This is a genomic window from Rhabdothermus arcticus, from assembly GCF_055382915.1.
Genome location: NZ_AP043808.1, coordinates 1,260,365 through 1,313,443, shown reverse-complemented (window position 1 = coordinate 1,313,443; position 53,079 = coordinate 1,260,365). Strand labels below are relative to the sequence as shown.

Sequence of the window (53,079 nt, the reverse complement as noted above, 5' to 3'; positions counted from 1 at the left end):
GGTAGGCCAGGCCCAGGTCGGCCTCGTCGGTCTGGCCCGGCTCGAGGTCCGCGGTGGGGGGTTTCTTGATCACCCGCTCGGGGACCCCGAGGTGCTCGGCGAGGGCCCAGACCTGGGTCTTGTAGAGGTCGCCGAGGGGGTTGATCGGGGGGCTGTCGTCGCCGTGCCAGGTAAAGTAGCCAAAAAGTCGCTCGGTCTTGTTCCCGGTCCCCAGCGGCAGGGCGTGGTAAGCCGCGGAGAGGTCGAAGAGCACGATCATCCGCGCCCGGGCCTTGACGTTGCCCTTGCGGTAGGGGGTGAGGTCCGGGCGCAGCTGGGCGTAGCCCTCGACCATCGGGGTGATGTCGATGACCTCGAGCTCCACGCCGAAGGTCTCGGCGACGAGGCGGGCGTCCTCCAGCGAGGCCGGGCTGCTCTCTTGGTGGGGCAGCGCCACCGCGTGGACGTTCTCCGGCCCCAGCGCGCGCACCGCGAGCGCCAGGGTGGTCGCCGAGTCCACCCCCCCGGAGACCGCGACGATCCCCTTGGTGTAGCCGCGCCAGGCCAGCTCTTCGCGGATGAACCGGGTGAGGAAGTCCGCGGTGGCCTCGAGGTCCAGCGCGAGCGTGGCCCCGCCGGGGGTGCCGTAGTGCTTCTTCATAGCCCCTCCTTGACCCGCTCGAGGTCGTTCCACAAGAGCCCCAGCCCGGTCTTCAGGTCCGCGAGCAGGGGACTCTCGTAGCGCACCGGGGGGATGCGCTCGAGGTCCAGGTCCACGATCAGCGCGGCCTCCTCGAAGCCCGGGGCCTCAGCGAGGAGCCGCCCCTCCGGGGAGGCCACCAGGCTGTGGCCGGTCATCCCCTTCCCGGCCTCGAAGCCCACCAGGCTGGCCAGGGCCACGAAGACCCCGTGCTCGCCGGCGACGCTCTCGGCCAGGGCGCGCCAGCGCCGTGCGTTGGCGGGGAGGCGCTCGGTGAAGCCGCGGGCCGGGCTGGCGGAGGGGACGTAGATCACCTCCGCCCCGTCGAGGGCGGCGATGGTGGCGGTGATCGAGTGCCAGAAGTCCTCGCAGATCAGGATCGCCGCGGTCCCGAACCGGGTCTCGAAGGCCCGCACCTCGTGGCCACGGGAGAGGTAGCGCTCCTCGTCGAAGACCCCGTAGGTGGGCAGGAAGACCTTGCGGTGCAGGTGCAAGAGCCCTCGTCCTCCGAGCTCGAGGTAGGCGGCGCTGTTGTAGTAGTTGCCGCTCTTGGGATCCAGCTCGTAGAACCCGATCACCAGGTCCAAGGGGCCCTCCCAAACCCGCGCGTGCAGGGCCATCAGGCGGGCCTCGAGGTCGTCGGCGGTCATCGCCAGCTCACGCACCCCGCCCTGGAGGAAGTAGGCGGTGGGGTAGGCCTCGGGGAGGACGACGACCTCCGGGGCGTCCGCTTGCAGGGCCCGGAGCGCGGCCTCGAGGTGGGCCAGGTTGCGGGTGATCTGCCCCTTTTCGGGCTTGAGCTGCAGCACGGCGTGGCGGACCATTGGCCCCAGTTTAGCGGGTATACTGGCCTGGAAGCGGAAAGGAGCCGGTGATGACGATCAAGCAGCTCTTGGACAAGAAAGGGCGCGAGGTCTACACGATCTCCCCCGACGCCCGGGTCTTTGACGCGATCCAGACCATGGCCGACAAGGGAATCGGGGCCCTGGTGGTGGTCGAGGACGGCCGCCCGGTGGGGATCATCACCGAGCGCGACTACGCGCGCAAGGTGATCCTCAAGGGCCGCTCCTCCAAGGAGACGCGGGTGCGGGAGATCATGACCCCGAACTTCATCTACATCCGCCCCGACCAGACGGTCGAGGAGGCGATGGCGATCATGACCGACCGCCGGGTGCGGCACCTGCCGGTGATCGAGGAGGGGAGGCTCGGGGGCCTGATCTCGATCGGGGACGTGGTCAAGGCGATCATCGAAAACCAGCAGTTCACCATCGAGCAGCTCACCAACTACATCCACGGCGACCGCTCGTAGGAAGGGGCGGCCGGTGCCGCCCCTAGTCCCAGCGGAAGTCCTTGAACTGCTCGCGCAGCTTGGCCTTTAGGAACTTGCCGGCCGAGGTGCGCGGGATGGCCTCGACGAAGACCACCCGGTCCGGGACCCACCACTTGGCGAAGCGCTCGGCGAGGTAGGCCTTGAGCGCCTCCTCGCTGACGCTGCCCGGCTCCCGCAGGACGACGACCGCGAGCGGCCGCTCCTGCCACTTGGGGTGGGGCACCGCGATCACCGCCGCCTCCTTGACCGCGGGGTGGCCCATCAAGGCGTTCTCCAGCTGCACCGAGCTGATCCACTCGCCGCCGGACTTGACCAGGTCCTTGGTGCGGTCGACGATCTCCATGTACCCCTCGGGGTCGATCGTCACCACGTCCCCGGTGCGGAACCAGCCGTCCTCGGTCCACTTGTCCTGGCCCTCGGGAAGGTTGTAATAGCTGGCGGCGACCCAGGGACCGCGTACCTGGAGCTCGCCCATCGTCTCCCCGTCCCAGGGGATCTCCCCCTCGTCGTTCCAGCCCCGGATCTCGACGAGCGGCACCGGCAGGCCCTGCTTGGCGCGGTACGTGTACTGCAGGTCCTCGGGCCAGTCCTTCATGTAGCTCTTGAGGTAGCTGGCGGTGCCCAGCGGCGAGGTCTCGGTCATGCCCCAGGCATGGACCACCTTGAGCCCGTGCTTGTCGAAGGCGCGGATCATCCCCTCCGGGGCCGCCGAGCCACCGACGACCATGCGCAGGCCGGGGACCAGGTTCCAGCGTCCGGGGGCCTTTTCCAGGGCCTCGAGGATCCCCAGCCAGATCGTCGGCACCCCCGCGCTCACCGTCACCCGCTCCTGCTCGTAGAGGTCCAGAAGGCTCTCGGGGTCCAGGTAGGGGCCGGGGAAGACCTGCTTGGTGCCGATCATCGTGGCGGTGAAGGGCAGGCCCCAGGCGTTGACGTGGAACATCGGCACCACCGGCAGGATGACGTCGTCCTGGGCGAGGTTCAGCGCGTTGGGTAGGGCCGAGACCAGCGCGTGCAACACGATCGCCCGGTGGCTGTAGACCACGCCCTTGGGGCGTCCGGTGGTCCCCGAGGTGTAGCACATGCCGAGCGCCTGGTTCTCGTCCTTGACCGGGGAGGTGAAGGCCTCGGGCTCGGGGGCGATCAGCGCTTCGTAGTCCACGAAGCCCTCGGGCACCGGTTGCTGGGTGAGGGGGACGACGATGACCTTCTCGACCGTCTCGACCAGCGGCGCGACCTTCTCCCAGAGCGGGAGGAGGACGTCGTCGAGGATGAGGAAGCGGTCCTCGGCGTGGTTGATGATGTAGGCCAGGTCCGAGGGATGGAGCCGCAGGTTCAGGGTGTGCAGGACGCCCCCGGTGAGGGGGATGCCGAAGTAGGCCTCGAGGTGGGCGTAGTGGTTCCACATCAGGGTGCCGACCCGGTCCCCCTCGCGCAGCCCCAGCCGCACCAGGGCGTTCGCCAGCTTCTTGGCGCGCTTGGCGAAGTCGCCGTAGGTGTAGCGGTGCAGCGAGCGGTCGGGCATGCGGCTCACGATCTCGACCTTGGGAAAGAGCCGCTCCGCGCGGTCCAGGAAGTGGGGTAGGGTGAGCGGGTCGTCCATCATCTGCCCTTGCATGCTGCCTCCTTTGCTGTCGGGCCTCAGTATAGGCGGTGCGGTTCGGTTATTCTAGGAGCCGATGGAAAGGGTGGCGTTGATCACCGGTGCCAACCGCGGCATCGGCGAGGCCGCGGCCCGGGCGCTGATCGCGCGGGGCTACCGGGTGATCGCCGCCGGGCGCGACCGGCTGGCGATCGAGACCGCGGCGGAGGCGATGGGGGCGGTGCCCCTGGTGCTCGACGTGACCCGGGAGGAGGACGCCCGGCTGGCGCTGGACTTCGTGGCCAGCCGCTTCGGCCGGCTCGACGCCCTGATCAACAACGCCGGGGTGTTCCTGGACCGGGAGGTGCCCGGCGTTTCGGTCCCCATCGAGAAGGTGCGGGCGACCCTGGAGGTCAACGCCCTGGGCGCGCTCCGGCTTGCCCAGACCTTCGCCCCCATGATGGTGCGCCAGCGCTACGGGCGCATCGTCAACGTCTCCTCGATCATGGGCTCGCTGGCCAAGGCCGGTCCCGGCTACCTCGCCTACCGCACCTCCAAGGCGGCGCTGAACATGATCACCCGGGTGCTGGCGGCCGAGCTTACGGGCACCGGGGTGCTGGTCAACGCGGTCCACCCCGGCTGGGTCCGGACCCGGATGGGCGGTCCCGAGGCCCCGCTCCCCCCCGAGGAGGGGGCGCGGGCGTTGGTCTGGGCGGCCACGCTGCCCGACGACGGCCCCACCGGGGGCTTCTTCGAGGGCGAGGGCAAGCCGCTTCCCTGGTAGGCTAGAATCTGCACGTGGACCTAAAAACGGCGGTCGAGAACCCCCGGGTGCTCTTCTGGCTGGCCCTCCTGGCGCCACCGCTCGCCCTCTTCGGGTTTCCGGGCAAGGCTTACCAGAACTTTTTTTTCGTGTCCGTGGCGCTGGCGTTTGCTCTCGTCGCGTACACCTATCCGGCGTTCAAGCGCATCGCTCCCGACGTGCCGCGGGCCTTCTCGACGCATCTCCGCCATCACCTCCGGCGGGCGATTCGGGGCGAGGCGGATTTCAGCTGGTACACGGTCGCTTTGGTGGTCGGCGTCGGCGTGGCGCTCTTCGCCTGGTTCGCCGACGGCATCAAGGAACAGGCATTCTTTCTGACCTTGGGCGCGCTCTCCTACGTGATCGCGCTCTTGCTCGCCGCGGATTTGCTGTTTCGCCAGCTGGACCTCGAGGCCAGGCCGAGGCGCCGCCGTCTGGTCAGCTGGGTCAGCAAGATGCAGCTCCCCGGCCCCAAGCGCCGCTTGACCGACCAGGAAAAAGCCGCGTTGCTCGAGGCCTACCGCACGCCGGAGGCGGTGCGCGAGGCCCTGGCCCACAACAAGCTCTGCCTGAAGGACGGCGACTGCTTGGAGCGGGTGAACTTCCTCCCCATTCTGGCGGTGCTGGCGAACCCCAGGTTCGAAAGCCTGGAACAGCTCGATTTGCTGCTGGGCAAGGACACGTGGGGGGACGCCGGCGAGGCCAAGATCTATCAGGCGCTCTTCGAGCAGATGGCCAGGGCCCTCAACCCCAAGCTCGCCGCAGAGGGGCGCATCGCCTGGCGCGAGGTGCACGACGACCGGGGCGAGCTGGTGCCCTCCTGGGACGTGCCGGGGCTGCGCCGGGCGCTGAACCGGATGTACGACGCCGACCTCGCCCGCGCTTCCGCGGACTTCGTCTTCAACCTCACCATGGGCACCGCGGCGATGAGCGCGGCGATGATGCTGGTGGCCCTGCGCGGGGCCGCCGTCGGGGTCTACCTGGCGCAGGACGCCAGCACGAACCTGACCGATCAGGTACGCGAGATTCGCCTCTCCCTGTACGAGGTGCTCGACGAGCTGGATCAGGCCTGACTCAACGCCGGTAGGCGGGATTGCCCCGGAGCACCGCGCGCAGGCCCTCGCGGACGTGCGGGGGGTCATGCTCGGCCTGCTCGGCGATCCACTCCAGCAGCTCGGCCGGTGCCCCCGGGTTGGCCGCGACCGCCCAGCGCAAGAGCGGGTCCTGGGCCAGCCGTTCCAGGACCTCGTAGGGGGTCCAGGGGTCCAGGGCCAGCCGCACCCGGTCGCCGGGCCTTTCCTCCAGGTCGCGGCAGAGCCGTTCGTAGAGCTCCCCGAGCACGATCCCCAGTCTACGCGCGAGCAGGAGGGCGCGGCGGCAGTCGAGGGCGAGGAGGGCCCGGCGTTGCTCGGCCTCGGGAAGGGCCTCCAGGTAGAGGAGCCAGGCAAAGGCGTCGTCCTCCGGACCGGGCGTTCGACGGGGCCTGAAGTAGGCCGCGAAGACCGGGTGGGAAAACCCCCAGCAGTCCGGGCAGTAGCGCCGGACGACGCCCGTTTGGGCCAGCGCCTGGACCGCCTCCAGCAAGCCGGCCGCTTCGAGCTGCCGTGCCGCCCAGCGCTCGGAGGGTCCGAGCGCTGCCAGCGCCGCGAGCGCCCGGGGGTCCGGGCGAAGCCCCGCGTGTTCGAAGAGGGCCTCGAGGATGGCCTCGATCAACGCCGCCAGCCGCCTGGGAAAGGGCCGGCCAGGCGGGAAGGCCTCGCTCCAAAAGTGCAGGAAGAGCGGCAGGGAGAACCCGAGGAAGGGCGGCGTCCAAAGGGCTTCGGTGCTGGCCTCGGCCCAGGCGAAGAGCTCGGCCTCCGGCCGCAGGTAGCTTCGGGCCCAGCTCGGCCGCTGCCGCGGCGGGCGGGCCGCGAAGCGGCGCTTGAGCCTTCGCGCCAGCTGAAAGAGAAAGGCCCGGGTCTCATCCGGCTTCAGCACCGGCAAATGCAGCTGCGCCCGGAGTCCGGGCGGGTCTTGGACCTCCGCCGTACCCGGATCCACCGCGACGAAGACCGGATGGCGCCGGGCGACCTCGGCCCAGTCGGCGGGGTGGCCGCCCTCGACCAGGACCACCCAACGGCGGCGCAGGGGCTCGGTGGCCCGCCAGGTGGCGTCCGGCGCCCTTGTTGCGGGATAGGGCGCGGGGCAGTGGCGGTGGCGCAGCTGGTAGGCGAAAAGCCCCCGCGCCAGATAGGCCAAAAACGCGGTTTTGCCCGCGCCCGCCTCGCCGATCACCAAATAGAGCCCGGGCTTGGCCGAGCGGGCGAGCAGCAGGGCGCGGCCGCTGGAGACCCGGCGCGTGCCGAAGATCACCGGCCGGCTCAGCCATAAGGAGGCATCGGGCACGCTTTCAAGTTTAATGAGGCGGATGCGACCGCCGGCAGCGCTCGAAGAGGCCTGGGCCGTCTACACCGCCCTGGCCGACGAGGTCGGCCTGGCGCTGGCCGACCGCTTCTACCTGGCGGAGGTCCTTCCGCGTGAGCTCGCCTACCTCCTCCGCCAGCACGGGCAAAAGCACTACGCGGCGAGCCTGCACACCCTGGGGGAGAAGGTGGAGGCGGTGGCCATCGCCGCCCGGCTGCTGGGCTCGAAGGCGGTGATCGCCCTCGCGACCCGGGAGACCGAGCGCCATCTCCCGCACTTGACGGCCCTCCTCCCCGGGGTCAGGGTCGAGGCCCGGCGCATCCCTGCCGACGACTTGCTCTTGATCGTCGACGCCGCCCGGAACGCCGCCGAAGCCCTTCCCCGGCCCCTCGCGGTGGACATGACCGGGGGGACCAAGGTCATGGCCGCGGCGATGACGCTCGCCGCCGCCCAGCTCGGGGCCGATCTCTACTACCTTTCGAGCGGCCAGAGGACCCCCTACCGCCGCCCCCTCCCGGGAAGCGAGCGCCTGATCCAGGTCCGATATACCCCTTGATCAGCGCGCCCCTTCCTACCCTTGGCCCTGGAGGTGGTCTGAGGGTGCACAAGCGGTTCCTGGTCTTGTTCGTCAACAACGGGGTGCGGGAGGTTCCGGTGGCGATCTACCCGAACGGCGCGGCCAAATCGCTCTTGACCGCGCACCTCAAAGCGGCCGAGGAGGCCGGGCTCGACGCCTCGCGCTACCAGCTCGTCCCGCTCCCGAGCCTCTACCACGAGGGCGTGCTCTATCTCCCCGGGGGGCTTCACCCCACCGTTCCCGCCGAGGTCCGCGAGGTCGGCGCGCCGATCTTGCTGCTCTAAAACGGCCCGGAGCGGGCCGTTTTTCCTGTTAGCGTGGGGAACATGTCCGAAGCCTGCGTGGCCTTGCTGGACTGGCTGGAGCGCGAGGGGCTGTTTCACGAGGCGCCGCCCCTCTACACCCGCGAGCGCCTGTGTCGAAAAGGCCTGCTGGAAGCGCTCAGGGTTCCCGCTCCGCCCGTCCCCAGGGTCGTGCAGGTGCCGAGGGCGTTCTTCTATCACCCGATCGAGGCGCTGGGCGACGCCAGCGGCGTGTGCGGCGACCTGTTGACCGCGAACCCGGTCTGCGGGGTGCGCTTTTGGCGAAGGTTGCCTGGCCGCGTGGCGCCCGCGCCGCCGCCCGAGGCGCTGCGCGCGCTTTGGGTCGTTGGTCCGGGAAGGGGGGAGCACGCTCGGTTTGCGCCCTGGCGCGAGGTGTTCGAGGCCTTCGGAGAAGGGGGGACGCTGCTTGAAACCGGGGAGCCCGGGGTGCTGTTCGAGGCGCTCAAGACCGGTGTGGAGGGGCTTTTCTTGCTGGCCCACGGAGCAGAAGACGGCTCGGGGTTCTACCTGAGGCGAAACGCCACCGGCGCCCGGGTGGGGTTTGGCGAGCTTGCGCACGCGTTGCTGCAAGCTCCCAGCCGGCTTCGCTTTTTCTTTGCGTTTCTCTGCGATAGCGCCGAGGGCCTCGTCGAAGACCTGCTCACGCCCCTGGCCCGCGCGGGCAAGCTCGACGCCGACTTCGGCGCGGTGCTCTTCCTTGGAAAGCCGCTGCACGACGATGGCCCGGGGTTGTTGCGCGTCTTGCTCGCGGAGCTGGCTTCGCCGGCCGCGGCCCGGGATCCGGCCCCCTTCCTCTATGCCCTGGCCCGCGCCCGGGGCTGGCTCGACCGCGAAGCGGGGCGCGAAGAGGCGGCCAAGCCCATCGCCTTCGCCCTGCGCCCTCAGGCCCACCCCTGGCCGCCCCCCTCGGAGCGGCGTTATTTGAGGCGTCTTGCGTCTATGCTGGGAGCGGACGATGCCCGACACGACTGAACGCGAGCTCTATCGCGACGTGAGGACGCTTTTGGGGTTGGCGCTTAAGCTGCTGGGCGGGTCCTGGCTGGGTGAGCTCAAGCGACCCGACCAGTACCTGCTGCTCGTCGCCCTGGCCGACGCAAGGAGCTTCGAGGACGCGGTCGAGGCGTTCTTCGAGGAGCTCGAGGACGAGGACCCCGAGCTTGCCCGCTGGCTCTTTGCGCGGCTCGGGGTGGGGGCGTTTTTAGAGGGCTGGCGCGGCCGGCACGAGGCGCCTGCCCGGGTCGAGGACCTCTGGCTCTACCTGGTTCGGGACGTGGCTTGCCAGCACGCCGAAGGCTGCGTGCAGGACCTTTGCAAGGCGCGTCCCCTGGACTTCGCCCAGCGCGTGCGCGCGCTGGCCCCCGGGGGGAGCTGGCTGGAACTCCGGCGGCAGAAGGCCGCCCTTCGCCTCGAGGACCCCTGCCAGCGCGAGGTGCTCGAGCGCCTCAGGCCGCTTTGGCGGGACGAGCTCTCCAGAAAGCTCCTCGAGCGGCTGGCGCGGGTCCTCGATGACCGGCTGGCCCGGGGGCTCACCGAGGCCGGGGCTCCCTTCCCCCTTGCCTTTTTGGCCCTGCCTCCCTGGTGGGGGAGCGTCGAGGCCTGGGTCGAGGGCCTGACGCAGGAAGCGGAAGGCTGCCCCCATCGGGAACACCTGGAGGCGGTGCTCCCCACCTTCCCTCAGGTCTTCGACGAGCTCACCGCTCCCCGCTTGCGAAAGCGCAAGGGCTGCCGCAGCGCCCGCGAGGGCTTGCCGCTTTGGGCCCGGGCGGACCGGGGCCGCTGGCCGCGCACCTTCGCGGCCGCGCTCGAGGCCTACCGCGGCTGGGCGGGCAAGGCCGCCAGCTACGAAGGCCACAAGCGCTTCTTCCCCGATTGGCCCGACCCCCAGGCCCTCTACACTTGGTTGCTCGACGCCCACGAGGACGCGTTCGACCGCCTTTTCGAGGAGGCGGCGCCGTGATGCGGGCCCGCGAATGGCAGGCCTGGGTGGTGCGGGTGCTCGATCAGGGGGCGCCGGTGGGGCCGCTACCGAGCGCGCCCCCACCCCGTCCCTTCCGTGTCTACTGGATGCTCCTGCGGGCCCTGGCCGGGGAGCAAGAGGCCCTGCCCGAGGCGCTGGCGCTCGCCGAAGGACGCTCCAAGGTGGTGCGCTACCTGGCGGCCCGGGTGGCGCACCGCCTGGACCCCGAGCGCCACCCGCCGCCGGATCAGGCGCTCCAGCGCGCCTGGGCGCGCTACTGGAAGGGCTCGGCCCTGTTCCAAACCTTCGAGCGGCTGATGCGGGCCTACGAGGGCCAGGTCGCCTTTCCGGCGGCGGCGTTGCCGCTGGCCGCCGGTCCTGGGGCGGCGCACGAGGTGCCGGTCGACCTGCCCGGGGGGGAAACGGGCCGGGCCGGGGTGCGGTTTCTCGACCCCGGAGCCCGTCCGTTCGAGGTCGCCTTGCGGCTTGGCGCCCGGGCCCGGGCGCTCACGCCACCCCTCGTCGCCCGGCTCCACTACCGCACCGCCCACGGGGGCGAGGCCTGGCGCCGGGCGGAGGGGGTCGAGGTCTTCGGCGAGGAAGGCCTGGTGGTGCTCAAGTTTCCCGAGTTCTGGCTCTACGATCTAGACGGCATGCCCCAGGATGAGCGGGTGGTTACCGCGGTGGAGCTGGCGTAGGTGGGCGTGAAGTGGCGAGGATGCACCGTCTTGTGTTGAGAGGAGAGGGACTGGAATGGCGTGGCTCGTGAACGTCGAGGACCTGCACGTTCGTTTTGGCGATCTGCACGCGGTGCGGGGCCTGAGCTTTCAGGTTCGGGAAGGCGAGGTGTACGGGCTCTTGGGGCCCAACGGCGCCGGAAAGACCACCACCCTGCGTGCCCTGGTGGGGCTCCTTTCGCCGGAGCGTGGGGTGGTCCGCGTCGCCGGGCTGGACCCGCGTCTGGAGCGGACGCTGCTGCTACGGGAGGTCGGGGTGGTGATGGTCAATGCCCCGCTGCCTCCGGCGATGACCGGACGGGAGGCCCTTCGCTATTACGGAGGGTTTTACGACCTTCCGGACCTGGATGCGCGCATCGAGAGGTTGCAGGCGATGCTCGACATGCCCTACCTGGATCGCCGGATCGAGACCTACTCGACGGGTATGCGGCAGCGGGTCAGCATCGCGCGGGCGCTGCTGCACGCGCCCAGGGTGCTCGTCTTCGATGAGGCGACCAACGGAATGGACGTCAAAAGCCGCCTCGGGGTGCTGGAGCTGGTGCGCCGGTTGAAACGCCAGGGCACCGCCGTGATCTACGCGACGCACGTGCTCGCCGAGGCCGAGGCGATCTGCGACCGGGTGGGCATCATCGAGGCCGGGCGCATGGTTGCGGAGGGGACGGTGAGCGCGCTCCTCCAGCGGGCGGGCGCGCCCAACCTGGAGCTCGCCTACCTCCAGCTGGCCGCCGGACGCCGGGACGCCGACGGGGAGGGGATGATCGCGTGAGGCGGCTTCACCTGCGCCACGTGCTGCACCTCGTTCGGGGCGACCTCTGGTCCCTCTTGCGTGAAGGGGGGGTTGCGGCGCATGATCCTCGCGCCGCTGGTTTTGATCCCCTTGACCCTGCTCGCGACGCCCTTCGTGCTGAGGATGGCGGCCAAGGAGACGGCGACGGCGCGGGCCATCCTCGCCGTGGATGCCCGTGATCCGCTGCCTCGCGACCTGCGCCGGGTGCTCGAGGAGGGGCTTCCCAGCGCCCGCGGATTCGTCCTGGTAGCGACCGAGGATCCGGAAGGGATGGTCGCCAGCCGTCGCGCGCCGATCGGGCTGCGCTACCGCGACGGCCGCTTCGAGGTCATCGCCCGGCAGACCACGCTGGTGAACGCCAGCATGATCCGGCGATTGGTGACCTTGCTGACCTTCTACCAGTCCTCCCGTCCGGAGGGTCGTCGGGGGCCGGGGCCCGACCGAATCAGCATCAAGAACGCCGCCTCTCCGGCTGAGCGCGCGCTAGGAGGCATGGCCTTTTTGATCCCTATGGTGGTGCTGGTCTGGCTGATGGGCGCGATCGAGCACACCGCGATCGAGATCAGTGCGGGCGACCGGGACCGCGGCCTCTTGGAGGTCCTCCTGCTGATGCCGGTCACCCGCGAGAGCATTGCCGCCGGAAAGATGCTCGCCGCGACCTTGGTTGGGGCCGCTTCCTCGATCATGGCCTGGGCGGGGGTGGTGCTGACGGGGTTCTTGGGTCGCTTCCTGCCGAGCGATGGCACGACCTTTTCGGACATCGACATCCCCATTGGAGGACAGGTCTTGCTGACGCCCTGGAGCATCCTGGGCTTCTTGCTCAGCATGCTGGCCACGGGCCTTTTGCTGGCGGCTTTCCTGCTCTGGTTCGGCTTTCGCGCGCGTTCCTCGCGGGAAGCTCGCTCGCTGACGACGTGGATCGCGACGCTGATCATGTTCTCCGGGCTCGGACTGCAGTTCACGGACACGTTGGCCACAGCGCCCGCGACCTATCTGGTCCCCGTGTTCAACGGCGTCGTGGCGGTCCTCGAGGCGGCCAAGGGAACGTTGCGCCCAGAGCACCTGCTGCTGGTGGTGCTGAGCGATCTGGTGGCCGCGGTCGTGTTCGGTTGGCTTGCGGTGCAGACCCTGATCCGGGGCGGGAGCGCGTTCCAGCGCGAGCGCGCTTGAACGCAGGATGGCCGGGCGGCCCGGCGGCCGCGGTGCGCTGGTTTAGCACCGGTCGTGCGGGTCGCCGCGCCCCCATCGCGCGAGGGTGTCGAAGCCGAGCTCGAGAAACCAGGCAAAGCCCGCCAGACCCAGCACGGCCACGAGGCTCCAGAACATGGCTTTGCGCGAAGCCTCTGCAAAGCTCGCGCCCTCGTTGACCCCGTACCAGCCGCTGAGCAGGAAGAAGATCGCGAACCACACCGGGAACCAGATCAGCACCACCACGACGATGGCGGCAAGGATGCGTAAAAACGACATCTAACCCCTCCCGTGAACATCCTGAAGCGCCACGGGAAGGGTCTGGCGGTATTTCGGAGGGGTTTCAAACCCTTACAGGGCTGACTTCGGTTGCAACTGAGGGCCTCGAGGGCCTCTTCTACCCCCTCGAGCTCGTGTTTCAAACCCTTACAGGGCTGACTTCGGTTGCAACCCACCCTGACGTTCCTGGCTGCAAACATTTGAGCCGGTTTCAAACCCTTACAGGGCTGACTTCGGTTGCAACAACCCTTCGCCGCTCCCCTCACCCAAGGCGCAGCCCCACTCCCGTTTCAAACCCTTACAGGGCTGACTTCGGTTGCAACCCTTCGCCATTCTACGCGCGTTCAGGACGGGGCGCAAGGGGCCAAAATCGACAAAAGGGGTATTCCTTGGAACCATTCCACCACCCCGCGAGGGTGGCGAATCGCGGTTTCGCCGATGCGCATCGCACGCAACAAAGGAATCTTCCTTACTTCACAATCCCGCGCGGCACGACCCCGAGTTTTCAATGTCCCCGCCGGGCTTTTCCGGCCATGCATAGTTTACACGACCCAACCTTTGGCGGGTGGAATATTTAACCGCCCCTCGAGGGTCTCCGGTGGGCCGGCCAACCGGTAGATGCGAACGCTGTCCGATTCCGCGTCCACGTAGCGTGCCAGCTTGGCCTTGAGCACGGCCAGTTCTTTCTTGCTGAGTTCGCACTCGAAGACGGAGTACTGGACCCGCACCCCAAAGCGCTCCAGGAGCTTGGCCACCTTGTTCCGGTTCCGGTCCTCGGCGATGTCGTAGGAGATGGCGTAAAGGTTGCGCCGCATGGGTCATTCCTCCCTTTCGAGGTAGAAGGCCGTGTAGGCTTTTCCCAGAGCGATCGCGCCGGCCAGGCGTCCGGCCTCGATCATGATCAACTCAAGCAGGGGTTCCCGGCGCCCGAGCGCTGGATGAAAGAATGGCTTCTCCAGACGCTGCTGCACGGCCTGAATCAACCGCCGGCGTCCCTCGTCGTCGAGGTAGACCCCCTCGCCCTGCCGCACCGCGTGCTTTTTGGAAAGCTGCTTGTTGGTCAGCAGCTTGACCACGGTCATGTCCACCGCCACGACCCGGAAGAGGTCGAGGAGGTCCAGCGCGAGGGCGGGTTGCCGGCGCTGCATTTCGTGCACGATGCCGACTTCGACCAGCAGCCCGCTTTGCAACACGGCGAGCGTCACCAAGGACCGCACGATGCCGTAGCCGTAGGAGAGCGCCGCGTTGGCGTGGTCCTTGGGTGGGCGGGTCCGCCGACCCCGGAAGGGGATCCGCTTGGCCTGCAGGTGAGCGGCCAGGGCCTGGAGGTAGGTGCGGCCGGCCGCGCCTTCCAGACCCCTGAGTCGTTCCAGGGTTTTGGCGCCGTCCAGGCGGGCTTCGAGGCCACGAATGGCCTCGGCGGCGTCTTGGAAACGCTTCGCTTCGGAAGGTGTTTTGGCCCATTTGGCTCGAAGCGCGAGGTACGCGGCCTGCGAGCGCAGCTTGCCCCGCACCAGCTCGGCCGCGAGGTCACGCCGCCGGCCCGGTTCTTGAAGCAAGCGGGCTTGCGCAAGGATCCGCTCCGCGTGCGGCCAGACCCCACCGTGGGTGAGGCCCATGGGCCTGCCCGACCGGTCCAGGTGCGCGAGGGCCCCGCCGTTTTGCAGCACCAGCCGCAGCGCGGGTTCGCTCACGTGGGTGCCCGCGTGCAGAAAGACGAAGCGGACCTTGTTGACCGGGATCGTATGGCGCACTGCGCCGTCTCGCTCCACCGCGAGGTTGCCGTTCTTGCGCACGAGCCTCGACCCGGGCGTTGTCAGGTGTAAAACTCCCATACCCCCAGGGTAGCAGGGGGGTTCTCATCAACCTGCCAGCCCTTGGTCAGGGCGGGGGAATGCGCTTCAGGCGCTCGCTCCCCGCCACCGGACGGCGCACCCTGGGCTCGTAGCGCTCGTTGCTGAGGTAGTAGACGGAAAGGGGCCGTCCCTGGGCGAGCAGCACGAAGCCCACCGACATCAGCGCCGCGCTCATGACCTTGGTGCCCCCGGTGATGTCCAGGGCCAGCGGTTCGGTGGCGGCTTCGGCGAGCTCGCGGGTGGTCCGGTAGATCGGGCGGGGGTCCTCCCGGTCGACCGCGTGCCCCACGACCCTGGCCCCGGTCCACTCGGCGACGAAGGGAAGGTGGCGCTCGGTGTCCGGGGTGTGCAGGAGGTGGACCTCCTGGCTGCCGAACGCCAGCGCCGCCAGCACCGCGGCCTCCGGGCTGGTGCCCAGGGTGTGGACGCTGGTTCGAAAGGGGGTGTCCGGGACGTCGCCTTTGGGCGTGGCCTTCCAGGCCGCGACGAGCGCGGGCCAGACCGCTTGCCGGTAGTAGGCCTGGGCCTCGTCGACGTTGCCGTGGACGTAGGTTTCCACGAAGATCTTCCAGGCGTCCTCAAGCTTCATCGTTCCTCCATCGGGGCCAGGGGGCGGCCGGGGTCAAATCGAAGCCCGCCAGGAAATCACGCAGGGCCCGGTAGTCTTCCTGGCTCACGGGCTGCACCCCGTGGGCCAGGATGCTTTTGTTGCGTTCCTTGATCAGCGCGCCGAGGGTGTTCCTTTGGGCGAAGAGGCGCTGGGGCAGGCTTCCCTTTTCCCCCAGCGCGGTGGCCAGATCGAAGCCGAGCTCGATCAGCGCGAAGAGCCCCCGGGCCTTCCGAACCCGCCTTTTCAAAGAGGTTCGCTTCGTTAAGGCGCGGGGCCAGGTGCCCGGGTTCTTCACGTGCATTCTGTGGGATTCGTAAAAGTGGGCCTCGATCGCGAGCTCCACCGCCCGGTAGAGCCGGGCCAGGGCGTCGTCGTAGCGGCCGGCGTCGGCGCGGCGCTCAGCGTTGGCCAGGAGGTCCGCGAGGACGGCGAAGGTCGGGTGGCCCGACTGCACGTCCTCGCGGACCCGGTCGAGGGCTTCGAGCTGTGCGCCGAGGGCGGAGAGCAGCCGGACCTTGGACGCGTGCCCCCATCGCCGGGCCACTTCCAGCGCCCGGGGGAGGGCCTCCTGAAGGCGCCGGTAGGCCGCCGCGTGATGGAAGCGGTCCCACTCGAACATCCCCTGCGCGATCCGGTGCATCGCCTCGAAGTAGGTGCGTTCGCCTTCCCCCATCTCCGCGCGGTCTTGCAGGATGTCGTTCATGATCTGCGCGGCGGACTGCATGCGCCAGGCGTTCCAGGCCTGCATGAAGGCGCGTTGCTCGAAGACGTGGAAGCGCTCGGTGGGGTCGGCCATGCTGCGGATCTCTTCGTGGCCGGTGACCACCCTTCCCGCGGCGTCGCGGGTCTGGCCGCCCACGTAGACGAAGGTGAACCCGAGGCCCGCCAGGGCCAGGGTCAGGCCCGCGGCCATCGTCTTGGTGCCGCCGGTGGGGTCGGCGAGGAAGGCCTCGACCCCGGCCTCCCTGAGGAGGCGGTAGGCCTTCCTGCCGGCCTGAAAGACCTGGGTCATGTCCTCGGGGTTTTCGAGGCGGAGGGCCTTGTGGCCGGGGACGGGCACCCGTGCCAGGGCCTTTTCCACGTAGGTGAGCGAGCGCTCGCTGGCGAGGAAGACCACGAAGTCCGGTCGGTGGGCGTCGAGGCTCGCGACGATGGGACCTTCAGTGAGCCCGACGGTTTGAATCAGACCTTTCTTCACGCGGTTCAAACCTCCTCGTGAGCCCAAATCCGATCGTCGTCTTGGCCCCCACCCCCGAGAAAAAGGCGAGCTCGCCGAGCCGCGCGGCCCAGCGGGCTTCGTCCTCGCTGGCCTTGGGGAGGTGGAGCGTCAGGCGGCCGACGAAACCCGGGGTGCGGGTGTGGGCGTGGGCGGTCTGGGTGCGGATGTCGAGGTAGCGCAGGGTGGCCTTTTCGATCAGCCCCTTGAGGCGCGCTTCCGGCACGCGCTCGGGTCCAAAGGCGTTCCAGGCCCTAGCCAGCGAGCGAAGGACGCGCTCGGGCTCGGGCAGGGGGTAGTGCAGGTCGCCCTTTTTGAAGAGCGTGGGGCGGAGGAACTCGAAGTGCAGGTCCCGGCTCGGAGGGGTCGCAAGCAGCTCCGGCCAGGTGGTTTGGCCCGCGAGCGGGTGGGCGAGCTCGATCACCGCCGTGGGGGCGGTGCGCTCGCGGCCCAGGGGCAGCGGCTGGCCGAGGGCGTTCCAGAGTTGCTCTAGGGCCGCCCTGGCGAGGTCCTCGTCGAGGAACGCAAACCGCGCCCAGGCCGGGCCCTGGGGGTCCCGACCGCTGGCGATGGCAAAGGGGCGCGGGCCGCTTCCCGCGTGAAGGTCGGGGAAGCGCGGGGTGAGCGCGTGATAGAGCCAGCCCCGGAGGTGGATCGGGGATGGGGGGCGCGGGGTGTCGAGGTAGACGACGACGGCGGCGGGCACGGTTTAGCGCCCCAGGGTGCGAAGAAGGGCGTCGAGGTCCGGGTTTTGCTTCCGGGCCCGCTTGAGCTGGGGATGCGTAAGCTCGCGGGCCTTTTTTTCCTTCAAAAAGGCCTCGAGCGCCTGTTTCTCCGCGTCCGGGAGGTCCTTCCAGAGGACGGCCACCCGACCGAGGGTTTGCGCGATGTCCTGCTTCCAGGCGACGAAGCTGGCCTGTTGGAGGGCCTCCTCGAGGGCCTGGCTGCGGGGGGGCTCGAGCTCGGAGAACGTCCCTTCAAACGCGAATCGCCCGTAGCCCAGGGTCGTCTTGGCCCCGACGCCCTCGTCTTCCAGCGCCTTTTTGAGCAGCTTGGCGGCGAGGTCGAGCACCTTCCGGCCGTTCTCCAAGGCTTCCCCGGGGAGCGGCACCAGCCCCAGGTAGAAGTGAAAGGCCCCCCGCGCGGTGATGAAGGGCACCGGGATGGGGGCGTCCCAGTCGGCGGGCGGTTGGCCCTTGCCCTGGTAGTACTCGGGATGGTGGACGGTGATCACGTCCGGGTCGAGCTGGTAATCCTTCGGGTCGGGCAGGGCGTCGTAGAAGATCACCAGGCCGCTTTCTTCGGTATCCCCGAAGATCAGCTTTTGTAGCTCGCCGCGGGTGGTCTTGCCGTCTTTGAACGCGCGGCGCCACGCCTCGTGCTTCAGGTACTTGGCCGCGTAGCTGCTGGCGAGGCCTTTGAGCGCCGAGCCCGGAATGTAGGGCACGCCGTAGGTGCGGTGGAGGGTTATCGAGGTTTCCAACACCGCGTTCGCTCCGAGGCCCACGCTCAGCCGGCCTTGGGTTTTGCCGGTTGCGGTGTAGACGGGGCCGGGGCGGTTGGCCAGGGCGGCCTGGTAGCGCCTGAAATAGGCATCGTAGGCATTATTTCCGGCTGTTTTTCCCAGCTTGATGACTTGGTCGACCAGTTCGTGCTTGGCCTTTGCGTCCTCCTTGTCGGAGGTCCGGAGGTATTTATCGAGCCAGAGGCCGGGGTGGGTGCTGTTGACTGGGGATAAGTCCGCAAGCTTTTCTCTGCGGGTGGAACTTGGCATGGCTTATTCCTCCCCGGGTTCGACTTTGAGCACGCTCTGGGCGAAGCGCTTGAACCAGTCGGCCACCGCCAGGGCCTCGCGGGTCATGCGCATGTACTCCGGGAGCTCGGCGTGTTGCGCCTGCTCGAAGTAGGCCTTGAAGGCCGCCTCCCCCCGTTCCGACGCGCCTTCAAGCTTTCGGAGGACGCTGGCGAAGTCGCGGATGAACGCTTTGTGCGCGTCGTTGCCCCGCGCATCGACGAAGGCCAGGGCCTGCACCAGCCCGGCGCTTCTGAGGAGCGCGGGGAAGCGCAGCGCCATGCTGCCGTAGTCGTTGCGTGTCTTTTCGTCTTTGTTTTGATGCTGCTCGACGATCTTGTAGACCGCGCTCGCCCGTTTTTGCTCGCGGGTCATCGCTACGCCTCCCGGTTCGAGACGAAGGCCACGCGGGAAAGCCCCCGGCCCACGGTGGCGTTGCCACCGAACTGAAGGGTGCGGTCGGCGAGGTTCTGGATCTGCGCAAGCACCTCCTGGCCTTGAAGGGGCGCGCCGTTCACCTGGCCGAAGGTCTGAGGAGCAACGCTAAGAAGCCCGTAGAGCACGCTTTCGGCGGGGATGTTCTCCTCGAACCAGAGGGCGCCTTTGGCGACGGTCTTTTTCTCTTCGTCGATGCGGATGCGGGTGACCACTTCCAGGGCGGTCTCGAGAAGGAAGCTCATCACGTCGTCATGGAGGAAGAGGAGGCGGTTTTTCAGGGGAAGGTCCAGGTCGCCGGTGCGCTCTGCGAGCCAGGTCTCCCATTCTTCGATTTCCTTGGCGTTCTGCGCTTTGAAGTCCAGGTCTTCCAGGTAGACCTCCCCTTTAGTAGCGACCTCGCTGGCCTGGCCTGCCAGCGCCACCCCCTGCTCCTTAGGGGCCTGGGGAAGCTCTGGGGGCTCGAGCCCGGCCATCGTGGCCTCCCGCCTGAACCGCTTGAGGAGGTAGGGGCTCGTCGCGTAGGCAAAGACCCCGGCGTAGCTGCGCACGGGCAGCAAAAGGAGCTTCGCGTCGCCGAAGTAGGCGGCGCCGGCGTGCTCCGAGGCGTGTTCGGTGTCGGGCCCGAAGATCGCCGCGACCTTGCCTTCTGGCCATTCAAGGCGAGCCACATCGCGCAGGACGCCCTTGACCGAGCTCCCGGGCAGGTAGGGAATCCCGGTGGCCTTTTCCCGGGCCACCGGAAGGTCCACGCTGCCGACGCCTTGGCCCACGCCCGGGTGAAGCGGGCTGAGGGCGTGAATGAGGTAAACCGCTGCTTTGTTCATCGCCTTTCCTCCTTAAGCCACTTGACAAACGCACGCACGGGATCCGTTTCTCCGCCTGCATGGCGCAAGGGTTCAATCTTCTGGGCCTCCTCGAGGGTGAGCTCGATGGCCACTTTGTAATGCGTTTGCGGGGCGTCCAGGACATAGGCCTCGGGCAGTTGCCGATTGCCCTCGAGCACGTACACCAGAACTGGGCCAGTTTTGGCGTAGGGTTTGAACGCCAGCGGGCTGGCGAGGCGCTCATGGGTCTCGCCTTTGAGGATGGTGTCTGGGGGATCGCTCTTGTCTTTATTCTTCTTGTCGAAATCTTTAAAGTGGAAGACGATCGGAAGGCCGAAATGGCCCCGGGGGAACTTGTGAACCGGGTGCTTTGGGTCGTGTCCGGGGCTGTGCATACCGGTTAACCTGCGGATCTCGTCGGGCTCGGGCCACTTGCTGCGTCCCCGTTGCCCGTTCCGCCACTGGCGGAAGGCCTTGTAGCGCTCGGCCAGCTCGCGCCATGACCCGGGGAAGAGCTTAAACAGGCTGTCCACCGTGAGGTGGGGAACGCCCTCGGGCCAGGTGTGGCCGCGCACCCAGTGCTTGAGTTTTGCGCGGATGGTTTCCAGGCTTGGGGGGTTGGACGCCACCGGCACCACGGAACCGAACCCCCTACGGGTCCGCGCGCCGACGCCGCCGAAGGTTTCCCAGGCCCAGAGGGCGGCATCGACCTCATTTTTTAATTCGTTCAACCCCAAAGCACCGTCATTGCCCCCGCTCTCATTCGCTGCGTGCAAGGTCAGAGTTAGGCGGAAACGAATATCGATTGCTAAGCCTTTTTCCTTGTCCTCTTCGCTTCCTTGTAGAAGAGGAAACACCAGATAACGCGGGGCATTTTGGGCGTGAAGGTGTCTAAGTTTATTGGGATCAGCTGGTTCCAAAAGATCCAAGCGAATACTAACCCGCGAGCTTTGCTTCTTTACGGTAACGCCGCCCCAGATCTGTTCTTCGAGAGCCAATAGGCGCTGAAGGCTGCCTTTTGATTGCCATCCTCTAATGGCTCTCCACCAAAACCGGAGCTGTCCTTTGATCGAGGATGAACGGAGCACGGTGACCGAATCCGCGCGGTTTTTTTGTTCTCCCCCGCCAAAGAGCGGCGTGACCAGCCGGTATTCGCGCTCTTCGCGGATAATGGCCCGACGCTCGTTTTTCTCGCCTTTCCCGCCTTTCTCCTGCCAAAGGTCTTCGGCATTCGGGTTGAAGCTGTCCTTGAGTTTGACGCTTCGCGGCATGGCTACCTCCAGACCCCCACCACCGCCAGCCCGTAGCCGTCGCGCTGGCTTTGTTCGGGCTGTTGGGGGAGGCGTTGCATCCAATGGTTGCGAACCCACGTTTCAATGTCCTCAACGCCGCTTAGGTCGACGAAGTAGACCGAACCCGCGGGCACGAGCCGGCGGCTGGGCTTGGGGGTGCCGGCGAGCATGTCCCAGCCGGAGACCGTGAGCGGCCGGCCCACCGCCGCGGCGGCGATGCGCGCCCCGCCCAGGTACCCGCCTGCGGGGAGAAAGGGAGCGGTGTGGCCGTTGGTGTTGAAATCGGCGGGGGTGAGGAGCACCACGCGGGCGCGCCGGGCGCTGGCGATGGCCTCGATCAGCCCGGGGGGAGGCTCGGCGGGCCAGAGGGCGTCGTCTTTACCGGCTTCCCAGAGCGCCAGCCGGCGCTCGCCTCCGAGCGGATACACCCCGGTGAGGGCGGTCTTGAGGTCTTCGCCGCAAGCTTGGGGCGGGATGCCCAAGACCCGGACCAAGAGCGCGAGGTCATGAACCCCGGCGAGCGAGGCGGTGCGCCCTTCCTCGGCGTGGGCGAACGCGAGGCCGCTGGTTTCGAAGAGCATGGATTCCTCGGCGGTTTGCGTTGCCGCCGCGATCTTTACGTGGGTACGATAGGTGACCTGCGGTCCGGAGATCCCCAGCTCGGCGGGGGTGGAGAGCCGTTCTCCGGCATCGGGGATGCCTGAGAGCCAGGCGAAAAAGCGCGACGCGTGCCAGAAGGCGGGCATCGCTTCCGGCTTGCCCTCGGGCATGTCTTGGGGGGCGAAGACCGGCATCAAGCCGTTTGGAAGGTTGGTGAGGGTGCCTTCGGGAAGCGCCTCTGGACGCAGCTGGAAGAGCGTGTACGGCGTTTCCCCGTGTTCGGACTTCATGAGCAGCGCGTCAAGCGGGGCGGGGTAGAGCAGCGCGTTTTGGGCATGGTCGAGGAGCAACGGCCCCTCGATGCAGATCTGGGTGAGCAGGTCCCGCCACGTTTGGGGCGCGTCCTTTGTGTAGCCGCAGGCCTGGCCCACGCGCCCGCGCACCGCACCGGCGATCACCTGGGGCGGGGGGAAGGGATAGCCGCGCACCTTGGCGCCGGGGAAGGCCGAGAAGGGCCGGCCGTCGCGAACGACCAGGGGGTCTCGGGGCTGGATCTCGAGGATCATCGGGTTCCCTCCGGGTGGGCCAGGGCCAGCGCTCTGGCGAACGCTCGGGCCACGATCAGTTCCCGGCTCAGGCGGTCGGCGCCGTATTGCTTGAGCCAAGCCTTGATGCACGCGTCCACTTCGTTCTCCTCCCGCTCCTGGATGCACGATTTCTTGAGGCAGTCGGCGACGCGCATCTTCAGCGCGCAACCCCAGTCGTTCGCTGCCTTGCCGGTGTCCTTGCGCTTGAGGATCCGCACCGCCTCCTCGGCGAGCAGCGCCTCGCCCTGCGGGAGGTCGCCGAGCACGCTGGCGGCTTCCCTGAGCTCGTAGGCAAAGCGCTGGGGAAGAGCCCCTTGGTTCTGCCACTCGGCGAGGAGCGTGAGCCGCTGGTCCAGGGCAAACGGCTCGTCCCAAGTGCCGCGGGCGGTGGTCTCCGCGCCTGATCTCGGCGAAAAGGTCACCGCGAGCGCGTTCCGGGTCCTCTTGGCCTCCTTTTCCGCCTTGCGCGCGAGGTTGAGTGCTTCGCCGAGATCGAAGAGGTGGTGCACCACGGCCAGGCCCACCGAGAGAGTGGGAGACGCCTCATCGGCCTTGAAGCCTTTCATCCTCGTTTCGAAGCATTCCGCCAGCTCCCGGGCGCAGGCGAGCGCGGTGTGCAGCGGGAGGAGCGCGAGGACGTCGTCGCCGCCGGAGTAGACGAGCGACCCCATGTGGCGCTCCACGATCTTTTTGACGTCCATGGCAAATGCGTTAAGCGTGGAGGACAGCTGTTTGTGTTGCTGGATGCCCTTTTGCGCGCTGATGGCCTTGCCCATGCGGTCGCCGTCGGCGTGCAGGATGGCGTAGTAAGGGTAGGGCTCGCGGCCCAGCCTACGGTAGAGCTCGCCGAGCGCCCGTTGGGTCGCTTCCCAGGTTGCCTGGTCCTGGCCACCTTCCTCGGCGAGCTCCCGGTGGCGGCTGGGGAAGAAGATGCGGGGGTCGAGGTCCCTGAGGAAGCCGAATCGCTCGATGAGGTGCTTCGGTGGCCAGCCGTCGTAGACAACCCCCAGCTCTGCTTGCAGGGTCTTGGCCTGCTTCGTGAGCGCGTCGCGCTCGTCCTGGTTGAGGCCCTCGAGCAGGGGCAAGAGGGCCATGTGGCTGGTGCTGGCGAAGGCCCGCTTCGGGGTTTTCCCGCTGCGGGCCAAAAACCGCCGCTTGAGGAGGTCCACGCCGGAGAGCTCCTCGCCCGGTCGGAAGCCGGCCTTGTAGCGGCGCTGGGCTTGTTGCTTATTGCGGGTCCAGTTAGGAAAGTGGGTGACGCTCTCCAGCTGACCGCTCAAGGAGCTCTTGGGCACCCGTTCGGCCCAGGCGGAGGTGGGGCCGAAGTCCCGGGTCGCTTTGCGCGCGGCCATGACCCGGCCGAGGTGTTGGCGGGCCTCTGGGTAGGCGTCTTCACCGGTGAGGGGGGTCGCCGCCCAGTAGAACTCGATCGCGTCCTCGACCTGGGCGAGGGCCGCCCTTCGCCGGGTCAGCACCGCTTGGGTGGTGTTGCTGTTGAAGATGGCCCTGGCTGCCCCGATCAAGCACGCCTTGGCCGCTCGGTGGGCGTCATCCACGAGTCGCTTGAGCGCCTCGGGGCCCTCGGCTCGGACGACGGCCTGGATGACGTTGGGGATGCCCGCGTTCTTGAGCTCGTTGATGGCTTTGGGGCTGTTCGCCGCGGGGAAGATGAGCTCGGCGCCGCGCTCGAGGAGGCGGGTCGCGATCGTGCCCGCCACCTCGGAAAGGAGCTGGCTGCCCGCGTAGAGGTCCCGCGTTCTTCGCGCGGTGGCGATGAAGCCCTGAACGGGGCCGATGTTGATCAGCAAAAGATAGGTCTGGGGCATGGTGCACCTCGGTTGAAACGCATCCTAATACGAAGCAGGGCGACCGCCGGTGATATTTCGGACCGGCGGTCGCGGTGCGCCGTGGCGAGCCGGTGGACGGGGGGATGGGCTAGGGCACCAGGACCGCGGCGCCGGTCAGCCTCCCCTGGCGCAGGGCGTCGAGGGCGTCGTTCGCGGCCTCGAGGGGGAAGACCTGGACCTCGGGCACCACCGGCACCTTGGGCGCGATGGCCAGAAAGCCCCGGGCGTCCTCGCGGGTGAGGTTGGCCACCGAGCGGATCTTGCGCTCGTGCCAGAGCAGGTCGTAGGGCATCGTTGGGACCGGGCTCATGTAGATTCCTCCGAGGACCAGGGTGCCCCCGGGCTCGAGGTGCTTGAGCGCCTCGGGGATCAGCGCGCCCACCGGGGCGAAGATGATCGCCGCCTCCAGGGGCTCGGGCGGGGCCTCGGTGGAATCGCCGGCCCATGTCGCCCTCATCCTTCGGGCGAAGGCTTTCGCCGCCTCGTCGCCGGGGCGGACGAAGGCGAAGACCTGCTTTTGTTCGAACCGCGCCACCTGGGCGAGCAGGTGGGCGGCGGCGCCGAAGCCATAGAAGCCGATCCGCTCCCGGTCGCGCACGAAGCGGTAGCTCCGGAACCCGGTGAGGCCGGCGCACATCCAGGGGGCCATCGTGACCGGGTCGCGGTCCTCCGGCAGGGGGTAGGCGTAGTCCGCGTAGGCCAGGGCGTAGTCGGCAAAGCCCCCGTCGAGGTGGTAGCCGGTGAACTTCGCGCGTTCGCAGAGGTTTTCCTCGCCCCGGCGGCAGAACTTGCAGGTCCCGCAGGTCCAGCCCAGCCAGCCCACCCCGACCCGCTGGCCGGGGACCTTGTCCCGGACCCCGGGGCCGAGGGCGTCGACCCGGCCCACGATCTGATGCCCGAGAACCAGGGGCAGCCGGGGCGGGGGGAGCTCGCCGTCGGCGATGTGCTGGTCGGTGCGGCAGACGCCGGAGGCCTCGATCCGGATGCGGATCTGCCCCTCGCCGGGCTCGGGCAGGGGGCGTTCTTCCAGGACCAGGGGCCGCTTGACCTCGCGGAGCACCATTGCGCGCATGCCCTCATTCTCCACCCGGTGACGCTTTTTTGACGCGGCCTTTTCTAGCCTCGGGCTGGAGGTGCTCGATGAAACGTATCCTTGGGCTTTTCGTGCTCGCGGCTTGGTGGCTTTCAGCTTGCAGCCCGGGTTCACCCCCGCCCGTGGACGGGGTGGGGACGTGCCGGCTTTCCGGGGAGATCGCCGACGCGCGCACCCTGTCACCGGAGACGTGTAGCCCCTATTTGGTGGTGGGGGACCTCGAGGTCACCGAGACCGGGGCGCTCACCCTGGCACCCGGCACCGAGCTGGTCTTCGCGCAGGACACCGGCCTCTTCGTGACCGGGCACGGCAAGCTGATCGCCGCGGGAAGCGCCGCCGCGCCGGTGGTGCTGCGCGGGGCGACCGCCACCCCCGGCTACTGGAAGGGCCTGGTCTTTACGGACGCCAACAGCTTCGACAACCGCCTGGTGTACGTCGAGGTCCGCGACGCCGCTGGGGCCGATACCTGGGACCCCGGGGCCTTCGGGACCTACCGGGCGGCGGTGGCCCTGGTCGGGGCCTCGCGGGTCGAGGTGCAGCACGCCAAGGTCTGGAAGAACGCCGGGGCGGCCTTCTTCGTGGACGACGCGGTGGATCTGGGCTCGGGGTTTGCCCACAACCTCCTGACCGAAAACCAGGGCGTTCCTATGCTCGTCTACGCCAGCCGGGTCGACCAGATCGAAATGGACAACGACTTTCGCGGGAACGCCGCGGGCAAGGACGCCGTGCGCGTCGCCGAGGGCTACCGCGAGGTGCAGGACGCGACCTGGGCGGCGCTCAACGTGCCCTACCGGGTCAAGGGGGAGGTCACCGTGGCCGACGGCCACACCCTTACCCTTTCGCCGGGGACCCGGCTGGTCTTCGAGCAGGACGCCCGGCTCACGGTGAGCGACGGTGGCGGGGGTCTCACCGCGGTGGGGACCGCCGCCGCGCCGATCGTCTTCACCGGGCTTTCCCCGGTGCCCGGCTACTGGTGTGGCCTTTACTTCCACGACACGAACAGCCCCGACAACCGCCTGGAGCAGGTGATCGTCGAGTACGGGGGCAGCGAGGCCGCAAGCTGCGCCAGCCAGAGCGATCATTTCGCCAACGTCCTGGTGGACAGCTCCGGCAACGCCTCCCACCAGCGCCTGGTGATCAAGAACGCGACGATTCGAAAGAGCGCCCACTACGGCCTGGTGGTGGCGAACACCACCGACCGCGTCCTGAGCGCGATCACCTACGCGGACAACGCCGACGGGGACTTCCTGGAGGAGACCTACTAGGCCCGCTGCTTGGCCTTCCACTCCAGCCCGGCCCAGATGAGGTCGTCGAGGTCGCCCTCGAGGACGTTCTCTGGGTCGTGGCGCATCAGCCCGGTGCGGTGGTCCTTGATGTACTGCTTGTCCAGCACGTAGGAGCGAATCTGGCTGCCCCACTCGATGGGCCGGGCCTCGCCCTTGAGCTTTTTCAGCTCCTCCTCGCGCTTTTTCTCTTCCAGGGCGAAGAGCCTGGCCTTGAGGACGTTCAGCGCCAGCTCCTTGTTCTTGTGCTGGCTGCGGGTGGCCTGGCTGGTGACGGTGAGGCCGGTGGGCAGGTGCACGATGCGCACCGCGCTGTCGGTGGTGTTGACGTGCTGGCCGCCGGCGCCCTGGCTGCGGAAGACGTCGATGCGCAGGTCCTCGGGCTTGATCTCGATCTCGATCGAGTCGTCGATCTCGGGCATCACCTCGACCCCGGCGAAGCTGGTGTGGCGCCGCCCCGAGGCGTCGAAGGGGGAGGGGCGGACCAGGCGGTGCACCCCGGCCTCGGCGGAGAGCAGGCCGTAGGCGTTCTCGCCGCGGACGATCATCTGGGCGTAGTCGATCCCCGCCTCGGGGCCCGGGACCACGTCCACGACCTCGAGGCCAAAGCCCTTCTTCTCCGCCCACTTGGTGTACATGCGAAAGAGCATCTGGGCCCAGTCCATGGCCTCGGTCCCCCCGGCGCCGGGCTGGATGGTGAGGATGGCGTTCTTCTCGGCGTGGGGGAAGTTTAGGAGCGTCTCCCGGTAGAGCTCGGCGAGCCGGCGCTCGGCCTCCTCGAACTCGCTGGCGAGCGCCTCGGCGGCGTCGGGCCCCAGCTCGGCCTCGAGCTCGGCGAGGCTTTTGAGGTCGCCCTCGAGCCCCCGGTAGTGCTCGACCACGCGGCGCAGCCGCGCTGCCTTTTGGGTCAGGCCCTTGGCCCGCTCGGGGTCGGACCAGAGCTCGGGGTTTTCCAGCTCGGCCTCGAGGGTCTTGAGCTCGGCTTCCTTTTGGGGGATGTCAAAGATACCCCCTGAGGGCGTCGAGTCGTTGAAGGAGGTCGTTGGTGTTCACAACGTTTTAGTTTACTTCCTGGGGCGGGTAAGTTAAAGGGCGTGGACCGACGTCGCCTGATCGTGACCATCGACGGCCCGGGGGCTTCCGGGAAGTCCTCGACCGCGCGCGGGGTGGCCCGGGCGCTCGGCATTCCCTACGTCTCCAGCGGTCTCCTCTACCGCGCCGCGGCGCTGATCGCGCTGGGGGAGGGCGTGGACCCTGAGGACGAGGCCGCGGTCCTGGCGGCGCTCGGCCGCCACCAGGTCGCGCTGATCCCCGGGATGGAGGGGGACCGGGTGCTGGTGGACGGCACCGACGTCACCCCCCGGCTGCACTCCCGCGAGGTGGACCGGGTGGTCAGCCTGGTGGCCAAGCACCCCCGGGTGCGGGCCTGGGTCAACGACCGCCTGCGGGCGATGCCCCCGCCCTTCGTCGTCGATGGTCGGGACATGGGCCGGGTGGTCTTTCCCGAGGCCCCGTTCAAGTTCTTCCTCTGGGCCGACCCCGAGGTGCGCGCCCGGCGGCGGGCCAAGGAGCGCGGGGCGGACCCCCGGGCGATCGAGGCCGAGCTGCGCGAGCGCGACTTCCGCGACCGGGCCCAGACCGAGCCCGCGCCGGATGCGGTCTTCATCGACACCAGCCGGCTCACCCTGGACAAGGTGGTGCGCCGGGTGGTGGAAGCGATCGAGAAGAAAGACCCCTAAAGCCCCTGCAGGAAGGGGTTGGTGCGCCGTTCTTCGGCGAGGGTGGTCTCGGGGCCATGCCCGGGGAGGACCCGGGTCTCGCCGGGCAGGGTCAGCAGCCGTCGGAGCGAGGCGAAGAGCTGGTCGCGATCGGCGCCGGGCAGGTCGTAGCGACCGACGCCGCCGCGGAAGAGCAGGTCCCCGCCGAAGAGGACGCCGGCGTTGGGGAAGTAAAACGCCAGGTGGCCGGGGCTGTGGCCGGGGACAAAGCGCACCTCCCCGCCCAGGGGGAGCCGGTCGCCTTCCACCAAAAAGCCCGTCGGCGGGGGCGGTTGGGGGACCGAGAAGCCCCAGCTCGCCGCGGCCAGCTGGGCGTTCTCGTAAAGGGGAAGGTCCGCGGCGTGCAGGTAGACCGGGAGCGCGAGGGCCTCGACCAGCGGGGCCACCGCGCCGAGGTGGTCGAAGTGGGCGTGGGTCAGGTAGATCGCCCGGGGCGTGAAGCCGGCGGCGGCGATGGCCTTGAGGAGCGTTTCCGGCTCGTCCCCGGGATCGATGATGAAGCCCTCCTCCCCCTCCCAGACCAGGTAGGTGTTCTCCGCCAGGGGGCTGACGGTCAGCGCTCGGATCTCCACGCCCTCAGGATACGCCGGGGAGAAAACTTGACAAGCGCGGAGGCATATGTTATGATTAAGTTGGCACGAGAAGGGAGGTGAGAAGGATGTTGGTGAAGCGTGAGCTGCGTCCCAACACCGAGATCACGCCCTTCCGTACCTGGGGTCCGCTCTCGCTGATCGAGGACATGGACCGGCTCTTCGCGGAGGCCTTCAGCGAGCTGACCCGTCCGGCGCGGGTGGCCAGCTACGTGGCTCCGGCGGATCTCTACGAGACCGACGACGCGCTGGTCCTCGAGCTCTGGGTGCCCGGGCTGAACCCCGAGGACATCGAGGTCAGCCTGGAGGGCAACAAGCTCACCATCCGTGGTGAGGTCAAGCCCGTCGAGGACGAGAAGGTCCGCCGGTACTACCTGCAGGAGATCCCTCACGGCTCCTTCGTGCGTAGCTTCACCCTGCCGGTCGAGATCGACGCCGACAAGGTCCAGGCCGAGTTCAGGAACGGCGTCCTGAAGCTCGTGATGCCGAAGGTCGAGACCGCGCGGGCCAAGCGGATCCCGGTGCAGGTGGCCCAGTAGGCCCCTGCACGAACGGGCCGGCCGCCAGAAGGCGGCCGGCCCTTTGCGTTAGGCTGAAGCATGACGATGCAGCGGCTGGATCGCGTCCTGGCCTCCCAGGGACTGGGGAGCCGCAAGCAGGTCAAGCGCCTGATCCGGGAGGGCCGGGTGCGGGTGGGCGAGGTGACGGTCCACGACCCGGCCACCAAGGTCGAGCCACAGCGCACCCCGATCTTCGTCGACGACGTGCCGCTTTCGTTTCGATGCCAGCGGCACGTGCTGCTCCACAAGCCGCCGGGGGTCCTCTCGGCGACCCGGGACGCCCACGAGACGACCGTTTTGGACCTCGTCCCGGAAGCCCTCTTCCACCCCGAGCTGGGGCTCGCCGGGCGGCTCGACAAGGACGCCGAGGGGCTGATCCTGCTGACCACCGACGGGCAGCTCGCCCACCGCCTCACCCACCCCCGCTGGAAGCTGGAGAAGGTCTACGAGCTCGAGCTCGAGGCCCCGGTCGAGGCGGCCGACGTGCAAGCCTTCGCCGAGGGGGTGGCCGGGTTTTTGCCCGCCCGGCTCGAGCCGCTCCCCGGGGCCCGGGCGCGGGTCAGCCTGGTCGAGGGCAAGCACCACCAGCTCAAGCGGATGTTCCGCGCCATCGGCAAGCCGGTGCGGCGGCTGGTGCGGGTGCGGCTGGGCCCCTTGCGCCTTACGGACCTCGCCCCGGGCGAGGCGCGGGCCTTGCGCGAGGCCGAGGAGGCGGCGCTCTATGCCGCGGTGGGGCTTTCGCCGTGCAGGTAGCCGCGGCAAAGACACCGCTCGGCCCCTTCTACCTGGTCTGGGACGGGGGCCTGGTGCGAAGCGGCTTCGGCCCCGCGCCCCGGGGGCCGACCGGCCCCGAGGCCGAGGCCCTGATGGAGCCGGTGCTGGCCTACCTCGCCGGCGGCCCCTGGCCCCGGGTGCGGCCCAAGGCCTTCGGCCGCGGCTTGTTTGCCCGGGTCCGGGAGGCGCTTTGGGAGAGCGCGCCGGGGGAGGTGCTGACCTACGCCGAGCTGGCCCGGCGCGCGGGGGCGCCGCGGGCGGTGCGCGCGGCGGGTCAGGCGATGGCGCGAAATCCCTGGCCGCTCTTCGTGCCCTGCCACCGGGTGGTGCGAAGCGACGGCCGGCTCGGGGCCTACGGCCCGGGAAGCTGGCGCAAGGCCGCGCTACTCCTCCTCGAGGCCGGGGAGCCAGACCTCGAAGCGCGTCTTCCCCGGCTGCGAGCGCACCCGGATCTCGCCGCCGTGCGCCTTCGCGATCTGCTGGGCGATCGCCAGCCCTAGCCCGCTGCGGCCGCCGCGGCCCTTGACGTAGCGTTCAAAGAGCCGGGGCAAGAGCGCCTCGGGGATGCCCGGTCCCGCGTCCTCGACGAAGAGCCGCACCCCGCCTTCCGCCGCCTCGGCCCCCACCCAGACCGCGTCCCCCGCCGCACGTCGCGCGTTTTGCACCAGGTTGAAGAGGAGCTGGCGCAGCCGGTCGGGGTCGCCGACGAGCTCGAGGTCCGGGGAGGGGACCCGTTGGATCCCGGGAAAGGCGGCCTGGACCTCGTCGAGGAGCCGGCCGGTGCGCAGGACGTGCAGGTCCAGGTCGCGCGCGGTCTCCCCCCGGGCCAGGGCCAGGAGGTCCGCGACCTGACGGGCCAGGTGGCGGGCGGTGGACCGGGCGGCCTCGAGGTCGTTGCTGGCCAGCTGGGCCTCGAGGACCGCGAGCGGGGTGTTGAGCTCGTGGGCGATCTCGTTCAAGAAGTCCCGCTCGGCGGCGCGGGCCCGCTTGAGCTCGGCGAGGAGGGCGTTGAAGCGGCGGATCAGCCGCCCCAGCTCGTCGTCCGGGCCGGCGTAGGGGATGGGCTCGAGCTGGTCCGGGCCGCGGCGGGCCACGGCCTCGGCGGCGCGGGCGAAGGGCGCGGCGATCTGCCGGGCCAGGAGGGCCGTCCCCAGGCCGCCGAGGAGAAGGCCCAGGGGAAAGAGCAGGAGCAGCGTGCGCGCGGTCGCCGTCCCCAGCGCCCGGATGAACCCGGTGGGCTGGGCCAGGGCGATCAGGCCGGCCCCGGCGTCGGCGACCGCGATCAGGTGGGTGGGGGTTTGGAAGACGACCGGCACCGCCTTCACCGTGAGCGCGTCTTGGGGCAGGGCGAACCCCGGGTCGCTGGGCCAGATCGGCCGGCCCTCGTAGTCGAAGAGGGCGATCGTGACCCCGCCGGTCGCGGTGACCTCGCCGACCTCGCCCTCGCGATAGAAGCGGGCGACGCGGTCGGCGTCGCTGGTGAGGAGGGCCTTGGCCCGCTCGGTCATCCCCCGGGTGACGGTGAGGTAGGTCGCGGCCACCCCGAGGAGCCAGAGCGCGGCGAAGAGCAGGCCGAAGTAGGCGAAAAGCCGCCGGGCCAGCGGCACCTACCCCTCCACCAGGGCGTAGCCGCGCCCGCGCACGGTGCGCAAGAGGCCCTTTCCGCCTAGGGCCTCGAGCTTCTTCCTGAGCCGGGCGGCGTGGACCTCGACGGCGTTGGAGTGGGGCTGGGCCTCGGGCCAGAGGGCGGCGGCGATCTCCGCCTTGCTCAGCACCCGGCCGGGGCTGCGGGCGAGCAGGCGCAAGAGGGCGAACTCCTTGGGGGTGAGCTCGAGGCGCTGGCCGTCGAGGGTGGCGGTCTGGGTCCTGGGGTCCAGGGTCAGGGGGCCCACCGAGATCGCCGTCTGGTGGCGCCTGAAAAGGGCTTCGGCGCGGGCCAGGAGCTCTTCGGGGAAGAAGGGTTTGGTCAGGTAGTCATCGGCCCCCTCGCGCAGAAGCCGGACCTTCTTGCCCAGGTCGCTGTTGGCGGTCAGCACCAGGACCAGGGTGTCGCTGGTGGCCCGGACGCGGCTCAAGATCTCGTCGCCTTCCAGGTCGGGGAGGCCGAGGTCGAGGACCACCAGCTCCGGGCGCGTCTCGCGCAGGGCGATCATCCCCTCGACCCCGGTCCGGGCCAGGGTCGCGGCGTAGCCGGCCCGAAGGAAGAGGTTGTTCAGGATCGGGCCCAGGCTAGGGTCGTCTTCGATGATCAACACCCGGTGCAACGGGCGGCCTCCTTCTCGGGGGGTGGCGCAGGCGCTCGAGCCTGACCTTGACCTCCTCGGGGGTGGGCCAGCGCAGGCCGTAGACCTCTCCGAGAACCGACCTCAGCGAGGCCCGGCCTTGGGGGAGAAGGATGAGCACGTCGCCGGTCTCGGTCACGCCGGGAAAGACGAAGACCCGCTTTCCCACCCGCACCACCACCGCGACCTTTCGCCCCGGGTCCCAGGCCGGGGGGCGCCTGAGCGGCCAGACCGTGCGGTTTTCCAGCACGAAAGCGGCGAAGACCCGCTTGAGGTCGGGGCTGACGATCCGAATCTGGCTGCCCGGGGGGAGGTTAGGCAGGCCCGGCAGGGGCGCGAGGAGCAAGACGGTGGCCAGAACGAGGGCGGGCATCCTTCTTTCAGTATGCCCCGAGCCCGCTTCGCTGGATGAAGGCCGTCTGAAGGCGGCGTAAGATGCGGCCATGGTTCGGGTCAAGGTCTGCGGGGTTACCCGCGCGGAGGACGCCCGGGTGCTGGAGGCGTTGGGAGTGCACGCGGTGGGGCTGGTCTTCGCCCCCTCCAAGCGGCGGGTGGACCTCCCGCAGGCGGCCGCGATCGGCCGCGCTTTGGGCCCGCTGGTGCAGCGGGTGGGGGTCTTCGTCGATCCCGACGAGGCGGAGGTCCTCGAGGCCCTCAAGGCGGCCCGGCTCGGGGCGGTGCAGCTGCACGGCAACGAGCCCCCGCGGCTTGCCGAGCGCCTACGCGCGCTGGTGCCGGTGATCAAGGCTTTTCGCGTGGTGGACCGGGTGGACCCGGCCTGGTTCGCTTACCCCGCCGACGCCTACCTCCTCGACGGCCCCCGGCCGGGTTCGGGGGAGGCGTTCGACTGGGCCTGGCTGGACGCGGTGCCCGAGGGAGCGCGGGTGGTCGTCGCCGGGGGGCTTGCCCCGGAGAACGTTTGCGATTTGTTGCGCCGCCATACGCCTTACGCGGTCGACGTCTCGAGCGGGGTGGAGGCGCGTCCGGGGGTCAAGGATCGGGCCCGGGTGGCGGCCTTCCTGCGGGCTGTGGAGAGCTGTGGATAATCTGTGGACAACTTTGTGGAAAACTGCGATACGGCCGATGAACACGCTTATCTTTTGCTATACATAGGTTGTGGATAACCCGATGCGCATCGCCCCGGGCTTTGCCGAACTGCCGCACACCGCGGATCTTGGCTTTCGCGTCTGGGCACCCACGCTGCCGGGCCTCTTCTACCAGGCGGCGCGGGCCTTGCTCGCCGCCACCTTCGACCCGCCGCCGAGGAAGGGGGAGGTCCCGGTGCGCGTCGAGGTCACCGCCGAGGACCCCGAGACCCTGCTGGTACGCTTTTTGAACGAGCTGATCTACCTGATCCAGACCCGCGGTCTGGTGCCCGCGGCCTTCTCCTTGAAGATCGTGCCCGGGGACCGGGGGTGCCGGCTTCTGGCCGAGCTTCGGGCGGTTCCCTTCGAACGGGTGGCGGATCGCTTCCTGGGCGAGCTCAAGAGCGCCACCTTCCACGGCCTGAAGCTTGAAAAAGGGCCCTCAGGCTACGAAACGACGGTGATCTTCGACGTCTAGAATGAAGGGATGAGCGTCCCCTTCGAACGGATCGCCCCCTACACCTACCGCATTCCAAAACACGGGAAGATGCGGGTGGACGCGGTCTTCTTCGCCTCCGAGGGGATCCTTCGCCAGCTCGCCGAGGAGGACTACGCTTCGCTGCGTCAGCTCATGAACGTCGCCACCCTTCCGGGGATCGTCGCGCCCGCCCTGGCCATGCCCGACATCCACTGGGGCTACGGCTTTCCCATCGGCGGGGTGGCGGCGATGGACGCCGAGGAGGGCGTGGTGAGCCCGGGAGGCGTGGGCTTCGACATCAACTGCGGGGTCCGGCTGCTGCGCTCGAACCTGACGCGAAAGGACCTGGAGCCCGAAAAGGAGCGGCTCGCCGACTATCTCTACGCGCGGATCCCCGCCGGGGTGGGCTCGGAGCGAAGGGACGTGCGGCTTTCCCGCAAGGAACTCAAGCGGGTGCTGCGCGAGGGCGCCGCGGCGGTGGTCGCGATGGGGTTCGGGGAGGAGGCGGACCTCGAGTACATCGAATCCCACGGCCGCCTCCCCGGCGCCGACCCGGACCGGGTCTCGCCCCGGGCCTACGAGCGGGGGGCGCCGCAGATCGGCACCCTGGGCTCGGGGAACCACTTCCTCGAGGTCCAGTACGTCGACGCCATCTACGACCCCGAGACCGCGCACGCCTACGGGCTCTTCGAGGGCCAGGTGACGGTCCTCATCCACACCGGCAGCCGCGGCCTCGGCCACCAGGTCTGCGAGGACTACGTCGAGCGCTTCTTGAAGCGGCTGTCGCTCTACAAGATCGCGCTCCCGGACAAGCAGCTCGCCGCCGCCCCCATCCGCAGCCCGGACGGCGAGGACTACCTGCGGGCGATGGCCGCCGCGGCCAACTTCGCCTTCGCCAACCGCCAGCTGATCACCCACTTCGTCCGCGAGGCCTTCGAGGCCGCGGGCTTTCCCCCCAAAGACCACGCCCTGCAGGTGGTCTACGACCTCGCCCACAACAACGCCAAGTTCGAGGAGCACAAGGGGAAGGCGGTCCTGGTGCACCGCAAGGGGGCCACCCGGGCCTTCGGGCCCGGCCACCCCGACGTCCCCGACCGCTACCGGCCGGTGGGGCAGCCGGTGCTCGTGCCCGGGGACATGGGCCGCTACTCCTTCGTCCTCGCGGGCACTCAGGCGGCGATGGAAAAGAGCTTCGGCAGCAGCTGCCACGGCGCCGGGCGCAAGCTCTCCCGGGCCAAGGCGAAGAAGCTCGCCCGCACCATGGACGTGATCGAGCAGCTGAACGAGCAGGGCATCGTGGTCCGGGCCAAGACCCGGGCCACGGTCTGGGAGGAGATCCCCGAGGCCTACAAGGACGTCGCCGAGGTCGTCGAGGTGGTCCACGCCGTGGGCATCGGGAAGAAGGTCGCGCGCCTCCGGCCCCTGATCGTGGTCAAGGGCTAGGGGAAGCAGCTGCTGGAATCCTGCATGATGCGATCCGGGCGAACGAGGCCAAATCCGTAATCATCGTCCTTGCCCGAAAGGCCGAGGTCTTCCGCCGTGCTTGTCAGGCATTGATAGACCTGGTCCGGAGTGGGCCATTTGTTTCGACGCTCGAAATAAGCGCTCATATACAGCGCGGCCGTACCGCTGGCGAAGGGCGTGGCGATTGAGGTGCCGCTCCAAAGCCTCACTTGTGAGGCGTTTTCAAAGCTAAGCACGTTGACGCCTGGGGCGACCAAGTCGAGCTCCGGTCCGCGGTTGCTGAAGTCGGCTACGGTTTTGTCGTCATTGATGGCCCCGACGGCGATCGTCGAGGGATCGTTGGCCGGGAAGAGGACGGGGCCACCATCGTTGCCGGCGGCGGCGAACGAGACGATGCCCTGGTCTTTTGCCTGAGCGAGGGTCTGGCTAAGGGTGATGTCCTCGGCTGATCCGCCGAGGGAAAGGTTGATCACCCTGGCTCCCAAGCGCGCAGCGAGCTCGATGCCCTTGGCGATGTCCGCCGTCGAGGCCTCTGTGCTTTGATCCGCAAACACTTTGATCGGCAGCACCCACCCAGCCCAGGTGACCCCGGCGATGTCGCGATTGTTATTGCTGACCGCCCCTATGATGCCGGCCACCGCCGTTCCATGGCTCGATTGCTCGGGATCACGCGGGTCTTCGTCGTTGTCCGCGACATCCAGCTTTTCTCCTGAGGGGCAAAGCAATCTCGGCCAAAGATCGGGATGGGGTTGGTACCCCGTATCAAGGACCGCAATGCTTAAGCGCCAGTGACCGGTGGTGGTGTCCCATGCCGTGGGTAGGTGTAAAAGGCGATCGAGTTGCGGCGATTGACTGGGCCATCCGGGATCGTTAGGAAGACGCAGAGGGTGATACAGGTAGTTGGGCTGGACGTATCTCGCACCAGCTTGAAGCAAAGCGGTCGCCGTTTCGCGTTCCTTTCCCGGGGAGACGTGGACGACGAACCAGGGGGCGTTCCAGGTCTCGAAGAGCGGCTGCACCGCTTCCTCGGCAAGGCCTGCGGCCTCTAGGGCGCGCGTTCCGGTCTCGGCCAGCACAAGGAGTTGGCCAGGAACAAAGGGTGCATCGAAGCGGCCCAGGCCCGGGGAGCCAAGGGGTGCGGTCCAGGTTGGGTTAAGGCCGAGCGCCTGCACCGTTTGCGTGTTCGGGCATGCCGCGGGTGGGGAGATCGTCTGGCTGCAACCGGCGAGGAAAGCCGTTATCAGAAGCAGCACGGCCGCGATGGCAGATCGCCTCATGATCTCCATTATCTAAGGAGCGGGCAAGAAGATGCGATTGCGTAGGGGCTCAGACCCTGTCAGTGAGAGCTCGAGCTCGCGCGCGGGCTCCGTTGGGTCACAGAGCCGGTTCTGGTCGTTGTCGCGGCAAACGGTGAGGGTGTAGTCCCCGGCCGGGAGGTAGAAGGTGAAGGGCGCATCCAGGTGGACCGGCGCGACCCTCGGGGTGCGCCCCTTGAGCTCGGCCAGGTAGCCCCCGTCTGGCGGGGCGAGGCCGAGGGCCGCGGCGACGTTCAAAAGGCCTGCGCCATAAAGCGGGTCTTGGCCCTCGGGGCCGAGGTCGGTGAGGCTGGCCCGAAGCCGCGCCCAGGGGTCCGCTTCCCCGCTCGAGGCCAGCAGGGCCAGCGCCGCGGCGACCTGGGGCGCGGCCTGGGAGGTGCCCATGTAGAGCCCGTAGCTCGGGGCGTCGTTCCGGTAGTCCCAGGTCGTCGAGGCGATCCCGTCGGGGTAGCCGTCCCGGTCCGCGTCCTGGGCCAGGTCCCCGCCCGGGGCGGCGAGGTCCACCCGGTCGTTCTTCTCCGAGTACCAGGTGGGGAGCGGGGTCCGGGTGAACCCCTGATCGGTCGCCGCGACCGAGATCGCCCCCGGGCAGCTGGCGGGGTAGACGTCGGTGACGTCGCCAAAGTTGCCGGCGGCGGCGACGACCAGGGCCCCGGCGCGGACCGCGTCGGCCACCGCGTCGCACATCGCCTGGGAGAACTGGGGGCTGCCCAGGGAGAGGTTGATCACCCGCGCCGGGTGAGGGTTCAAAAGGGTGGCATTGCCCCGCCTGATGGGCAGTCCCGCGGCGTAGCGGATGGCGTCGGCGACGTCGGCGAAGGTCCCTCCGGCGGCCCCGAGCACCCGCAGGGGCAGCACCCTGACCGGCGCGGCGGCGGCCAGGCCGACCACCCCCTGGTCGTTGGCCCGGGCGACGATGATGCCGGTGACGTGGGTCCCGTGGCTGCCCACCGCGCCGCTGCCCTCGGTGTCGGTGGGGTCGTCGTCGTCCTCGAGGAAGTCGTAGGCCCCATCGCCGGGCCCGATCAGCGCCCCGGCGAGGTCCGGGTGGTCGTAGCGCACGCCGGTGTCGATCACCGCGACGACCACCGGTTCGGTGAAGCGGGCGGGGTCCAGGAACGCCCAGCGGGCCCCGGTGGTGCGCAGGTGCCACTGGACCGGGTAGTAGGGGTCGCCGGGCTCGCCCAGAGGCCAAACGCGGCCGTTGGGCTCAACTTTCAGGGCGTTTTCGGGGAAGGGCGTACCCTCGGCGAGGTGGGTCCAGGTGCCGTCTTCGGTCTTGACCAGCCAGCCGGCGGGGGCAGCGTCGCGGGGCAGGGCCAGCGGCCGGGCCTTGAGGGGGACGGCGGGGCGGGGGCGCTGCACCACCGCGGTGAGCCGCAAGAGCGGCCAGCGCACGCGCAGCACCCGGGTGGTGTCGGTGTAGACGCGCACCTCGCCGACGAGCTCGGGGACGTTGGCCAGGTTGCGGCCGTCCCCGGCCAGGTCGATCCGGGCCGGGCCCCGGCCGCGGGCGGGGAAGGCGCTGAGCCAGCGCGGGGTCTCGATCGTGTAGGGGCCGGACGCGTGCAGCTCGAACGCGCCGTGCCCCCGGGGATCGAGGACGACCTCCCGGGGGATCGGTCGCACCCCGCAGCCGGCGATGAGGACGGGGAGCAAGAGCCAAAGATACCGCCGCATGGGGGTTTACTCTACCGAACGCCAGCGCAGGTAGCGCTCGAGGAACAGGCTGGCCAGGCCGAGGGCCGTGAGGTAGGGCCAGAGCGGCCAGGGTTCTCGTGGCGGGGGCCCCAAGACGGGGGCCGAGAGCCGCCGGCCGCCGCTGGTGCTGGCGAGCCAATCCAGGGCACCCTCCCCCTCGCCCTGCCACTCGCCGGCTTCGGCCAGGGGAAGGCGGAAGCGCAGCGCGCTGCCCTCGTAGATCAGCGCTTCGCCGCTCAGCCCTTCGGGCAGGCGCAACCGGTAGCGCCAGGGGGCGATCGGGGGGATGGGGATCGTCTTCCCCGCGGCGCGTAGATAGAGTGGCTCGGTGAACCGCCCCTCGATCGTCAGCACCCCACCGCCCAGGCGCAGCCGCGGCCGCGCCGGGGTGTTGGTCAGCCAGCGGGCCAGCGCGTCCAGGAGGCGGGGCGTGTCCGGCCAGTCCTTGAGGCTCTGGGCGAGGTCGGTGGCCAGCGCCGCGACCCGGCCGCGGCGGCGTTCGCCCACCGCCAGGACGTCCAGGGGCCCGCTTTGGATGAGCGCCCGAGCCCAGGGCTTTTTCCGGGCCGGGAGGAGCACCCGGGCCGGGGGCGGTGGGGAGAGGCCGGCGGTCACCGGGTGGGGAACGAGCGTAAGGGGGAAGCGACCCTGGCCCGCGTCGGGCTCGAAGGCGGCCTTGGCCACGGCCTCGATCAGCCGCGCCAGGGCCTCGGGATCGGCGGCGAAAAACCGCCCTCCGCCGGCCGCGGCGAGGCGGCGCAAGAAGGCCCGGTCCGCGTCCGGCCCCAGGGCCAGGGCGTGAAGGATCCCGCCCCGGGCGCGGATCGCTTCAGCCAGGGCCAGGGCGCGATCGGGGTCCTGGGTCTGGCCGTCGGAGATCACGAGGATCTGCTTTTCCTCGGCCTCGATGTCGTCCAGGACGTTGAGCACGCTCTCGAGCGCGGGCGCGAGCTGGGTTCCCCCGCCGGCCCTCAGCGCTGCGAGCGCGGTCTCCGCCTCGCGGCGGGCGCGGTAGGTCATGCGCTTTGGGGGCAGCCGCCATTGGGGGCGGTCGGAGAAGGTCAGGAGCCCCAGGACGTCCTCGGGCCGGGCGGCCTCGACGGCCCGCTCCGCGCCCCAGACGGCGGCCGAAAGTTTTTCCCCGCCCATCGAGCCGGAGGTGTCGAGGACCAGCAAGAAGGCCGCGCCCTTTTGCGGCTTGGGTTCCAGGGGGAGGTCCTCGAAGGCCTGCCAGCCGCCGAAGAAGAGCCCCTTGGGGGTGGCGGTGAAGAGCACCCCGCCCCCTGCCTCGAGGTGCGCTTTGAGCCGCCGGGCGAGGGCCTCGTCGTAGGGCCCGCCCACGACCACCAGGGGGGGGAGGGCCGCGTCGGCCGGGGGGCCTTCCTCGACGAAGAACCCCTGGGCGGCCAGGTAGCGGGCGGCGGCGGGGTCGCCGATCACCCGCACCCGGAGGCGTCCCGCGGGCGTGACCTCGAGGGCCTGGGTCTGGTTCCCAAGGCGCGCCTCGACCCGGGTGGGGCCTTCGAGGGTGAACCAGAACCCGACGCTCGAGGGCCCTTTCGGCACCTCCCGGGTCACGGTGGTGGTCCGGCCGTTGGCCTGAAAGGTCAGGGTCACGGTCTGGGCCCGGGTGGCAAAGAGCCGGGCCCGGACCTCGACGCGCTCGCCCCAAAGCGGTCGCGCCGGGGGCAGGAGGCCGAGGAGGACGACCCGCGCCGCGGGCGAAACGGCGTAGGCGAAGACCGGGGCGGGGGGTGGCTTGGGCTTGAACAGCCCGTCGGAGATCAGCAGGATGCGGCTTGGCTCGAGCGTTTTCGCCGCCTTCCAGGCGGCCGCGATGCGCGTCATTGGGCCCAGGCGGGGGAGGGCGTGGGGGTTTCGCACCAGCGCGGCGGTCTCGGCGAAGGCCAGGTAGCGCACTGGGCCCTCGACCCGAAGGTCCTTCAGCGCCGCCCGCACCCCCTCGCGGGCCGAGGGGCTGGCGTCGAGGACCACCAGGGTCAGCCCCGGTCGCACCCGGGGGGCGGGGTTGAGGGCCGCGAGGACCAGCGCCAGTACCGCGAGCGCGCGGAGCACTGTGGGGGCGCGGGGCACGGCCGCAGTCTACCCGCCGACGCGGTGCCAGTTCGTGCCGTCGTAGAGGAAGGCCTTGGGGGGCGGGGTCTCGAGGTAGCGGCTGGCCATGCTCTCGCCGTAGGCTCCGGCCTCGAGGATCGCGAGTGCCTCCCCTTCCTCGGGCAGGGGGAGGACGACGTCGCGGGCCAGGACGTCGGTGGACTCGCAGGCCGGGCCGACGAGGTCCACGCGCACGGTCTCCCGGTCCGGGTAGAGCGGCACGACGCGGGGCTGCACGCCGTAGAGGGCGGGGCGGATGAAGAGGGTCATGCCGGCGTCCAGGAGCAGGTAGCGGCGGCCGGTCTCCTTGATCCCCCAGGCGCGGGTCACCAGCACCCCGGCCTCGGCGACGAGGAAGCGGCCGGGCTCCATCCAGACCGCCTCGACCCGGGAGAATAAGGGGGCGACGAGGGGGGAGAGGGTCGTGAGGTCGAGCTGGGGCGCGAAGCCCCCGCCGAGGTCGGCGACCGCGAAGGGGCCGTGGGCCTCGAGCAGCTCGGCGAGCACCTCCCAGCCGGCGGCGAAGTCCTCGGCGGCGGCCAGCCCCGAGCCCAGGTGGACATGCAGGCCAAGGACCCGAAGCCCCCCGTCCCGGGCGATTTCGAGCACTTCGGGCAGGGCCTCGGGCGTCACCCCGAACTGGCTCTCCTTGGCCCCGGTCGCCAGGTGGGGGTGGGTCCGCACGGCCTGGCCGGGGTTGATCCGCACCAGCACTGCGGCCCCGGGGAGGTGGCGGGCGACGCGGCGGGCGTCGGCCGCCGAGTCCAGCACCAGGGTGGGCGTGCCGAGGGCTTTGAGGGCCTCGAGCACCCCCGGGGGCTTGACCGGCCCGTTGAGCACCACCTCCGCGGGGGCAAAGCCGGTTCGGTAGGCCTTTTCCACCTCGCCCAGGGAGACCGTCTCGGCGCCGAAGCCGAGCTGCTTGAGGTGGCTCAGGATCGCCGGGTTGGGGTTGGCCTTGATCGCGTAGAAGGGCCGCACCCCGGGAAACGCCGAGCGAACGCGCTCGGCCTGGCGGGTGAGGACCGCGAGGTCGTAGGCGTAGAACGGGGTTTCCTCTTTGGCCAAGAGCGCGCTGAGGGCCTCCTTGAACGCCGGCCGCATGCGTCCATGCTAAGCTTTTTCGCATGCTCGTAGGCCTCAGCGCCCAGTACCGGCCGAACGGCTCGACCCGGATCCCGATGCGCATCTGGGGGGTGATGGAGAGCTACCTCAAGGCGCTTTCTTCGGTGGGGGCGACGCCGGTGATCCTGCCGCCGATGCCCGAGGAGCGGCTTCGGGCCGCCCTGGGCCGCCTGGACGCGGTGGTCCTCACCGGCGGCGGCGATCCCGACCCCGCCCTCTACGGCGAGGAGCCGGTCCCCGAGCTCGGCGAGGTCAGCCCCGAGCGCGACCGCCAGGAGGTCTTCATCGCCCGCTACGCCGCGGAAACGGGCCTGCCGCTCCTCGGCGTCTGCCGGGGGATGCAGGTCGCCGCGGTGGCGCTCGGCGGCGCGCTGTACCAGGACCTCGCCCGCGCCGGCTTCCGCGAGCTCGCCCACGACCAGAAGGCCGGTCCGCCGGCCCTGGCGCACTCCGTTGGGGTCCTTGTGCCCGGGGTGCTGGACGCGCGCTTTGGATCGCGGTTTCGGGTCAACTCCTACCACCACCAGGCGGTGCGCGACCCCGGGGCGCTGACCCCCCTGGCGGAGGCGCCGGACGGGGTGCTCGAGGCGGTCGTTTTGAAGGATCACCCCTTCTTCCTCGGGGTGCAATGGCACCCCGAGCTCCTGCCCGATCACTGGGGGCTCTTCGCCCAGCTCGTCGCGGCTAGCCCTTGAGGCTGCCGAGCGTCAGGCCGCGGATGAACCAGCGCTGGGCCAGCAAAAAGACCAGGATCGGGGGGAGGGTGGCCAGGGAGAGGCCGGCCATGAGGAGCGTCCACTCGGTGGAGAAGTTGGTGTTGAAGACCGCCAGCCCCACGGTGAGGGGACGCATCTCGATCGAGTTGGTGGCCACCAGGGGCCAAAGGAAGCTGTTCCAGCCGCCGAGGAAGGTGAAGGTGCCGAGCGTCGCCAGCGCCGGGGCGGCGAGCGGCAGGGCCACCTTCCAGTAGATCTGCCAGGGGCTGGCCCCGTCGATCAACGCCGCCTCCTCGAGCTCCCTCGGCATCTGCAGGAAGTGCTGGCGCATCAGGAAGATCGCGAAGGCGTCGAAGAGCCCGGGGAGGATCAGCGCGTAGTAGGTGTCGATCCAGCCCAGCCGGCTCATGATCACGAAGAGCGGGATCACCAGGACGTGGGCGGGGATCATCAGGGTGATCAGGGAGGCCAAAAACATCGCGTCTTTGCCGCGCCAGGAGAAGCGGGCGAAGGCGTAGCCGGCGAGCGCCCCCGAGGTGAGGTTCAAAAAGGTCAGCCCCCCGGCGACGATCAGCGAGTTCAGGTACCAGCGCCCGAAGGGGACGACGCGCAGCACCTCGCGGTAGTTCTCCCAGTGGGGGGTCTTGGGCCAGAGCTCGATCGGCAGGTCGAAGAGCGAGCCCGGTTCCTTGAGGCTGGTGGAGATCATCCAGAGGAAGGGGACCAGCATCGTCAGCCCCCCGAGGACCAGGAGGGTGATGACCAGGACGTCCCAGGCGGTGGTCTTCTTCATGCCTCCTCCAGGACCCAGCGCTTGCGCAGCTGCCACTGCAGCAGGGTGAGGCCGAAGAGGATCAAGAACAAGAGCCAAGCGATCGCCGAGGCGTAGCCCATGTCCGGGGGGAACTCCCCGAAGGCCTTCTGATAGAGGTAGAAGAGCAGCACGTTGGTGGCGTCGAGCGGCCCGCCCCCGGTCATCACGTAGATCAGGCCGAAGACCTGGAAGCCGCCGATCAAGGCCAGGAGGGTGTTGAGGAAGGTGGTCGGCGAGAGCAGGGGCAGGGTGACGTGCACGAACTGCTGCCAGGGCCCGGCTCCGTCGAGCGCCGCCGCCTCGTAGTAGGAGGGGTCGATGTTCTGCAGGCCGGCGAGGAAGATCAGCATGCGAAACCCAAGCCCCGCCCAGACCGAGGCCAGGATGACCCCGAGCATCGCCCAGGCGGGGTCCTCGAGCCAGCCCGGTCCCTGGGTGGCGAGCCAGTGCACGGTCGCCGGGGCCTTCAGGCCGAAGAAGGCGAAGAGGGCCTCGATCCGCCCGCCGAGCCAGCGCAAAAAGAGGTTGACCGGTCCCACGTAGGGGTTGAGCACCCAGCGCCAGAGCAGCCCCACCGCGACGACGCTGGTCACCGTGGGCAGGAGGTAGAGGGTGCGCACCACCTTGACCCCGAAAAAGCGGCGGTTCAGCCCCAGGGCCAACGCCAGCGCCAGGACGATCTCCAGCGGAACGGCCACGACGACGTAGTAGAGGGTGTTGACGAAGGCCTTCTTGAGGACCGGGTCCTCGAGCATGCGGCGGTAGTTCTCAAGCCCCGCCCAGCTCGCGATCAGGGTGTGCAGGGTCAGGGGGGTGAAGACGTCCCAGCGGGTGAAGCTGATCCAGAGCGAGAGCAGGATCGGTCCCGCGTTGAAGGCTACGAACCCCACCAGGCTGGGGAGCAAAAAGAACCAGGGGAAGCGTTGAAAGGGGCGCATCGGAGAAAGGGGGGCGGCCTTGGCCGCCCCCAAAGACCTCCCTTACTTCTTGCGGGCCTTTTGCACCTCGTCGAGGATGCGCTGCACCTGGGGCGCGACCTGATCCAGCGCCGACTTGACGTCGCGCTTGCCCTGCCAGACCGGCTGCAGCGCCTTGGAGATGAGGTTCATCGCCTCCGAGAAGCGCTCGAAGGTCTCGGTGGGCATCGCGGTCTTGTTGACGGTCAGGAAGTACTGCTGGTGACGCGGCGGGGGCGGGGTGAAGAAGGCCTTGAGGATGGCGTTGGTGGCCTCGGGGTTCTTGGGATCGAAGCCGATCGCGGGGATGATCAGCCCGCCCTTGGTGAAGATCAGGGCGCCCTCGGGGCCGGCGAGGAACTTCAGCACCTCCCAGGCCGCGTCCTTGTTCCTCGCGGTGCGGGTGATGCCCCAGCCGGAGCCGTCGATGTCCACGATGCTTCCGGCCTTGCCCCGGGGGAAGGGGACGATGTCCCAGTCGAACTTGGCCTTCTTCTTCAAGGTGGGCACCCGCCAGCGGCCGTCCACGATCATCGCCGTGCGGCCGTTCAAGAACATGCCGAAGGCGCTCTGGTCGGCGGCTTCCTTGGGCGTGGGGGCGACGTGGTGCTTGTAGCGCAGGTCGACGTAGTACTGCAGCCCCTCGACCGAGGCCGGGCTGTTGAGCAGGAACTTGCTGTGGTCGGGGCTGAAAAAGCGCCCGCCGTTGGACCAGACCCAGGGCTCCCAGAAGAGGAAGTAGGTGTAGAAGGAAAGCCCCCACTGCACCCGTTTGCCGTTCTTCTCCACGGTCAGGGCCTTGGCCGCCTTCAAGAAGTCGTCCCAGGTCCAGTTGGGGTCGGGGTCGGAGAGCCCGGCCTTCTTGAAGAGGTCGCGGTTGTAGTAGACGACCAGGTTGGAGACGTCGCGGGGCAGGACGCGGAGCTTGCCTCCGTAGGTGAAGGCCTTGAGGATGCCCTCGTAGTAGATCGAGGTGTCGAAGCGGTCGCGCTCGATGTAGGGCTCGAGGGGCACCAGAAGGCCCTTGGCGGCGAAGGCCGGGAAGTTGATGTTGTTGATGAAGATCAGGTCCGGGGCCTTGCCCGCCGCGAACATCGCGGTGAGCTTGGTCCAGTAGTTCCGGGCGGGGATGTGCAACAGCTTGACCTCGATCTCCGGATGCTTTTGCATGAAGGCCTTGAACGCCTCTTGATAGAGCGCGATCTCCGACTGGCTCCCCCAGCTGGCCACGGTCACGGTGGTCTTGGCCAAGGCCGGGACCAGCAAAAGGAGCACCGCCGCGAACAGAACCTTGAGCTGCTTCATTCCTTACCTCCCTTGCTGTACCCGATGGGGTAGGGGCCCACCGGGACCGGTAGTTTCCCCGCCGGGACGAACGTTCCGGCGAGGGCCTCCAACGCGGCCCGCACCTGGACCGCGCGAAAGCCGAACGTGGCGAGGTAGCCCTCGGGGGGTGGATCGAGCCGGGTGAGGTCGTCGGGGTTGCCGAGGGCCACGACGTAGACCGGTTTGCCGAGGCGCTTGAGCCCTTCGTAGAGCCAGACCATCTCTTCGGGCAGGGGACGCAGCCAGTGGTAGGTGCCGAGGACCACCCGCGAGGCCTTCGCGGCCTGCGTGAGCGCGGCCTCGATCTCCGGGCCGGTGGGAGCGGGGTGGACCTCGAGCCCCTTCGCCCCGCTGAGGATGCTCGGGGCCAGCGCAGCCAGCGAGGGCTCGTCGCCGTAGGTCGGGGGGAGCTTGGGGCCGATGACCAGCGTTCCCTCGCCGGGGATGGGGAGCGTCCCCTTGAGCCAGACCAGGCCCTTACGGGCGGCCTCCTGGGCGAGGCGTGCGAGCGCGTCCCAGTCGGGTTCCGGGCAGGGGGGCCTCAGGCGCTCGCGGAGGGCGTTGAGGCGCTTTTGGCTGGCCTTGAGCCGGGCCCGGGAGATCCGCCCGGTGCGGATCGCCTCGGCGAGCCCCTGGTGGAGGGCGCGGGCGTGGTCCGGGTTCTTCCCCGCGATCAGGAGGTCCGCTCCGGCGAGGACCGCCTCCACCCCGGCCTCCTCGAGGCCGTACCCCTGGCGGATCGCGCCCATGCTCAGGTCGTCGGTGACGATCGCCCCCCGAAAGCCCATGCGCTCGCGCAAGAGACCGGTGAGCACGGCCTTGGAGAGCGTCGCTGGCCGGGTGGGGTCGAGGTCCTCGTAGACGATGTGGGCGGTCATGATCAGCGGCACCCCGGCGCGGACGGCGGCTGCGAAGGGGGGCAGGTGCTGGGTTTCGAGCGCGCGCCTTTTCCCTTTGGGGTAGATGGGGAGGCCGCGGTGGCTGTCCACCTCGGTGTCCCCGTGGCCGGGGAAGTGCTTGGCGGTGGCCAGGACCCCGGCGTCCTCGAGCCCGCGGATGAAGGCCAGGCCGTGGCGGGTCACCCGTTCGGGATCGGCGCCAAAGCTGCGTATCCCGATAATCGGGTTGTTGGGGTTGGTGTTGACGTCGAGGACCGGGGCGAAGTCCACGTTGGCCCCGGCGAAGCAGACCTCCTCCCCGATCGCCCGGGCCACCCGCCGGGTGAGCGCGGGGTCGTCCGCGGCCCCCAGCGCCATCGCGCCGGGAAAGCGGGGCACCCCCGGGAGGCGGAAGGAGTTAAAGGGGCCGCCTTCCTGGTCGATGAAGACCAGGAGGTCCGGGCGGCGGCGGCGGAGCTCGCGGATCGGGGCCACCCCCGCTTCGAAGTTGGAGGCAAAGAGCAGCACCCCAGCGGGGTCGAGGGTCTCGATCAGGTCGTAGGGCACCTTGGGCCCGGGCCAGGAGAGGATCAGGAAGTCCCCGGCCAGAGCGGGGAGCGAGAACGCGGCGAGCATCAGAACGAGCCTCCTCAAAGCGCCTCCCTGAGCCGTCCTTTAACGCGTTCCAGCCGGGCTTTGGCCTCGTCGAGGGGCCAGCCCCGGGCCACCAGGATGGCCAGGCGCAGGTCCGGCCCGGCCAGATCGAGCGCTGCCTCGGCGGCCTTGGGCGTCACCCCGGCGGCCTCGGCGACGATCTTCACCGCGCGCCGGCGCAGCTTGGCGTTGGTCGGGCGCATCCCCACCATCAGGTTCTTGTAGACCCGGCCCAGGCGGACCATGAGCAGGGTGGAGAAGAGGTTGAGGGCCACCTTCTGGGCGGTGCCCGCGGCGAGGCGGGTGCTGCCGGCGATGACCTCGGGACCGGTGTCGAGGAGGATGGGGTGGTCGACGCTGGCCAGCAGGGGCGCCCCGGGGTTGTTGGCCAGCCCCACGGTCAGCGCCCCCGCGTTTCGGGCGGCCTCGGCGAGGGCCACCGTGTAGGGGGTGCGGCCGCTCGCGGAGACCGCGACCAGGACGTCCTCGGGGCCCAGGCGGCGTCCCGCCTCCCTCCCCGCCTCGACGTCGTCCTCGGCGGCCTCCGCGGCCCGGGTGAGGGCGTCCTTCCCCCCGGCGAGGAAGAAGCAAAGGCGCGCCTCGGGCCAGCCGAAGGTGGGGCCGAGCTCGACCCCGTCGAGCACCGCGAGCCGCCCCGAGGTCCCGGCGCCGGCGTAGGCCAGCCGGCCCCCGGCTTCCAGGCGCGCGGCGGCGGCCTGCGCCGCGCGCTCGAGGCCGGGCAGGGCGGGCTTGACCGCGGCCAGGGCCATGAACTGGCGCTCGAGCAGGGCCTCCAGGACCTCGATGGGCGGCCAGGCGTCGAGGTCCTCGTAGCGGGGGCTGGGGCGTTCGGTCCTCATCCGGTGACCTCCGCGAGGAGGGCGTTGCCCACTCGGGGACGCAGCCAGGCCAGGGCGTTCTCCCGGTGGCGCGTGGGGTGGACGCGGTGGGTCAACAGGGTCCAGCCCACCCCGCGCTCGAGGTCCAGCCAGGCCCCGGTGCCAGTGAAGCCGGTGTGGCCGAGGCTGCGTTCGCTGGCCAGGGACCCTCCGGACCAGCCGGGGTGCTTGCGGCTCCAGCCCAGGGCCCGTGCTTCGGTCTGGGGCCGGGCCATCTCCTCGAGAGCCGCCTGGCTCAGCCAGCGTCCGGCGAGGATGGCCTCGAGCTGGTCGAGCACCCCGTCGACGGTGCCAAAGAGCCCGGCGTGGCCGGCCGCCCCCCCCAGGGCGTGGGCGTTTTCATCGTGGACCTCGCCCCGAAGCCAGCGCCCGCGCCAGGGGCAGCGCTCGGTGGGAGCGCTCTTTTCGGCCGGGGGGGACCAGGAAAGCCCGGGGGGCAGGGGGAAGGCCGCGAGGGGGCGGTCCTCGAGCCGCTCCAGAACAAGGCCCAAGAGGATGTAGCCGAGGTCCGAGTAGACCGGCGCGCCCAGCGGCCAGGCTTCCTGCAGCACCCGGGCCTTGAGCGTCTCGCCCTGCCCCCAGGTGTAGAGCGGGGCCCAGGCGGGCAGGCCCGCGGTGTGGGTGAGGAGCTCGCGCAGCGTGCGGTCGGCGAAGGTGGGCCCGGGCTGCATCCAGGCCGCCTCCGGGAGGTGGCGGCGCAAGGGGTCGTCGAGGTCCAGCCGCCCGGCCTCGGCGGCCCTCAAGACCTCGCGCAGGGTGAAGAGGACCTTGGTCAGGCTGGCCAGGTCAAAGTAGGTGTCGGTGGTCGCCGGCTCCGCTTCGGGCACCAAGGCGCGGTGCCCGAGCGCGAAGGTCTCGCGCCGGCCGTCGGCGAAGACCACCCCGAACACCGCGCCGGGGATCGCTCCCTGGGCGACGGCGTGTTCGAGGAGGGCGCGCACGTTGTCCATCTAGCGCGGAGTATACCCCCGGCCGGAAGGCGTGGCAAGCGGATGGTACTAGGGTGGTATATTTGGGGCATGGACCTCGCGCTCAAGGTGGATCCGGGGGCCCCCACCCCGGTGTTCCTGCAGATTCGCGGCCAGCTTGAGGAGAAGATCCGCCGCATGCAGCTGGTGCCCGGGGAGGCGCTGCCCTCGGAGCGCCGCCTGGCCGAGCAGCTCGGCGTCTCCCGCCTCACCGTGCGCCGCGCCTACGACGAGCTGGTGGCCAAGGGGATGCTCGAGCGCCGCCAGGGCTCGGGGACCTACGTCGCCCGCCGCCTGGAGCAGCCGCTCTCGGTGCTCTCGGGCTTCTCCGAGGACATGCGGGCCCGGGGGATGACCCCCTCCTCGCGCTGGATCGAACGCAGCGAGGGGCCGGCGACGCCAGAGGAGGCCCTGGCCCTCTCGCTCGCCCCCGGGACCCCGGTGGTGCGCCTGGGCCGGGTGCGCAGCGCCGACGGCCGTCCGATGGCCCTGGAGTACGCGGTGCTGCCCCGGGAACGGGTCGGGGAGCCGCGGAAGATCGGCGGTTCCCTTTACGAACACCTGCGCGCCCGGGGGTTGGTCCCGGTGCGGGCACTGCAGCGGCTGCGCGCGGTCGCCGCGAGCGAGCGCGAGGCCCCGCTCTTGGGGGTGGCGGTGGGCGCGCCGCTCCTCTACATCGAGCGCATCGCCTACCTCGAGGACGGCACCCCCATCGAGTTCACCCGTTCCCACTACCGCGGCGACCGCTACGACTTCCTCGCCGAGCTGAAGGCCAAATGAACGTCCTGGGCCTGATGAGCGGCACCAGCGCCGACGGCGTGGACGCGGTGCTGGCGGCCTTTGGCGGCCCGCCGGAACGGCTCTACTGGCGGGTCGTACGCCACGTCTACCGCCCCTATCCGGAGGTGCTCCGCACGCGCCTGTTAGCGGCGATCCGGGGCGAGGCCCGGGTGCCGGAGCTGGCCCGGCTGCACCACGATCTGGGGCGGTTCTTCGCCCAGGTGGCGCGGGGGTTTGCCGACGTCGAGCTGGTGGCCTGGATGGGCCAGACGGTCTGGCACGAGCCCCCGAGCCATACCTTCCAGATCGGCGAGGGGGCGCACCTGGCCGAGGCCCTCGGGGTCCCGGTGGTCGAGGGGTTTCGCGCCGCCGACCTCGCCGCCGGAGGGGAGGGGGCGCCGCTCTTGCCCTACGCCGATCACCTGCTCTTCGCCGAACCCGGGGTGAGGCGGGCGATCGTGAACATCGGGGGCATCGCCAACGTCACCTACCTCCCGGGCCGCTCGGCCAGCGGGGTGCGGGCCTTCGACCTGGGGCCGGGCAACGCCCTGATCGACGAAGCCGCGGCCCGGCTCGGCCAACGCATGGACGAGGACGGCCACCTCGCGGCGCGGGGCCGGGTGGACGCGGCTACCCTGGCGCGCCTGCTCGCCCACCCCTACTTCGACCGCCCGCCGCCGAAGTCCACCGGCCGCGAGCTTTGGAACCTGGCGGCCCTCGACCTGCCGGCAGCGCTTGGGGGTCCGGACCTCGTCGCCACCCTCACCGCCTTCGTGGCCCGGGCCATCGCCGAGGGGCTTTCGCGTTTCGTGTCGCCGCTCGGCCTCGACGAGGTCTGGGTGGCTGGGGGCGGGGCCAAGAACCCGGTCTTGATGGACCGCCTCGCCAAGGCCCTGCAGGTGCCGGTGCGCTCCTTCGAGGCCGCGACCGGGCTCGACGCCAGCGTGCGCGAGCCGCTGGCGGTGGCCCTGCTCGGCTACCTGCGCCACCTTGGCGCGCCCAACGTCCTGCCCCAGACCACCGGGGCCCGGCGGGCGGCGCGGGCGGGGAAGCTCGGCCTGCCCGCGGTGGAGGACTGGCCATGAGGCTCGCGGGCCAGGTGCTCACCGAGGCCGGTCTGCGCTCGGGGACGCTCAGCTTTGGCGAGCGCGTCGAGGGCTTCAGCCCGGGGCGGGCGCCGTTGCGTTACCTCCTCCCGGGCTGGATCGACCTCCACGTCCACGGCGGCGACGGGGCGGAGGCGATGGCCGGGGAGGCGGCGGTGCGCAGCATGGCCCGCTTCCACGCCCGGCACGGCACCACCGCCCTTTTGCCCACCACGGTCACCGCCCCCAGGGAGGACCTGGCGCGGGCGTTGGCGGGCATCGAGGCGGTGCGCCGCGCCCCCGGCCCGGGCGAGGCCCGGGTGCTCGGGGCGCACCTCGAGGGTCCCTGGATCAGCCCCAAGCGGCTCGGGGCCCAGCCCCCCTTCGCCCGTCCCGCCGATCGCTCGGAGGCCGAGCGGCTCCTGGACCGGGGGCGCGTGCGGGTGGTGACCCTGGCCCCGGAGGTGGCGGGGGGGCGCGAGCTCGTGCGCTTCCTTGCCGGGCGCGGGGTGCGGGTCCAGATCGGCCACACCGCCGGCACCTTCGAGGACGCCCGCGCCGCGCTCGAGGCCGGGGCCGCCGGCTTCACCCACTTCTTCAACGCCATGACCGGCCTGCACCACCGGGCCCCGGGGGTGGTGGGGGCGGGGCTGTTGCTCGGGCGCTTCGCCGAGGTCATCGCCGACGGCCTCCACGTCGCCCCCGAGGCGGTACGGCTGCTGTTTAAAAATGTTCCCGGGGCCTACGTGGTCACCGACGCGGTCGCCGCGGCGGGGCGGCCCGACGGCCGCTACCCCCTCGGCCGCCACTGGGTGGAAAAGCGCGGCGAGGGGGTCTACCTGGAGGACGGCACCCTCGCCGGCAGCACCCTGACGATGGACCGGGCCTTTCGCAACCTCGTCGCCTGGGGGCTCTCCATCGAGGCGGCGGCGGCGCGGCTTTCCACCCTCCCGGCCCGCTACCTGGGGCTTTCCCAGCTGGGCCACCTGGCCCCCGGGGCGGTTGCGGACATCGTCGTGCTTTCCGAGAACCTGGAGGTCGAGGAGGTCTATGTCGCGGGAAGACGGGTCCACCCCTAGGATGCTCGCCGAAGCGCTCGAGGCCCCGGCGGTCGTCGAGCGGCTTTTGAAGGCCAACGCCCCCGAGGCGCGGGACCTCGGCCGCTTCCTGGCCCGGCGCCCGCCGGGTTTTGCCTTCACCGCCGCCCGCGGGAGCTCCGACCACGCCGCGACCTACGCCCAGTACCTGCTGGGGCTGGCCGTGGGGACCTTCGCGGGCTCCTTCCCCCCCAGCCTGGCCAGCGTCTACCAGGCGCCGCTTTCGCTCTTTGGGGCCCTTGGCCTCTTTTTCAGCCAGTCCGGGAAGAGCCCGGACCTCGTGGAAGCGGCGCGGCAGGCGCGTCGTGCCGGGGCCCTCACCGTGGCCTTCACCAACGACGAGCGGAGCCCGCTCGCAGAAGCCGCCGAGGTGGTCTTGCCGCTGCACGCCGGCGAGGAGCGGGCGGTGGCCGCGACCAAGACCTTCCTCGCCGAGCTTGCCGCGGCCGTTCAGCTCGTCGCCCACTGGCGCGGCGATCGGGACCTGGTGGAGGCCCTCGAGCGGTTGCCGGAGGGGCTCGAAGCGGCGTCGCGGGCGGCGTGGCCGCGCTTCGTCGAGGGGTTTTCGGAGGCCGCCCACGCCTTCGTCCTCAGCCGCGGCCCGGCCTACGCCAGCGCCCTCGAGGCCGCACTCAAGCTCAAGGAGACCGCAGGCCTCTTCGCTGAAGGGGCCTCCGCCGCCGAGTTCCTGCACGGGCCGGTGGCCCTCTTGGGCCCCGGGTTTCCGGTGCTCGTGCTGGCCCCCGAGGACGCCGCCCTGGAAGGGGTGCGCGAGGTGGCCTCGGGCCTTTTGGCGATGGGGGCGAACCTCTTTTGGGCGGGCTCGGCGCCCGGTCCCGGGGAGGCCTGCGCGGTGCCCCGCGCGCCCCATCCCTGGCTGGCCCCGCTCCTCCTGGCCCAGGCCTTCTACCCCAACGCGGTTCGGCTGGCCCTGGCCCGGGGGCAGGACCCGGATCGCCCGCGCCACCTGAAGAAGGTCACCCGCACGACGTAGCGGGGGCGGCGTGCCGCCCCCGCCGGCGCGTTCGGGCTGGCCTCGCGCCGGGCGGTGCGGGTGCGAAAGGCGGTCTGCGCGGGCACGCTATTATGGGGGGCGTATGCGCGCTGTCGTCGTAGGCACCCGGGGGAGCCAGTTGGCGCTGGCCCAGACCCGGCAGGTCGTCGAGCGCCTGAAGGAGCTTTGGCCCGACACCGAGTTTACCGTCCGCACCGTCACCACCTCCGGGGACCGCGGGGCGAACCCGCTGGAGCGCGGGATCTTCGTCAAGGAGCTGGAGGAGGCCCTCCTCAAGGGCGAGATCGACATCGCCGTGCACTCGTATAAGGACCTCCCCACCAAACAGCCGCTGGGGCTCCGGGTGGCCTCGGTTCCCAAGCGGGTGGATCCCCGCGAGGCCTTCATTGGCCGCAACGGGGTCAAGCGCCTGCGCGACCTGCCCCGAGGGGCGCGGGTGGGCACCGGCTCGCCGCGGCGACGGGCGCAGCTCCTCGCCTACCGCGAGGACCTCGAGGTCTTGCCCATCCGCGGCAACGTCGACACCCGCCTGGACAAGCTC

The 53,079-nt window shown here is 69.9% G+C and carries 56 protein-coding genes (2 of these 56 only partly in view); 24 read left to right on the top strand and 32 right to left on the bottom strand.

What is annotated here, in order from left to right; all coding sequences use genetic code 11:
• Positions 1-640, bottom strand: the 5' portion of a protein-coding gene (locus ACZ48Y_RS06880; RefSeq protein WP_464739754.1) for an NAD+ synthase. The gene continues 215 nt to the left of window position 1, outside the view; only the first 640 of its 855 coding nucleotides appear in the window; it begins with the start codon at positions 638-640; the stop codon falls past the left edge of the window.
• Positions 637-1,503 carry a nitrilase-related carbon-nitrogen hydrolase gene (locus ACZ48Y_RS06875; protein ID WP_464739752.1) on the bottom strand — a complete coding sequence of 289 codons (867 nt, stop codon included), beginning with the start codon at positions 1,501-1,503 and terminating at the stop codon, positions 637-639. The genes ACZ48Y_RS06880 and ACZ48Y_RS06875 overlap by 4 nt, the downstream gene beginning before the upstream one ends.
• Positions 1,504-1,553: 50 nt before the next feature.
• Here ACZ48Y_RS06875 and ACZ48Y_RS06870 point away from each other — a divergent pair, with 50 nt between their 5' ends.
• Positions 1,554-1,988 carry a CBS domain-containing protein gene (locus ACZ48Y_RS06870; protein WP_464739750.1) on the top strand — a complete coding sequence of 145 codons (435 nt, stop codon included), beginning with the start codon at positions 1,554-1,556 and terminating at the stop codon, positions 1,986-1,988.
• A 22-nt stretch (positions 1,989-2,010) separates the two neighbouring features.
• Here the strand turns inward: ACZ48Y_RS06870 and ACZ48Y_RS06865 are convergent, their stop codons facing one another.
• Positions 2,011-3,627, bottom strand: a complete 1,617-nt coding sequence (locus ACZ48Y_RS06865; protein ID WP_464739748.1) for a long-chain fatty acid--CoA ligase — start codon at positions 3,625-3,627, stop codon at positions 2,011-2,013.
• Positions 3,628-3,688: 61 nt separating this feature from the next.
• Between ACZ48Y_RS06865 and ACZ48Y_RS06860 the strand changes: the two genes are divergently transcribed.
• Positions 3,689-4,375 carry an SDR family NAD(P)-dependent oxidoreductase gene (locus ACZ48Y_RS06860; RefSeq protein WP_464739746.1) on the top strand — a complete coding sequence of 229 codons (687 nt, stop codon included), beginning with the start codon at positions 3,689-3,691 and terminating at the stop codon, positions 4,373-4,375.
• Between the two features lie 14 nt (positions 4,376-4,389).
• On the top strand, positions 4,390-5,466 hold the full coding sequence (locus ACZ48Y_RS06855) for a hypothetical protein (protein ID WP_464739744.1): 1,077 nt from the start codon (positions 4,390-4,392) through the stop codon (positions 5,464-5,466).
• Between the two features lies 1 nt (position 5,467).
• Here the strand turns inward: ACZ48Y_RS06855 and ACZ48Y_RS06850 are convergent, their stop codons facing one another.
• The gene (locus tag ACZ48Y_RS06850) at positions 5,468-6,778 is read right to left on the bottom strand and encodes a variant leucine-rich repeat-containing protein (protein WP_464739742.1); all 1,311 of its coding nucleotides are present in this window, start codon (positions 6,776-6,778) and stop codon (positions 5,468-5,470) included.
• Positions 6,779-6,800: 22 nt separating this feature from the next.
• On the opposite strand from ACZ48Y_RS06850, the gene ACZ48Y_RS06845 reads away from it, so the two are divergent.
• From ACZ48Y_RS06845 to ACZ48Y_RS06815, 7 genes are all read left to right on the top strand, one after another.
• Positions 6,801-7,352, top strand: coding sequence for a hypothetical protein (locus ACZ48Y_RS06845; RefSeq protein ID WP_464739740.1), 552 nt, complete (start codon positions 6,801-6,803; stop codon positions 7,350-7,352).
• A 44-nt stretch (positions 7,353-7,396) separates the two neighbouring features.
• Positions 7,397-7,657 (top strand): hypothetical protein, encoded by a 261-nt coding sequence (locus tag ACZ48Y_RS06840; RefSeq protein ID WP_464739738.1) that lies wholly within the window; start codon positions 7,397-7,399, stop codon positions 7,655-7,657.
• 42 nt (positions 7,658-7,699) lie between these two features.
• Positions 7,700-8,668 carry a hypothetical protein gene (locus ACZ48Y_RS06835; RefSeq protein ID WP_464739737.1) on the top strand — a complete coding sequence of 323 codons (969 nt, stop codon included), beginning with the start codon at positions 7,700-7,702 and terminating at the stop codon, positions 8,666-8,668.
• Positions 8,652-9,653, top strand: a complete 1,002-nt coding sequence (locus ACZ48Y_RS06830; RefSeq protein WP_464739736.1) for a hypothetical protein — start codon at positions 8,652-8,654, stop codon at positions 9,651-9,653. Before ACZ48Y_RS06835 ends, ACZ48Y_RS06830 begins: the two co-directional genes overlap by 17 nt.
• A complete protein-coding gene (locus ACZ48Y_RS06825; protein ID WP_464739735.1) occupies positions 9,653-10,351 on the top strand; it encodes a hypothetical protein in 699 nt (232 codons plus the stop codon). Before ACZ48Y_RS06830 ends, ACZ48Y_RS06825 begins: the two co-directional genes overlap by 1 nt.
• Before the next feature lie 55 nt (positions 10,352-10,406).
• Positions 10,407-11,156 (top strand): ABC transporter ATP-binding protein, encoded by a 750-nt coding sequence (locus tag ACZ48Y_RS06820; protein WP_464739734.1) that lies wholly within the window; start codon positions 10,407-10,409, stop codon positions 11,154-11,156.
• Between the two features lie 81 nt (positions 11,157-11,237).
• Positions 11,238-12,347 carry an ABC transporter permease subunit gene (locus ACZ48Y_RS06815; protein ID WP_464742864.1) on the top strand — a complete coding sequence of 370 codons (1,110 nt, stop codon included), beginning with the start codon at positions 11,238-11,240 and terminating at the stop codon, positions 12,345-12,347.
• Positions 12,348-12,389: 42 nt separating this feature from the next.
• On the opposite strand, the gene ACZ48Y_RS06810 is transcribed toward ACZ48Y_RS06815, so the two are convergent.
• From ACZ48Y_RS06810 to ACZ48Y_RS06750, 13 genes are all read right to left on the bottom strand, one after another.
• On the bottom strand, positions 12,390-12,644 hold the full coding sequence (locus ACZ48Y_RS06810; RefSeq protein WP_464739733.1) for a hypothetical protein: 255 nt from the start codon (positions 12,642-12,644) through the stop codon (positions 12,390-12,392).
• Between the two features lie 542 nt (positions 12,645-13,186).
• A complete protein-coding gene (cas2, locus tag ACZ48Y_RS06805; protein ID WP_464739732.1) occupies positions 13,187-13,459 on the bottom strand; it encodes a CRISPR-associated endonuclease Cas2 in 273 nt (90 codons plus the stop codon).
• 3 nt (positions 13,460-13,462) lie between these two features.
• Positions 13,463-14,479, bottom strand: a complete 1,017-nt coding sequence (cas1, locus tag ACZ48Y_RS06800; protein ID WP_464739731.1) for a CRISPR-associated endonuclease Cas1 — start codon at positions 14,477-14,479, stop codon at positions 13,463-13,465.
• Positions 14,480-14,525: 46 nt separating this feature from the next.
• Positions 14,526-15,089, bottom strand: a complete 564-nt coding sequence (locus ACZ48Y_RS06795; RefSeq protein WP_464739730.1) for a hypothetical protein — start codon at positions 15,087-15,089, stop codon at positions 14,526-14,528.
• The gene (locus tag ACZ48Y_RS06790) at positions 15,079-16,308 is read right to left on the bottom strand and encodes a TIGR02710 family CRISPR-associated CARF protein (protein WP_464739729.1); all 1,230 of its coding nucleotides are present in this window, start codon (positions 16,306-16,308) and stop codon (positions 15,079-15,081) included. Before ACZ48Y_RS06790 ends, ACZ48Y_RS06795 begins: the two co-directional genes overlap by 11 nt.
• On the bottom strand, positions 16,271-17,032 hold the full coding sequence (cas6, locus tag ACZ48Y_RS06785) for a CRISPR system precrRNA processing endoribonuclease RAMP protein Cas6 (protein WP_464739728.1): 762 nt from the start codon (positions 17,030-17,032) through the stop codon (positions 16,271-16,273). The genes ACZ48Y_RS06790 and cas6 overlap by 38 nt, the downstream gene beginning before the upstream one ends.
• A 3-nt stretch (positions 17,033-17,035) precedes the next feature.
• Positions 17,036-18,100, bottom strand: a complete 1,065-nt coding sequence (gene cmr6 / locus ACZ48Y_RS06780; RefSeq protein WP_464739727.1) for a type III-B CRISPR module RAMP protein Cmr6 — start codon at positions 18,098-18,100, stop codon at positions 17,036-17,038.
• A gap of 3 nt (positions 18,101-18,103) precedes the next feature.
• Positions 18,104-18,493, bottom strand: a complete 390-nt coding sequence (cmr5, locus tag ACZ48Y_RS06775; RefSeq protein ID WP_464739726.1) for a type III-B CRISPR module-associated protein Cmr5 — start codon at positions 18,491-18,493, stop codon at positions 18,104-18,106.
• A gap of 2 nt (positions 18,494-18,495) precedes the next feature.
• Positions 18,496-19,380, bottom strand: a complete 885-nt coding sequence (gene cmr4, locus ACZ48Y_RS06770) for a type III-B CRISPR module RAMP protein Cmr4 (RefSeq protein WP_464739725.1) — start codon at positions 19,378-19,380, stop codon at positions 18,496-18,498.
• A complete protein-coding gene (cmr1, locus tag ACZ48Y_RS06765; protein WP_464739724.1) occupies positions 19,377-20,651 on the bottom strand; it encodes a type III-B CRISPR module RAMP protein Cmr1 in 1,275 nt (424 codons plus the stop codon). The genes cmr4 and cmr1 overlap by 4 nt, the downstream gene beginning before the upstream one ends.
• 2 nt (positions 20,652-20,653) lie before the next feature.
• Positions 20,654-21,838, bottom strand: a complete 1,185-nt coding sequence (locus tag ACZ48Y_RS06760; RefSeq protein ID WP_464739723.1) for a type III-B CRISPR module-associated Cmr3 family protein — start codon at positions 21,836-21,838, stop codon at positions 20,654-20,656.
• Positions 21,835-23,685 (bottom strand): type III-B CRISPR-associated protein Cas10/Cmr2, encoded by a 1,851-nt coding sequence (gene cas10 / locus ACZ48Y_RS06755; protein WP_464739722.1) that lies wholly within the window; start codon positions 23,683-23,685, stop codon positions 21,835-21,837. Before cas10 ends, ACZ48Y_RS06760 begins: the two co-directional genes overlap by 4 nt.
• 109 nt (positions 23,686-23,794) lie before the next feature.
• Complete coding sequence (locus ACZ48Y_RS06750; protein ID WP_464739721.1) at positions 23,795-24,778, bottom strand: zinc-dependent alcohol dehydrogenase family protein; 984 nt, start codon at positions 24,776-24,778, stop codon at positions 23,795-23,797.
• A gap of 68 nt (positions 24,779-24,846) precedes the next feature.
• Between ACZ48Y_RS06750 and ACZ48Y_RS06745 the strand changes: the two genes are divergently transcribed.
• Positions 24,847-26,064: a hypothetical protein gene (locus ACZ48Y_RS06745; RefSeq protein WP_464739720.1), complete on the top strand. Its 1,218-nt coding sequence runs from the start codon at positions 24,847-24,849 to the stop codon at positions 26,062-26,064.
• On the opposite strand, the gene prfB is transcribed toward ACZ48Y_RS06745, so the two are convergent.
• Positions 26,061-27,135, bottom strand: a protein-coding gene (prfB, locus tag ACZ48Y_RS06740) for a peptide chain release factor 2 (RefSeq protein WP_464739719.1) whose coding sequence is annotated in 2 segments (ribosomal slippage) — positions 26,061-27,083 and positions 27,085-27,135 — 1,074 coding nt in all. Because the reading frame shifts where the segments join, the coding sequence is not laid out codon by codon here. The two genes, ACZ48Y_RS06745 and prfB, sit on opposite strands and share 4 nt — an antisense overlap.
• Positions 27,136-27,176: 41 nt before the next feature.
• Between prfB and cmk the strand changes: the two genes are divergently transcribed.
• On the top strand, positions 27,177-27,821 hold the full coding sequence (cmk, locus tag ACZ48Y_RS06735) for a (d)CMP kinase (protein ID WP_464739718.1): 645 nt from the start codon (positions 27,177-27,179) through the stop codon (positions 27,819-27,821).
• Here cmk and ACZ48Y_RS06730 read toward each other — a convergent pair.
• The gene (locus tag ACZ48Y_RS06730) at positions 27,818-28,432 is read right to left on the bottom strand and encodes an MBL fold metallo-hydrolase (RefSeq protein ID WP_464739717.1); all 615 of its coding nucleotides are present in this window, start codon (positions 28,430-28,432) and stop codon (positions 27,818-27,820) included. The genes cmk and ACZ48Y_RS06730 overlap by 4 nt on opposite strands.
• 86 nt (positions 28,433-28,518) lie before the next feature.
• Here ACZ48Y_RS06730 and ACZ48Y_RS06725 point away from each other — a divergent pair, with 86 nt between their 5' ends.
• From ACZ48Y_RS06725 to ACZ48Y_RS06715, 3 genes are all read left to right on the top strand, one after another.
• Entirely contained in the window at positions 28,519-28,989 is a 471-nt protein-coding gene (locus ACZ48Y_RS06725) for an Hsp20/alpha crystallin family protein (protein ID WP_464739716.1), read from the top strand.
• Positions 28,990-29,055: 66 nt separating this feature from the next.
• Positions 29,056-29,763: a pseudouridine synthase gene (locus ACZ48Y_RS06720; protein ID WP_464739715.1), complete on the top strand. Its 708-nt coding sequence runs from the start codon at positions 29,056-29,058 to the stop codon at positions 29,761-29,763.
• Positions 29,754-30,284 (top strand): methylated-DNA--[protein]-cysteine S-methyltransferase, encoded by a 531-nt coding sequence (locus ACZ48Y_RS06715; protein ID WP_464739714.1) that lies wholly within the window; start codon positions 29,754-29,756, stop codon positions 30,282-30,284. Before ACZ48Y_RS06720 ends, ACZ48Y_RS06715 begins: the two co-directional genes overlap by 10 nt.
• Here ACZ48Y_RS06715 and ACZ48Y_RS06710 read toward each other — a convergent pair.
• Genes ACZ48Y_RS06710 through ACZ48Y_RS06700 form a run of 3 tightly spaced genes read right to left on the bottom strand, consistent with a single transcriptional unit; the run spans position 30,168 to position 32,439 of the window.
• Positions 30,168-31,391, bottom strand: coding sequence for a sensor histidine kinase (locus tag ACZ48Y_RS06710; RefSeq protein ID WP_464739713.1), 1,224 nt, complete (start codon positions 31,389-31,391; stop codon positions 30,168-30,170). The two genes, ACZ48Y_RS06715 and ACZ48Y_RS06710, sit on opposite strands and share 117 nt — an antisense overlap.
• Positions 31,392-32,039 carry a response regulator transcription factor gene (locus tag ACZ48Y_RS06705; protein WP_464742862.1) on the bottom strand — a complete coding sequence of 216 codons (648 nt, stop codon included), beginning with the start codon at positions 32,037-32,039 and terminating at the stop codon, positions 31,392-31,394. It abuts the gene before it with no gap.
• Positions 32,014-32,439 (bottom strand): hypothetical protein, encoded by a 426-nt coding sequence (locus tag ACZ48Y_RS06700; RefSeq protein WP_464739712.1) that lies wholly within the window; start codon positions 32,437-32,439, stop codon positions 32,014-32,016. Before ACZ48Y_RS06700 ends, ACZ48Y_RS06705 begins: the two co-directional genes overlap by 26 nt.
• Positions 32,440-32,509: 70 nt before the next feature.
• On the opposite strand from ACZ48Y_RS06700, the gene ACZ48Y_RS06695 reads away from it, so the two are divergent.
• The 3 genes from ACZ48Y_RS06695 to ACZ48Y_RS06685 all read left to right on the top strand — a co-directional run bounded on the left by ACZ48Y_RS06695 (position 32,510) and on the right by ACZ48Y_RS06685 (position 35,072).
• Positions 32,510-33,112, top strand: a complete 603-nt coding sequence (locus tag ACZ48Y_RS06695; protein WP_464739711.1) for a phosphoribosylanthranilate isomerase — start codon at positions 32,510-32,512, stop codon at positions 33,110-33,112.
• 82 nt (positions 33,113-33,194) lie between these two features.
• Positions 33,195-33,629: an archease gene (locus ACZ48Y_RS06690; protein ID WP_464739710.1), complete on the top strand. Its 435-nt coding sequence runs from the start codon at positions 33,195-33,197 to the stop codon at positions 33,627-33,629.
• Between the two features lie 9 nt (positions 33,630-33,638).
• Positions 33,639-35,072, top strand: coding sequence for an RtcB family protein (locus ACZ48Y_RS06685; RefSeq protein WP_464739709.1), 1,434 nt, complete (start codon positions 33,639-33,641; stop codon positions 35,070-35,072).
• On the opposite strand, the gene ACZ48Y_RS06680 is transcribed toward ACZ48Y_RS06685, so the two are convergent.
• The 4 genes from ACZ48Y_RS06680 to ACZ48Y_RS06665 are packed head-to-tail and all read right to left on the bottom strand — an operon-like array spanning position 35,069 to position 41,329.
• A complete protein-coding gene (locus ACZ48Y_RS06680; protein ID WP_464739708.1) occupies positions 35,069-36,370 on the bottom strand; it encodes a S8 family peptidase in 1,302 nt (433 codons plus the stop codon). The two genes, ACZ48Y_RS06685 and ACZ48Y_RS06680, sit on opposite strands and share 4 nt — an antisense overlap.
• A 12-nt stretch (positions 36,371-36,382) precedes the next feature.
• Positions 36,383-38,089 (bottom strand): S8 family serine peptidase, encoded by a 1,707-nt coding sequence (locus ACZ48Y_RS06675; RefSeq protein ID WP_464739707.1) that lies wholly within the window; start codon positions 38,087-38,089, stop codon positions 36,383-36,385.
• 6 nt (positions 38,090-38,095) lie between these two features.
• Positions 38,096-40,204, bottom strand: coding sequence for a VWA domain-containing protein (locus ACZ48Y_RS06670; RefSeq protein ID WP_464739706.1), 2,109 nt, complete (start codon positions 40,202-40,204; stop codon positions 38,096-38,098).
• 9 nt (positions 40,205-40,213) lie between these two features.
• Complete coding sequence (locus tag ACZ48Y_RS06665) at positions 40,214-41,329, bottom strand: diaminopimelate decarboxylase (protein ID WP_464739705.1); 1,116 nt, start codon at positions 41,327-41,329, stop codon at positions 40,214-40,216.
• 23 nt (positions 41,330-41,352) lie between these two features.
• Here ACZ48Y_RS06665 and ACZ48Y_RS06660 point away from each other — a divergent pair, with 23 nt between their 5' ends.
• The gene (locus ACZ48Y_RS06660) at positions 41,353-42,045 is read left to right on the top strand and encodes a gamma-glutamyl-gamma-aminobutyrate hydrolase family protein (RefSeq protein WP_464739704.1); all 693 of its coding nucleotides are present in this window, start codon (positions 41,353-41,355) and stop codon (positions 42,043-42,045) included.
• On the opposite strand, the gene ACZ48Y_RS06655 is transcribed toward ACZ48Y_RS06660, so the two are convergent.
• The 6 genes from ACZ48Y_RS06655 to ACZ48Y_RS06630 are packed head-to-tail and all read right to left on the bottom strand — an operon-like array spanning position 42,035 to position 48,543.
• Entirely contained in the window at positions 42,035-42,859 is an 825-nt protein-coding gene (locus ACZ48Y_RS06655) for a carbohydrate ABC transporter permease (RefSeq protein WP_464739703.1), read from the bottom strand. The two genes, ACZ48Y_RS06660 and ACZ48Y_RS06655, sit on opposite strands and share 11 nt — an antisense overlap.
• The gene (locus ACZ48Y_RS06650; protein ID WP_464739702.1) at positions 42,856-43,818 is read right to left on the bottom strand and encodes a carbohydrate ABC transporter permease; all 963 of its coding nucleotides are present in this window, start codon (positions 43,816-43,818) and stop codon (positions 42,856-42,858) included. The genes ACZ48Y_RS06655 and ACZ48Y_RS06650 overlap by 4 nt, the downstream gene beginning before the upstream one ends.
• A gap of 42 nt (positions 43,819-43,860) precedes the next feature.
• Positions 43,861-45,141 (bottom strand): ABC transporter substrate-binding protein, encoded by a 1,281-nt coding sequence (locus tag ACZ48Y_RS06645; protein WP_464739701.1) that lies wholly within the window; start codon positions 45,139-45,141, stop codon positions 43,861-43,863.
• Complete coding sequence (locus ACZ48Y_RS06640) at positions 45,138-46,694, bottom strand: glycoside hydrolase family 3 protein (RefSeq protein WP_464739700.1); 1,557 nt, start codon at positions 46,692-46,694, stop codon at positions 45,138-45,140. The genes ACZ48Y_RS06645 and ACZ48Y_RS06640 overlap by 4 nt, the downstream gene beginning before the upstream one ends.
• Complete coding sequence (locus tag ACZ48Y_RS06635; RefSeq protein WP_464739699.1) at positions 46,691-47,554, bottom strand: N-acetylmuramic acid 6-phosphate etherase; 864 nt, start codon at positions 47,552-47,554, stop codon at positions 46,691-46,693. The genes ACZ48Y_RS06640 and ACZ48Y_RS06635 overlap by 4 nt, the downstream gene beginning before the upstream one ends.
• Positions 47,551-48,543 (bottom strand): serine hydrolase domain-containing protein, encoded by a 993-nt coding sequence (locus ACZ48Y_RS06630; protein WP_464739698.1) that lies wholly within the window; start codon positions 48,541-48,543, stop codon positions 47,551-47,553. Before ACZ48Y_RS06630 ends, ACZ48Y_RS06635 begins: the two co-directional genes overlap by 4 nt.
• A gap of 69 nt (positions 48,544-48,612) precedes the next feature.
• Here ACZ48Y_RS06630 and ACZ48Y_RS06625 point away from each other — a divergent pair, with 69 nt between their 5' ends.
• From ACZ48Y_RS06625 to hemC, 5 genes are all read left to right on the top strand, one after another.
• On the top strand, positions 48,613-49,341 hold the full coding sequence (locus ACZ48Y_RS06625; protein ID WP_464739697.1) for a GntR family transcriptional regulator: 729 nt from the start codon (positions 48,613-48,615) through the stop codon (positions 49,339-49,341).
• On the top strand, positions 49,338-50,426 hold the full coding sequence (locus tag ACZ48Y_RS06620) for an anhydro-N-acetylmuramic acid kinase (RefSeq protein WP_464739696.1): 1,089 nt from the start codon (positions 49,338-49,340) through the stop codon (positions 50,424-50,426). Before ACZ48Y_RS06625 ends, ACZ48Y_RS06620 begins: the two co-directional genes overlap by 4 nt.
• Positions 50,423-51,505, top strand: a complete 1,083-nt coding sequence (gene nagA, locus ACZ48Y_RS06615) for an N-acetylglucosamine-6-phosphate deacetylase (protein WP_464739695.1) — start codon at positions 50,423-50,425, stop codon at positions 51,503-51,505. The genes ACZ48Y_RS06620 and nagA overlap by 4 nt, the downstream gene beginning before the upstream one ends.
• Positions 51,477-52,517 (top strand): SIS domain-containing protein, encoded by a 1,041-nt coding sequence (locus ACZ48Y_RS06610; protein WP_464739694.1) that lies wholly within the window; start codon positions 51,477-51,479, stop codon positions 52,515-52,517. Before nagA ends, ACZ48Y_RS06610 begins: the two co-directional genes overlap by 29 nt.
• 103 nt (positions 52,518-52,620) lie before the next feature.
• Positions 52,621-53,079: the 5' portion of a hydroxymethylbilane synthase gene (gene hemC / locus ACZ48Y_RS06605; RefSeq protein ID WP_464739693.1), read on the top strand. It continues 450 nt past the right edge of the window; the window shows 459 of its 909 coding nt (coding positions 1-459); its start codon is at positions 52,621-52,623; its stop codon lies off the right edge, out of view.

Excerpts from the sequence above, each read along its gene's own strand:
- ACZ48Y_RS06680 (WP_464739708.1), bottom strand. The coding sequence starts at position 36,370 with ATGAGGCGATCTGCCATCGCGGCCGTGCTGCTTCTGATAACGGCTTTC.
- ACZ48Y_RS06665 (WP_464739705.1), bottom strand. The coding sequence starts at position 41,329 with ATGCGGCCGGCGTTCAAGGAGGCCCTCAGCGCGCTCTTGGCCAAAGAG.
- ACZ48Y_RS06750 (WP_464739721.1), bottom strand. The coding sequence starts at position 24,778 with ATGCGCGCAATGGTGCTCCGCGAGGTCAAGCGGCCCCTGGTCCTGGAA.
- ACZ48Y_RS06870 (WP_464739750.1), top strand. The coding sequence starts at position 1,554 with ATGACGATCAAGCAGCTCTTGGACAAGAAAGGGCGCGAGGTCTACACG.
- ACZ48Y_RS06845 (WP_464739740.1), top strand. The coding sequence starts at position 6,801 with ATGCGACCGCCGGCAGCGCTCGAAGAGGCCTGGGCCGTCTACACCGCC.
- ACZ48Y_RS06630 (WP_464739698.1), bottom strand. The coding sequence starts at position 48,543 with ATGGACAACGTGCGCGCCCTCCTCGAACACGCCGTCGCCCAGGGAGCG.
- ACZ48Y_RS06830 (WP_464739736.1), top strand. The coding sequence starts at position 8,652 with ATGCCCGACACGACTGAACGCGAGCTCTATCGCGACGTGAGGACGCTT.
- ACZ48Y_RS06760 (WP_464739723.1), bottom strand. The coding sequence starts at position 21,838 with ATGATCCTCGAGATCCAGCCCCGAGACCCCCTGGTCGTTCGCGACGGC.
- ACZ48Y_RS06610 (WP_464739694.1), top strand. The coding sequence starts at position 51,477 with ATGTCGCGGGAAGACGGGTCCACCCCTAGGATGCTCGCCGAAGCGCTC.
- cas2 (WP_464739732.1), bottom strand. The coding sequence starts at position 13,459 with ATGCGGCGCAACCTTTACGCCATCTCCTACGACATCGCCGAGGACCGG.
- ACZ48Y_RS06675 (WP_464739707.1), bottom strand. The coding sequence starts at position 38,089 with ATGCGGCGGTATCTTTGGCTCTTGCTCCCCGTCCTCATCGCCGGCTGC.
- ACZ48Y_RS06685 (WP_464739709.1), top strand. The coding sequence starts at position 33,639 with ATGAGCGTCCCCTTCGAACGGATCGCCCCCTACACCTACCGCATTCCA.
- ACZ48Y_RS06875 (WP_464739752.1), bottom strand. The coding sequence starts at position 1,503 with ATGGTCCGCCACGCCGTGCTGCAGCTCAAGCCCGAAAAGGGGCAGATC.
- ACZ48Y_RS06865 (WP_464739748.1), bottom strand. The coding sequence starts at position 3,627 with ATGCAAGGGCAGATGATGGACGACCCGCTCACCCTACCCCACTTCCTG.
- cas1 (WP_464739731.1), bottom strand. The coding sequence starts at position 14,479 with ATGGGAGTTTTACACCTGACAACGCCCGGGTCGAGGCTCGTGCGCAAG.
- ACZ48Y_RS06745 (WP_464739720.1), top strand. The coding sequence starts at position 24,847 with ATGAAACGTATCCTTGGGCTTTTCGTGCTCGCGGCTTGGTGGCTTTCA.
- ACZ48Y_RS06810 (WP_464739733.1), bottom strand. The coding sequence starts at position 12,644 with ATGTCGTTTTTACGCATCCTTGCCGCCATCGTCGTGGTGGTGCTGATC.
- ACZ48Y_RS06820 (WP_464739734.1), top strand. The coding sequence starts at position 10,407 with ATGGCGTGGCTCGTGAACGTCGAGGACCTGCACGTTCGTTTTGGCGAT.
- ACZ48Y_RS06650 (WP_464739702.1), bottom strand. The coding sequence starts at position 43,818 with ATGCGCCCCTTTCAACGCTTCCCCTGGTTCTTTTTGCTCCCCAGCCTG.
- cmr6 (WP_464739727.1), bottom strand. The coding sequence starts at position 18,100 with ATGCCAAGTTCCACCCGCAGAGAAAAGCTTGCGGACTTATCCCCAGTC.
- ACZ48Y_RS06655 (WP_464739703.1), bottom strand. The coding sequence starts at position 42,859 with ATGAAGAAGACCACCGCCTGGGACGTCCTGGTCATCACCCTCCTGGTC.
- ACZ48Y_RS06690 (WP_464739710.1), top strand. The coding sequence starts at position 33,195 with ATGCGCATCGCCCCGGGCTTTGCCGAACTGCCGCACACCGCGGATCTT.
- ACZ48Y_RS06795 (WP_464739730.1), bottom strand. The coding sequence starts at position 15,089 with ATGAAGCTTGAGGACGCCTGGAAGATCTTCGTGGAAACCTACGTCCAC.
- ACZ48Y_RS06660 (WP_464739704.1), top strand. The coding sequence starts at position 41,353 with ATGCTCGTAGGCCTCAGCGCCCAGTACCGGCCGAACGGCTCGACCCGG.
- cas10 (WP_464739722.1), bottom strand. The coding sequence starts at position 23,685 with ATGCCCCAGACCTATCTTTTGCTGATCAACATCGGCCCCGTTCAGGGC.
- ACZ48Y_RS06635 (WP_464739699.1), bottom strand. The coding sequence starts at position 47,554 with ATGAGGACCGAACGCCCCAGCCCCCGCTACGAGGACCTCGACGCCTGG.
- ACZ48Y_RS06625 (WP_464739697.1), top strand. The coding sequence starts at position 48,613 with ATGGACCTCGCGCTCAAGGTGGATCCGGGGGCCCCCACCCCGGTGTTC.
- ACZ48Y_RS06825 (WP_464739735.1), top strand. The coding sequence starts at position 9,653 with ATGCGGGCCCGCGAATGGCAGGCCTGGGTGGTGCGGGTGCTCGATCAG.
- ACZ48Y_RS06645 (WP_464739701.1), bottom strand. The coding sequence starts at position 45,141 with ATGAAGCAGCTCAAGGTTCTGTTCGCGGCGGTGCTCCTTTTGCTGGTC.
- ACZ48Y_RS06835 (WP_464739737.1), top strand. The coding sequence starts at position 7,700 with ATGTCCGAAGCCTGCGTGGCCTTGCTGGACTGGCTGGAGCGCGAGGGG.
- nagA (WP_464739695.1), top strand. The coding sequence starts at position 50,423 with ATGAGGCTCGCGGGCCAGGTGCTCACCGAGGCCGGTCTGCGCTCGGGG.
- ACZ48Y_RS06700 (WP_464739712.1), bottom strand. The coding sequence starts at position 32,439 with ATGCCCGCCCTCGTTCTGGCCACCGTCTTGCTCCTCGCGCCCCTGCCG.
- ACZ48Y_RS06695 (WP_464739711.1), top strand. The coding sequence starts at position 32,510 with ATGGTTCGGGTCAAGGTCTGCGGGGTTACCCGCGCGGAGGACGCCCGG.
- ACZ48Y_RS06860 (WP_464739746.1), top strand. The coding sequence starts at position 3,689 with ATGGAAAGGGTGGCGTTGATCACCGGTGCCAACCGCGGCATCGGCGAG.
- ACZ48Y_RS06815 (WP_464742864.1), top strand. The coding sequence starts at position 11,238 with ATGATCCTCGCGCCGCTGGTTTTGATCCCCTTGACCCTGCTCGCGACG.
- ACZ48Y_RS06725 (WP_464739716.1), top strand. The coding sequence starts at position 28,519 with ATGTTGGTGAAGCGTGAGCTGCGTCCCAACACCGAGATCACGCCCTTC.
- ACZ48Y_RS06720 (WP_464739715.1), top strand. The coding sequence starts at position 29,056 with ATGCAGCGGCTGGATCGCGTCCTGGCCTCCCAGGGACTGGGGAGCCGC.
- cmr4 (WP_464739725.1), bottom strand. The coding sequence starts at position 19,380 with ATGAACAAAGCAGCGGTTTACCTCATTCACGCCCTCAGCCCGCTTCAC.
- ACZ48Y_RS06620 (WP_464739696.1), top strand. The coding sequence starts at position 49,338 with ATGAACGTCCTGGGCCTGATGAGCGGCACCAGCGCCGACGGCGTGGAC.
- cmr5 (WP_464739726.1), bottom strand. The coding sequence starts at position 18,493 with ATGACCCGCGAGCAAAAACGGGCGAGCGCGGTCTACAAGATCGTCGAG.
- cmr1 (WP_464739724.1), bottom strand. The coding sequence starts at position 20,651 with ATGCCGCGAAGCGTCAAACTCAAGGACAGCTTCAACCCGAATGCCGAA.